The sequence below is a fragment of the Exiguobacterium sp. SH1S1 genome, from assembly GCF_004337245.1.
Taxonomy (GTDB): Bacteria; Bacillota; Bacilli; order Exiguobacteriales; family Exiguobacteriaceae; genus Exiguobacterium; species Exiguobacterium aurantiacum_A.
This window is the reverse complement of sequence record NZ_SJUZ01000010.1, coordinates 1-57,671: the sequence shown is the minus strand read 5'-3', so window position 1 is coordinate 57,671 and position 57,671 is coordinate 1. Positions and strand designations below refer to the sequence as shown.

53 protein-coding genes (1 of these 53 running past the window's edge) are annotated in these 57,671 nt (G+C 51.6%); 24 read left to right on the top strand and 29 right to left on the bottom strand.

Annotated features, from left to right (window positions below; translation table 11 throughout):
• Window positions 1–2,231, bottom strand: partial view of a bifunctional lysylphosphatidylglycerol flippase/synthetase MprF gene (gene mprF, locus EVJ23_RS13725; RefSeq protein ID WP_236633789.1) — the 5' portion only. It extends 268 nt beyond the left edge of the window; 2,231 of the gene's 2,499 nt are visible here — the first part of the coding sequence; its start codon is at window positions 2,229–2,231; the stop codon falls past the left edge of the window.
• A gap of 259 nt (window positions 2,232–2,490) precedes the next feature.
• Between mprF and EVJ23_RS13720 the strand changes: the two genes are divergently transcribed.
• Entirely contained in the window at window positions 2,491–3,354 is an 864-nt protein-coding gene (locus EVJ23_RS13720) for a DegV family protein (RefSeq protein ID WP_070327997.1), read from the top strand.
• Between the two features lie 47 nt (window positions 3,355–3,401).
• Here EVJ23_RS13720 and EVJ23_RS13715 read toward each other — a convergent pair whose 3' ends face one another.
• Complete coding sequence (locus tag EVJ23_RS13715) at window positions 3,402–3,944, bottom strand: histidine phosphatase family protein (protein WP_070327998.1); 543 nt, start codon at window positions 3,942–3,944, stop codon at window positions 3,402–3,404.
• A 36-nt stretch (window positions 3,945–3,980) separates the two neighbouring features.
• On the bottom strand, window positions 3,981–4,442 hold the full coding sequence (locus EVJ23_RS13710) for a DUF2691 family protein (RefSeq protein ID WP_131441323.1): 462 nt from the start codon (window positions 4,440–4,442) through the stop codon (window positions 3,981–3,983).
• A 192-nt stretch (window positions 4,443–4,634) separates the two neighbouring features.
• On the opposite strand from EVJ23_RS13710, the gene mqo reads away from it, so the two are divergent.
• The 3 genes from mqo to EVJ23_RS13695 all read left to right on the top strand — a co-directional run bounded on the left by mqo (window position 4,635) and on the right by EVJ23_RS13695 (window position 7,447).
• Entirely contained in the window at window positions 4,635–6,134 is a 1,500-nt protein-coding gene (gene mqo / locus EVJ23_RS13705; protein WP_131441322.1) for a malate dehydrogenase (quinone), read from the top strand.
• A gap of 114 nt (window positions 6,135–6,248) precedes the next feature.
• Window positions 6,249–6,737 (top strand): hypothetical protein, encoded by a 489-nt coding sequence (locus EVJ23_RS13700; RefSeq protein WP_131441321.1) that lies wholly within the window; start codon window positions 6,249–6,251, stop codon window positions 6,735–6,737.
• A gap of 14 nt (window positions 6,738–6,751) precedes the next feature.
• On the top strand, window positions 6,752–7,447 hold the full coding sequence (locus EVJ23_RS13695) for a uracil-DNA glycosylase family protein (RefSeq protein WP_131441320.1): 696 nt from the start codon (window positions 6,752–6,754) through the stop codon (window positions 7,445–7,447).
• Window positions 7,448–7,477: 30 nt separating this feature from the next.
• Here EVJ23_RS13695 and EVJ23_RS13690 read toward each other — a convergent pair whose 3' ends face one another.
• The 3 genes from EVJ23_RS13690 to adhP form a co-directional block, all read right to left on the bottom strand.
• The gene (locus EVJ23_RS13690; protein WP_016510581.1) at window positions 7,478–8,002 is read right to left on the bottom strand and encodes a CarD family transcriptional regulator; all 525 of its coding nucleotides are present in this window, start codon (window positions 8,000–8,002) and stop codon (window positions 7,478–7,480) included.
• 104 nt (window positions 8,003–8,106) lie between these two features.
• Window positions 8,107–8,541 carry a MarR family winged helix-turn-helix transcriptional regulator gene (locus EVJ23_RS13685; RefSeq protein WP_070328004.1) on the bottom strand — a complete coding sequence of 145 codons (435 nt, stop codon included), beginning with the start codon at window positions 8,539–8,541 and terminating at the stop codon, window positions 8,107–8,109.
• 160 nt (window positions 8,542–8,701) lie between these two features.
• On the bottom strand, window positions 8,702–9,733 hold the full coding sequence (gene adhP, locus EVJ23_RS13680) for an alcohol dehydrogenase AdhP (RefSeq protein ID WP_070328005.1): 1,032 nt from the start codon (window positions 9,731–9,733) through the stop codon (window positions 8,702–8,704).
• 192 nt (window positions 9,734–9,925) lie between these two features.
• Between adhP and EVJ23_RS13675 the strand changes: the two genes are divergently transcribed.
• Entirely contained in the window at window positions 9,926–10,669 is a 744-nt protein-coding gene (locus EVJ23_RS13675) for a hypothetical protein (protein ID WP_131441319.1), read from the top strand.
• 48 nt (window positions 10,670–10,717) lie between these two features.
• Here the strand turns inward: EVJ23_RS13675 and EVJ23_RS13670 are convergent, their stop codons facing one another.
• Complete coding sequence (locus tag EVJ23_RS13670; protein ID WP_131441318.1) at window positions 10,718–12,502, bottom strand: SLC13 family permease; 1,785 nt, start codon at window positions 12,500–12,502, stop codon at window positions 10,718–10,720.
• A 190-nt stretch (window positions 12,503–12,692) separates the two neighbouring features.
• Here EVJ23_RS13670 and EVJ23_RS13665 point away from each other — a divergent pair, with 190 nt between their 5' ends.
• Genes EVJ23_RS13665 through EVJ23_RS13655 form a run of 3 tightly spaced genes read left to right on the top strand, consistent with a single transcriptional unit; the run spans window position 12,693 to window position 14,935 of the window.
• A complete protein-coding gene (locus tag EVJ23_RS13665; protein ID WP_131441317.1) occupies window positions 12,693–13,439 on the top strand; it encodes a methionine ABC transporter ATP-binding protein in 747 nt (248 codons plus the stop codon).
• Complete coding sequence (locus tag EVJ23_RS13660; RefSeq protein WP_071398721.1) at window positions 13,432–14,094, top strand: methionine ABC transporter permease; 663 nt, start codon at window positions 13,432–13,434, stop codon at window positions 14,092–14,094. Before EVJ23_RS13665 ends, EVJ23_RS13660 begins: the two co-directional genes overlap by 8 nt.
• Before the next feature lie 25 nt (window positions 14,095–14,119).
• Window positions 14,120–14,935: a MetQ/NlpA family ABC transporter substrate-binding protein gene (locus EVJ23_RS13655; RefSeq protein WP_131441316.1), complete on the top strand. Its 816-nt coding sequence runs from the start codon at window positions 14,120–14,122 to the stop codon at window positions 14,933–14,935.
• Between the two features lie 34 nt (window positions 14,936–14,969).
• Here EVJ23_RS13655 and EVJ23_RS13650 read toward each other — a convergent pair whose 3' ends face one another.
• The 3 genes from EVJ23_RS13650 to EVJ23_RS13640 form a co-directional block, all read right to left on the bottom strand.
• Window positions 14,970–15,806, bottom strand: a complete 837-nt coding sequence (locus EVJ23_RS13650; RefSeq protein ID WP_131441315.1) for an aldo/keto reductase — start codon at window positions 15,804–15,806, stop codon at window positions 14,970–14,972.
• 90 nt (window positions 15,807–15,896) lie between these two features.
• Window positions 15,897–16,859, bottom strand: a complete 963-nt coding sequence (locus EVJ23_RS13645; protein WP_131441314.1) for an HAAS signaling domain-containing protein — start codon at window positions 16,857–16,859, stop codon at window positions 15,897–15,899.
• Window positions 16,846–17,193, bottom strand: coding sequence for a PadR family transcriptional regulator (locus tag EVJ23_RS13640; RefSeq protein ID WP_035386661.1), 348 nt, complete (start codon window positions 17,191–17,193; stop codon window positions 16,846–16,848). Before EVJ23_RS13640 ends, EVJ23_RS13645 begins: the two co-directional genes overlap by 14 nt.
• A 143-nt stretch (window positions 17,194–17,336) precedes the next feature.
• On the opposite strand from EVJ23_RS13640, the gene EVJ23_RS13635 reads away from it, so the two are divergent.
• The 6 genes from EVJ23_RS13635 to EVJ23_RS13610 all read left to right on the top strand — a co-directional run bounded on the left by EVJ23_RS13635 (window position 17,337) and on the right by EVJ23_RS13610 (window position 22,062).
• Window positions 17,337–17,738 (top strand): hypothetical protein, encoded by a 402-nt coding sequence (locus EVJ23_RS13635; protein WP_131441313.1) that lies wholly within the window; start codon window positions 17,337–17,339, stop codon window positions 17,736–17,738.
• 154 nt (window positions 17,739–17,892) lie between these two features.
• Complete coding sequence (locus EVJ23_RS13630) at window positions 17,893–18,957, top strand: FecCD family ABC transporter permease (protein ID WP_131466068.1); 1,065 nt, start codon at window positions 17,893–17,895, stop codon at window positions 18,955–18,957.
• The gene (locus EVJ23_RS13625; protein WP_131441311.1) at window positions 18,954–19,955 is read left to right on the top strand and encodes a FecCD family ABC transporter permease; all 1,002 of its coding nucleotides are present in this window, start codon (window positions 18,954–18,956) and stop codon (window positions 19,953–19,955) included. The genes EVJ23_RS13630 and EVJ23_RS13625 overlap by 4 nt, the downstream gene beginning before the upstream one ends.
• 19 nt (window positions 19,956–19,974) lie before the next feature.
• Entirely contained in the window at window positions 19,975–20,928 is a 954-nt protein-coding gene (locus EVJ23_RS13620; RefSeq protein ID WP_131441310.1) for an ABC transporter substrate-binding protein, read from the top strand.
• Window positions 20,929–20,952: 24 nt separating this feature from the next.
• Window positions 20,953–21,657, top strand: coding sequence for a hypothetical protein (locus EVJ23_RS13615; RefSeq protein ID WP_035386810.1), 705 nt, complete (start codon window positions 20,953–20,955; stop codon window positions 21,655–21,657).
• A 108-nt stretch (window positions 21,658–21,765) separates the two neighbouring features.
• A complete protein-coding gene (locus tag EVJ23_RS13610; protein ID WP_131441309.1) occupies window positions 21,766–22,062 on the top strand; it encodes a hypothetical protein in 297 nt (98 codons plus the stop codon).
• Window positions 22,063–22,098: 36 nt separating this feature from the next.
• Here EVJ23_RS13610 and ahpF read toward each other — a convergent pair whose 3' ends face one another.
• Both ahpF and ahpC read right to left on the bottom strand, forming a co-directional pair.
• Window positions 22,099–23,622, bottom strand: a complete 1,524-nt coding sequence (gene ahpF, locus EVJ23_RS13605) for an alkyl hydroperoxide reductase subunit F (protein ID WP_131466072.1) — start codon at window positions 23,620–23,622, stop codon at window positions 22,099–22,101.
• A gap of 12 nt (window positions 23,623–23,634) precedes the next feature.
• Window positions 23,635–24,198 carry an alkyl hydroperoxide reductase subunit C gene (gene ahpC / locus EVJ23_RS13600; protein ID WP_016510347.1) on the bottom strand — a complete coding sequence of 188 codons (564 nt, stop codon included), beginning with the start codon at window positions 24,196–24,198 and terminating at the stop codon, window positions 23,635–23,637.
• A 315-nt stretch (window positions 24,199–24,513) separates the two neighbouring features.
• On the opposite strand from ahpC, the gene EVJ23_RS13595 reads away from it, so the two are divergent.
• Window positions 24,514–25,209, top strand: a complete 696-nt coding sequence (locus tag EVJ23_RS13595; protein WP_236633788.1) for a BglII/BstYI family type II restriction endonuclease — start codon at window positions 24,514–24,516, stop codon at window positions 25,207–25,209.
• A 13-nt stretch (window positions 25,210–25,222) separates the two neighbouring features.
• Here the strand turns inward: EVJ23_RS13595 and EVJ23_RS13590 are convergent, their stop codons facing one another.
• Together EVJ23_RS13590 and EVJ23_RS13585 are read right to left on the bottom strand one after the other, a co-directional pair.
• On the bottom strand, window positions 25,223–25,669 hold the full coding sequence (locus EVJ23_RS13590; RefSeq protein ID WP_131441306.1) for a very short patch repair endonuclease: 447 nt from the start codon (window positions 25,667–25,669) through the stop codon (window positions 25,223–25,225).
• Window positions 25,670–25,724: 55 nt separating this feature from the next.
• Window positions 25,725–27,095 (bottom strand): Sau3AI family type II restriction endonuclease, encoded by a 1,371-nt coding sequence (locus tag EVJ23_RS13585; RefSeq protein ID WP_131466074.1) that lies wholly within the window; start codon window positions 27,093–27,095, stop codon window positions 25,725–25,727.
• Between the two features lie 143 nt (window positions 27,096–27,238).
• On the opposite strand from EVJ23_RS13585, the gene dcm reads away from it, so the two are divergent.
• From dcm to mgtA, 3 genes are all read left to right on the top strand, one after another.
• Window positions 27,239–28,573, top strand: a complete 1,335-nt coding sequence (dcm, locus tag EVJ23_RS13580) for a DNA (cytosine-5-)-methyltransferase (protein ID WP_131441304.1) — start codon at window positions 27,239–27,241, stop codon at window positions 28,571–28,573.
• A 152-nt stretch (window positions 28,574–28,725) separates the two neighbouring features.
• On the top strand, window positions 28,726–29,187 hold the full coding sequence (locus EVJ23_RS15315) for a cation-transporting P-type ATPase (protein WP_201739020.1): 462 nt from the start codon (window positions 28,726–28,728) through the stop codon (window positions 29,185–29,187).
• Window positions 29,177–31,246, top strand: coding sequence for a magnesium-translocating P-type ATPase (gene mgtA / locus EVJ23_RS13575; RefSeq protein ID WP_201739019.1), 2,070 nt, complete (start codon window positions 29,177–29,179; stop codon window positions 31,244–31,246). The genes EVJ23_RS15315 and mgtA overlap by 11 nt, the downstream gene beginning before the upstream one ends.
• A gap of 31 nt (window positions 31,247–31,277) precedes the next feature.
• Here the strand turns inward: mgtA and htpG are convergent, their stop codons facing one another.
• Entirely contained in the window at window positions 31,278–33,146 is a 1,869-nt protein-coding gene (htpG, locus tag EVJ23_RS13570; RefSeq protein WP_131466076.1) for a molecular chaperone HtpG, read from the bottom strand.
• A gap of 301 nt (window positions 33,147–33,447) precedes the next feature.
• Window positions 33,448–34,074: a TetR/AcrR family transcriptional regulator gene (locus EVJ23_RS13565; RefSeq protein WP_131466078.1), complete on the bottom strand. Its 627-nt coding sequence runs from the start codon at window positions 34,072–34,074 to the stop codon at window positions 33,448–33,450.
• A gap of 122 nt (window positions 34,075–34,196) precedes the next feature.
• On the opposite strand from EVJ23_RS13565, the gene EVJ23_RS13560 reads away from it, so the two are divergent.
• Window positions 34,197–34,946 (top strand): SDR family NAD(P)-dependent oxidoreductase, encoded by a 750-nt coding sequence (locus tag EVJ23_RS13560; protein WP_131466080.1) that lies wholly within the window; start codon window positions 34,197–34,199, stop codon window positions 34,944–34,946.
• A gap of 33 nt (window positions 34,947–34,979) precedes the next feature.
• On the opposite strand, the gene EVJ23_RS13555 is transcribed toward EVJ23_RS13560, so the two are convergent.
• The 4 genes from EVJ23_RS13555 to EVJ23_RS13540 all read right to left on the bottom strand — a co-directional run bounded on the left by EVJ23_RS13555 (window position 34,980) and on the right by EVJ23_RS13540 (window position 38,344).
• Window positions 34,980–35,306: a hypothetical protein gene (locus tag EVJ23_RS13555; protein ID WP_131466081.1), complete on the bottom strand. Its 327-nt coding sequence runs from the start codon at window positions 35,304–35,306 to the stop codon at window positions 34,980–34,982.
• 168 nt (window positions 35,307–35,474) lie between these two features.
• The gene (gene rluF, locus EVJ23_RS13550) at window positions 35,475–36,185 is read right to left on the bottom strand and encodes a 23S rRNA pseudouridine(2604) synthase RluF (RefSeq protein WP_071398733.1); all 711 of its coding nucleotides are present in this window, start codon (window positions 36,183–36,185) and stop codon (window positions 35,475–35,477) included.
• Between the two features lie 59 nt (window positions 36,186–36,244).
• A complete protein-coding gene (locus tag EVJ23_RS13545; protein ID WP_131466083.1) occupies window positions 36,245–36,892 on the bottom strand; it encodes a C39 family peptidase in 648 nt (215 codons plus the stop codon).
• Window positions 36,893–36,967: 75 nt separating this feature from the next.
• Window positions 36,968–38,344 carry a YjiH family protein gene (locus tag EVJ23_RS13540; protein WP_131466085.1) on the bottom strand — a complete coding sequence of 459 codons (1,377 nt, stop codon included), beginning with the start codon at window positions 38,342–38,344 and terminating at the stop codon, window positions 36,968–36,970.
• Between the two features lie 275 nt (window positions 38,345–38,619).
• Here EVJ23_RS13540 and EVJ23_RS13535 point away from each other — a divergent pair, with 275 nt between their 5' ends.
• A complete protein-coding gene (locus EVJ23_RS13535) occupies window positions 38,620–39,612 on the top strand; it encodes an MsnO8 family LLM class oxidoreductase (RefSeq protein ID WP_131466087.1) in 993 nt (330 codons plus the stop codon).
• Window positions 39,613–39,651: 39 nt separating this feature from the next.
• Here the strand turns inward: EVJ23_RS13535 and EVJ23_RS13530 are convergent, their stop codons facing one another.
• A complete protein-coding gene (locus EVJ23_RS13530) occupies window positions 39,652–39,963 on the bottom strand; it encodes a hypothetical protein (RefSeq protein WP_070328026.1) in 312 nt (103 codons plus the stop codon).
• A gap of 155 nt (window positions 39,964–40,118) precedes the next feature.
• Here EVJ23_RS13530 and EVJ23_RS13525 point away from each other — a divergent pair, with 155 nt between their 5' ends.
• The 4 genes from EVJ23_RS13525 to EVJ23_RS15395 all read left to right on the top strand — a co-directional run bounded on the left by EVJ23_RS13525 (window position 40,119) and on the right by EVJ23_RS15395 (window position 45,163).
• On the top strand, window positions 40,119–43,313 hold the full coding sequence (locus tag EVJ23_RS13525) for an EAL domain-containing protein (protein WP_131466089.1): 3,195 nt from the start codon (window positions 40,119–40,121) through the stop codon (window positions 43,311–43,313).
• Between the two features lie 11 nt (window positions 43,314–43,324).
• Window positions 43,325–44,071: a P-loop NTPase family protein gene (locus tag EVJ23_RS13520; protein WP_131466091.1), complete on the top strand. Its 747-nt coding sequence runs from the start codon at window positions 43,325–43,327 to the stop codon at window positions 44,069–44,071.
• A gap of 2 nt (window positions 44,072–44,073) precedes the next feature.
• Complete coding sequence (locus EVJ23_RS13515) at window positions 44,074–44,934, top strand: MBL fold metallo-hydrolase (protein ID WP_131466093.1); 861 nt, start codon at window positions 44,074–44,076, stop codon at window positions 44,932–44,934.
• Window positions 44,935–45,028: 94 nt separating this feature from the next.
• Entirely contained in the window at window positions 45,029–45,163 is a 135-nt protein-coding gene (locus tag EVJ23_RS15395) for a hypothetical protein (protein ID WP_255569865.1), read from the top strand.
• A gap of 28 nt (window positions 45,164–45,191) precedes the next feature.
• On the opposite strand, the gene guaC is transcribed toward EVJ23_RS15395, so the two are convergent.
• The 8 genes from guaC to EVJ23_RS13470 form a co-directional block, all read right to left on the bottom strand.
• Window positions 45,192–46,175 carry a GMP reductase gene (guaC, locus tag EVJ23_RS13505; RefSeq protein ID WP_070328030.1) on the bottom strand — a complete coding sequence of 328 codons (984 nt, stop codon included), beginning with the start codon at window positions 46,173–46,175 and terminating at the stop codon, window positions 45,192–45,194.
• Between the two features lie 202 nt (window positions 46,176–46,377).
• Entirely contained in the window at window positions 46,378–48,444 is a 2,067-nt protein-coding gene (locus EVJ23_RS13500; protein ID WP_236633570.1) for a PAS domain S-box protein, read from the bottom strand.
• A gap of 93 nt (window positions 48,445–48,537) precedes the next feature.
• Complete coding sequence (locus EVJ23_RS13495; protein WP_070328032.1) at window positions 48,538–49,722, bottom strand: MFS transporter; 1,185 nt, start codon at window positions 49,720–49,722, stop codon at window positions 48,538–48,540.
• Window positions 49,723–49,862: 140 nt separating this feature from the next.
• Window positions 49,863–51,119 (bottom strand): MFS transporter, encoded by a 1,257-nt coding sequence (locus tag EVJ23_RS13490; protein ID WP_070328033.1) that lies wholly within the window; start codon window positions 51,117–51,119, stop codon window positions 49,863–49,865.
• 126 nt (window positions 51,120–51,245) lie between these two features.
• On the bottom strand, window positions 51,246–53,255 hold the full coding sequence (locus EVJ23_RS13485) for a catalase (protein ID WP_131466095.1): 2,010 nt from the start codon (window positions 53,253–53,255) through the stop codon (window positions 51,246–51,248).
• Between the two features lie 112 nt (window positions 53,256–53,367).
• The gene (locus EVJ23_RS13480) at window positions 53,368–55,452 is read right to left on the bottom strand and encodes a heparinase II/III family protein (RefSeq protein WP_131466097.1); all 2,085 of its coding nucleotides are present in this window, start codon (window positions 55,450–55,452) and stop codon (window positions 53,368–53,370) included.
• A gap of 102 nt (window positions 55,453–55,554) precedes the next feature.
• Entirely contained in the window at window positions 55,555–56,205 is a 651-nt protein-coding gene (locus EVJ23_RS13475; RefSeq protein WP_131466099.1) for a hypothetical protein, read from the bottom strand.
• Window positions 56,206–56,256: 51 nt separating this feature from the next.
• A complete protein-coding gene (locus EVJ23_RS13470) occupies window positions 56,257–57,462 on the bottom strand; it encodes an NAD(P)/FAD-dependent oxidoreductase (RefSeq protein WP_131466101.1) in 1,206 nt (401 codons plus the stop codon).
• Window positions 57,463–57,671: the final 209 nt, after the last annotated feature.

Below are 57,671 nucleotides of genomic sequence, written 5' to 3'. Positions count from 1 at the left end.
GCCCACTCGATTACGTGAAGAATCAGTACTTCGATTGAGCCGGGCGGAGCGTCACAACACGAGCGCATCAAGTCAATCGATACGGTACCATGCCCGCGCAGCAGCGTGATGAAGGCGACGATTTGCCCATCGACGTCCTTCAGCAGCGCCGTCGGATAATGTGATAGGGACTGCTCGTTGAAAAATCCGAGCGAGAAGCCTTTCTCACTGCGATTGCCGATCCATTCTTCGGAAATATCTTTCAGCGAGGTGATGATCGCCTCGTTCGGTCGCGTGATCACGTCCACGGTAAAGCCTTTTTTTATGAACTGGTTGTTTAGGGAGCGCATGTTCGCGCGCTTTTTACCTGTCAGTGAGAACGTATCGACATTGATCGTCGCCTCTTCGCCAAGCTTGAAAAACGTGAAGCCAGCGTCATGCAGGCGCGGCATCCAGTTCGGTGTGGCTTGATAGAACAACGGGACATAGCCGAGATGGTCGGTCGCCTCAATGAACTGAATCAACAGCTCGGAGGCGGCACTCGTCTCACCTTGTATGTCTCCTAAAACGATTGCGTGATTACCAGATAACGCGAACAGCAGGCAGGCGTTGTCATCAGGGCCATAATAGACGCGCTTGTCATTCATGTAAGCCAAATCAAACGTGTGTGATGTCGCATGCGTCGTCTGGAACCGTTCAAAGCGCACCGGTTCGAACGCCTCACCAAGACGGGGACGTTTCAGACGGTTAAACAAGACAAACAGGACACTCAATAGCAGGCCTGATATCATGACAGCGCTCACGCTTAACAGGGCGGCTTGATCCGGTTCAAAGAAAATCGTGTCGCTTTGACTGAATGACTGGAGCAAAATCGCATGTGTCCCGACATATAGACTGACATACAACACGTTTCGGAAGAAGCGGCTGATGGTCAGGATCGAGCGATACCGCGTGTGCTGGTTTCGGGTCAGCCAAACGAACAAGGCAAATCCGACCACGACCAACGCTTCGAACAAATTGAACCCGCGTGCGAATATACCAAGCGTCGCGAAGAAGAACGACACAGCCGTGATCCACAGCACCCGTTTCGTGCGGATATACATGCCGTAGGTGCTCACTAACGTCAGGAGTCCGGCAACGAACAGACAAAGCGTCCCGACCCATTGCATCCAAGGAGCTGTCACATAAAGCGGGGCCACACTCGGGAGCAGCGTTTGAAACCAGAGGACGAGACTCGTCATCAAAGCGATCAGACTGCCGGCGAGCCGACCGGTCTTGGCGAGTGTCCGCAAAACGGTGCGCCAGACGACCGTCCCGATTTCATACGATGAGCCGATTATCGGTTTGTATTCGATTTGTTTGACGACCTGGTCCCCGAAGGCGATCGCTGCTAAAAACAAACCAACCATGAACGGGACGATGAAGTAGACGAACCGATAGACGATCAAGGATGACAAGACAATCTCTTGATCGATGCCGAGCTGCGTCATCCCGACCAAATACAATAGATCAAACGAGCCGGCTCCGCCTGGGACGAGTGAAACGACCCCGACGATTGTGGCGACGATGAATACGCCCAGCATACTAGCAACCGGGGCGTCCCCGCCGAGGAGATACAAGGCGTACAAGGCGACGAGTCCTGCTGTCACCCATTCCGCGAATGATGTGGCGATGTAGCCGAGTAACGTCGACCAGCTCAAGTTCGATCGTTTGCGGGTCATATAGATGTAAAGTGGCAAGACGGCTAGCGTTGCCAGCAATATGGGCCAAATCCACTGCTTCGTCGATATCAGCGTTGTGGCCGGAAATAGGCCGGAGAGGACCCCGATCGACAGTAGAGACAGTCCGCTGATCAGCGTCGGTGTCATCCAACCGATAGCCCGGAGCAGTCGCAATGTATCCGTGTACGGACGATACAGCGAGGTCCTGAGTGCGATGCCGATGACGCCGCCGAACCCGAGCATGCCGTTCATCGAGTTGGTGATCCAAGCCGCACGAAGCAACTTGTGGAACGGGATATGAACGTTCAATGAGCGGAGTAAAAAGTAGTCGTATCCGGTCATCGTCAGGACAGCGAGCAAGCCAAGAAGGATCAAGCTGGATTGTTCGAATCCTGTCAGTTTTTCTAACGCCGAGAAGGCGGCTGCGAGCGATAAGTTTTGTAGTTCTTGCCCGCTCTGATAAAGAATCAGGCCAATCAATAGGAATGGAACCAACCATTTCAGCTGCTTCCAAGAAAGTCGTTTTTGCATCATGTCTTCTCCTTACGGCTACAAGCTTAGTGTTAGCATTATATGCTGTTTTGCATGTGAGGAATAGTGAATCCTGTAGTGTATACGACCCGAATTCGCACATCGATTCAAAAACATGAATAAGTCGCACATTGAGCCTAGTAAAAAAACATCAAACCCTCTATATTTGGTACACTAAAGGTGTCCTGTCTTGACGTCTTAATCGGCGTAGTGAACTAGGACGATTCCCGTCACCTTAGGAGACAATTTGGAGGATACTATGATTAAATTACTAGCCGACTCAACTTGCGATTTATCAGACGACATTTTAGCAAAATATGATATCGGTGTAGCTCCGCTCATCATCACGATGAACAATAAGTCGTATGAAGACCGCGTCGATATTCAGCCCGATGAGTTTTACGGAATGTTGGAAGCGCTACCGGAATTTCCGACGACGGCGATGCCGAGCCCGGCGACGTTTTTGAAGCTGATGGAAGATGCCGTCACGGCCGGCCATCACGAAATTTTATGTATCTGCATGTCGAGTGGGACGAGTGGTTCGTATCAATCGGCCGTGCTCGGCAAAGAATATTTTGAAGAGGCGCATCCGGATTCGACGGTGAAGATTCATATCGTCGATTCCCGTTCGATGAGCCACGGCAGCGGTTGGTTACTTATGAAGAGCGCACAGATGCGTGAAGCGGGTGCGACGTTCGAGGAACTCGTCGACTTCAATGAGGCGTATAAGATGAAAGTGAAACACTTCTTGTCGGTCGACGACTTGGATCATTTGATCAAGAGTGGCCGTATCTCGAACGCGAGCGCGATCATCGGCAAGCTGTTGATGGTCAAGCCGATCATGAGCATGAAGAACGGGAAAGGTGCCATCGTCGCCAAAGAACGCGGAACTCGGAAAGTGCTCAAGCACTACACGGACGAGTTCATTAAACGCTACGACAAAGACGTCACAAACTTCATCATCATCGGTTATACATCGGACCAGAAAATCGCTGAGAACTTGAAAGTGAAAATCCAAGCCGAATCGGACTTCGAAGGTGAGATTTATCTGATGCAGATGGGTGTCTCGGTCGGGACTCACGTCGGTCTAGGTGCGATCTCGATGTTCTTTGTGGAAAAGTGAAGCAGTGAAGCCGTCTCGTGATGAGACGGCTTTTTCTGTGGATAACGTTATCCACAGGCAGGGTCCGACCAGACGCGTTTGACTGAAAAAAAGTTATCCACAATTTCCAACTGATAGACGTCCGGATTACTAAGATTCCGCCACGTCTCGAAATCAAACTGGTTATCCACATGTTGTAACAAGAGCGCGAGCAGATTGCCGTGTGTCACGAGAATCGTCGGACCGTTTATTTGAGTGACGACGTCCAAAATCCGAGCAGTTGCGTCTAGGCCCGACTCAGCTTCGGGTAACTTGAACGAAGGGTCGTCGAACGAGTGGCGGAGTAGGTCGAACCAATCAGCCCGCGGTTCGAGCGAGAGGATGCGCTCACGAAGCTTCGGTTCCTGTTCAATCGTTAAGTTCCGCTCGTTAGCGACAGGTGTGATTGAAGCGACGGCCCGAGTGTAATCGCTCGAGATGATGCGCTCGATCGGGACGTCTTCGAAAAAATCGCGCAAGGCGATCGCCTGGATTTGACCGGCTTCCGTGAGCGGAGCGTCCGGCTCTTGACCGGTGGCCGAACAGTGACGGACGAGGTAGATGGTTGGCATAGTGGATTCTCCTTGATCATTTTGGGTGAGCGTATTTTACCAAATTGTTAATGTTGTTCTCATATCGTTGGCATCGGTCAGGTAGGCGACTTCTTTGAATTCACATGAGAGCGCATGGTCATAAAATGATTCAATCATTCGTTGATTTTTACAATAGATGTCGACGAACGTGCTGTCGACAATCAATAGGGCAAATTCGCAAGGGCTGTCGAGGAATGCCTCATACGTTTCGACATCCGTCACCGGTCCAGCTGGAAAAGCTTTTAGATTCAAAAAGATGAGATAGTGTTGGTCTTGGCTGATTAAATCGCCAAACGCTTCTCCATCCATCACAGTCGGTTCATGGAATAACAGCTCACTTAACTCGTCATCCCTTACCGTGTAAGATTCTTCACCGAGAATGAACCACATGTAACGGCTCAATTCGATTGGTTTCAGTATTTCTAATAAATAAGTCCCGTAGTTGTTCGGTATTTTAAAACTGACGCCTCGCCTCATGGTAATTTTCTCCCTTCACGATTAATGAGCCGAATTCTTCTTAAAAGTTTCATCTCTATTTTCACTACTTAACCCTTATCTTTCATCACAAAAGCGTTATAATCAGTATAACGATTACAAAGAAACGATCGGCGAATGGGGATTTACTGAATCGTTTCATACACAAATCCAGGGGAGAAGGATGGGGTTTTCATGAGCAGTGTCCAAAAGAGAACAGACGTCATTTTGATTGGTGCGGGAATTATGAGCGCGACGCTCGGGTCGCTCTTTAAAGAGCTCGTACCGGAGTGGGAAGTCAAAGTGTTCGAGAAGCTCGCAAGCGCAGGGGAAGAGAGCTCGAACGAGTGGAATAACGCAGGAACGGGGCATGCCGCCCTCTGCGAGTTGAACTATACGACCGAGAATTCGGACGGCACGCTCGACATCTCAAAAGCGATTAACGTCAACGAGCAGTTCCAAATCTCGCGCCAGTTTTGGGCGCATCTGGTGAACAAAGGATTGATCCAACAACCGGAAGACTTTATCCGCTCGATCCCACATATGAGCATGGTCCAAGGGGAGAAAGATATCAGCTTCTTGAAGAAACGTTTGGAAGCGCTAACAAATAATCCGTTGTTCGATGGTATGGTCTTATCGGACGATCCGGAGCAGTTGCGCGAATGGATGCCGATCGTCATGGAAGGTCGCACGATCGATGAGCCGATTGCCGCGACGAAAATTGACTCAGGGACGGACGTCAACTTTGGCGCGCTGACGCGGGTGCTGTTTGACCATTTGACGAATCATGATGTCGAGGTCAACTACAAGCATAGCGTCGAGGACGTGACACGGTTGCCAGACGGGCTATGGGAAGTGAAAGTGAAGGACATCGAGGCGAATACGATCGAGACGCATACGGCGCCGTTCCTCTTTATCGGCGGCGGTGGCGGCAGCTTGCCGTTGTTGCAAAAGACGGGTATCCCGGAGTCGAAGCATATCGGCGGATTCCCGGTGAGCGGGTTGTTCCTCGTCTGTAAAAACCGTGACGTCATCGAGCAGCACCACGCCAAAGTATACGGCAAGGCGAAAGTCGGCGCGCCGCCGATGTCGGTGCCGCATCTTGATACACGTTACATCGATGGACGGAAAGAGCTCTTGTTCGGACCGTTCGCCGGCTTTACGCCGAAGTTCTTGAAGACAGGCTCGAACCTCGACCTCATCCAATCGGTCAAACCGTACAACGTCGTGACGATGCTTGCGGCCGGGGCGAAAGAGATGCCGCTCACGAAATATTTGATCGAGCAAGTGCTCTTGTCGCACGACAAGCGGATGGACGAGCTCCGTGAGTTCATCCCGACCGCGAAAAACGAGGATTGGGAAATCGTCGCCGCTGGTCAGCGTGTGCAAGTCATCAAAGACACGCCAGCAGGCAAAGGCACGCTCCAATTCGGGACAGAAGTCGTCAGTGCGGAAGACGGTTCGGTCGCGGCGCTCCTCGGTGCGTCACCCGGTGCGTCGACTGCCGTCCACGTCATGTTGAAAGTGCTCGAGCAGTGCTTCCCTGAGCAGTTGCCGGAATGGGAGCCGAAGATCAAGGCGATGGTGCCATCGTACGGCGTCTCGCTCTCAGACCATCCTGAGCTGTTCAAGACGATCCACGAATCGACGGCAATGGCGCTCGGCTTGAAAGAAAAGGGTGTCGTGCACAATTGAATCGGTTGAAGCGAGAATGCGAAAATATTCTCGCTTTTTCTTTTGAATTGCAACATTAAAAACCATATATTGGTTATAAATAAAAGGTGAATACCATCATGTAGGAGGTAGAGGATGGATAAAATCAAGCTTACACAGTGGGAAAGAAAAAAGTATGGTGCTTATCTCGAACACCTGCGAAAATATCCGGACAGTTACGAGTATTGTGTCCTCCCTCATTACGAAGACTATATGGAGACGGCGAAGACGGAATGCGTCCAAATGGGTGATTGCTATGCTGTCCTGATGAAACAAGGGGATCATTATGTTTTGGTCGCCATATTGTTTGATGTCGAGTCGGAAGTCACAGAAATATTGGAGTGGCTAGATCATACAGAAGTCCGGTGCCTTACGCCAACAACGGAGACAGTGATCGTTCGAGACGCATCCGAGATCTTGGATGAAGTAAAGTTCAAAGGGCAGCCGCTTTTGCTGATTGAGAAAGGGACTCAAACATTTTTGATTGATCCAGAAGACTTGAACGAAGTGACGGAAGCTTATGACCAGTACAACAAGATTAACAATACAGGATTAGCTGAAGATGTGACTTTACAGACTGATTGAGAGGAGACCGGGGCATGTGTTCAGTTGAAGTGTTAAAAAGTTGGGTCGAACGTGCGCCCCATCCCTACTATTTCCGACCGTTCGTCAGTAAATCCCCGAGTTCAAAAGGCAACGTCTTCATCGTTGGCATCAATCCAGCGACGCCGATGCATAAGGACGACTTTGCAAGTGCTGAAGAGTATATCGATACATTTTGTCATCGAGAGCAGTTTTTGGAGCGCGTGAAGATGATTCGCCGTTCGCAAGGGAAGACGGACTTATCACGCACGCGGATCGGCTTGAATAAATTTGTCGAAGATTTAGAGCTGAGGGCGAATGGAGAAGTTGAAGTGATTGAGACGAATATGAACGCCTATCCGACGAGACGAGCGAAAGATTTGCTTAGCGTAAATCCTGACTTGATTCAGTATGGGAATCGAGTGTTCCGAGAATTGTTATTCACCTATCGACCGAAAGTAATTATTGTCCATAGCAAACAGGCACTCGGCGAACTGCTCGATTTGCTTGAAGAGGAGCACATGGTTCCACGTCAGACTTTCAATCGAAACCTTCGACTCTGCGACTGGATTGCAAAAGGCCCGATTCCATTTACATACCGTGACGGTGGAATCGGGACGGTGCTATGCTCGAAGCATTTTATGTACCACGGGAACTTAGGGATGAGCTTCCAACCGTTGAAGGAACAAGTGTTACAGGCGTTCAAACAATAAAAAAAGACCGCTTCATATAGAAGGGTCCAATCAAGTGGCGGCAACAGGTTCAGCGCTCAAATAAGCGGCAATCTGTTGATCGATGACTTCTTCCGACAAATGAAGCGCGAGTGAAAGTTCTTTCACAAGAATCGTTTTAGCGTTTTCTAAAATCTTACGATCCTGTTCATATAACTTTTTGTTCAACGAAACTGCTTCGGTTTGTCTCCGAGCAAGCGTGTTGATGACTTGAGCGATATCGTGACGGTTGCCCGAATGAACGACATGCAAGAATTCGCGGTTCCGGTTATTCGGATGGGGATTCCATTCGACACCAGGAGAGCGGAACGATTCGAGGATCTCTTTTGCTTCTTTAGCTTCCAAGAGTGTCAACATCATGACTTTGTCACTATCGACCGGAATACTGATCTGTAGCTTCTGCGCGTTGTTGATTGGATGGAGCGTATAGTACGACTTCGTCTCACCTGCGACCGTCATATCGGAAATTTCGTCAATGCGACAAACTCCGTGGGTCGAATAGATGATTAAATCATCAATTTTGAACAAATCGATCACCTCTTCCTAATATCCATTATAGAGGTAATTGATGTAAATTGTCAACCCGGTTGACATTGAAGGCCGCACAGACGGAAAAAACCTCTTCTTATGATGAGAAGAGATCACAGTTTCCAGTCGGTTTGGAGCAACGTCTGCAATTGATTAAACGCATCGTCGCCAAGTGTCGTGGCAATTTTTTGTTCGAGATCGGCTTTTAGCGCCTCGTTTTGTTCATAACAGCGGATACCGAGGTCGGTCAGCTGAATGCATTTGTCTTTTCGGCTCGTCGGGTGGTCGGTCACCGTGACGAGCTCTTTTGTCTTCAAGTTCTTGATCAGTTTATGGATCGCCTGGCGTGACACATGGACGTTCCGTGTCACTTCGGAGATGGTCGGATTCTTTCGGTAGATGCGGGCGAGGATGTACCATTCCGAGTTGGAGATGTAAATATCATGTTGTTCGTTCCATGCCCGTTCGCTAATGCGTCGGATTTGATCGTGGCGCTCACCGAGCAAATCCAAAAGGTGCGTTGGCGTAAGTTGTTCGTATGGAGTCAAATTGGTCACTCCTATTCTGTTTTGTCGTTCCTAACTATACAAAAGCGGATAGGGCGCGTCAATGCGCTAGTATCTCAAGTTCAACTGAACAGATGATCATGTCATACGATGACCCGGTTTAGACGCCAGTAAAAAAACGAGACCAAATGGCCTCGTTTTTTTACTGGCATTCTTTATTTTTGAAATCGATGACCATTCGTCCTTGAATTTTACCTTGTTCCATCTCTTCGAAAATATCTTGGACTTCGTGGAGGCAACGTTTCTGGACGACCGGTACGACTTTTCCTTCGGCCCCGAACTGGAAAGCCTCTTCTAAGTCTTTACGTGTACCGACGAGTGATCCGACGACTTCGATGCCATCGAGGACGAGACGTGGGATATTCAAATCCATTGTTTCAGACGGAAGTCCGACCGCGACAACTTTTCCACACGCTCTTACAGCGTCGACCGCAGAGTTGAAGGCTACTTTTGAAACGGCCGTGACGACCGCTGCATGTGCGCCCCCGAGTTGCTCTTGGATGATTTTGTCCGCAGCGCCCTCTGTCACTGGATTGATGATCATATCGGCGCCGCTGTCTTTAGCGAGTTTGAGTTTGTCGTCATTGATGTCGACTGCGACGACGTACGCATTGAACACGTGTTTGGCGTACTGAATTGCCAGGTTACCAAGACCACCGCATCCGTAGATGACAACGATTTGACCTGGCTTCACATCAGCCACTTTAATGGCTTTATACGTCGTGACACCGGCACACGTGATACTCGAAGCTTGTGCCGGATCGAGTCCGTCTGGTACTTTGACAGTGAAATCGGCCATTACGATACTTTGCTCGGCCATCCCGCCATCAACGCTATATCCAGCGTTTTGTACGTGGCGGCAGAACGTTTCGCGTCCAGTCGTACAGTACTCACAACGCCCGCAGGCATGATACATCCAGGCGATACTGACGCGGTCTCCGACTTTCAAACTCGTTACGTCGTCAGCAATTTTTGAAACGATCCCGATGCCTTCGTGTCCGAGTACGCGGCCTTGGACATCACCGAAATCTCCCGCGGCAACGTGTAGGTCTGTGTGACATACGCCACAATACTCGACGTCGACAAGCGCCTCTCCAGAATTTAGTGGGCGCAACTCCTTTTCAACCACTTCGATATTCGCTTTGTTAGATGAATTGACTACGACTGCTTTCACTTTATCCCACGCTCCCCATCCTAATTATAGGTAATTAAAGATATGTAATTACCAAACTGACAAGAAAAGAATAGCATAAAAAAGGGAATGAAAACGCTTAACTAAAGGCGAAGTCTTGTCGCTTTCATGAACTTTTTTCACATAATGATTTTGGGGAACAGGATAAGACAGAACACGAAAGGAGGATGAATCGTGCCGACACGAACCGACCTGTTTCAAGCCTATAAACAGAAAATCATTGAGCTTCCTGACATGGACGAAGCGACGTTGAAGAGCGAGACGTTCCTTCTTGAGGAAGACCCGAAGAAGCAATTGACCATTTATTATGCCCCGTTCGAATACATCAATCCGAACGCTAAAGTCGTCATTGCTGGCATCACGCCGGGTCTCTATCAAATGCGACAGTCGTTCGAGGCGATCCGCGACTTGGCTGACGCTTCGGATGAAGCAGCGCTCCAGGCCGTCAAACAGCGCGGCAGCTTCTCAGGGCCGATCCGCAAGAACTTGGTGACTATGCTCGACGACTTGGACTTGCATCACCATCTCCAGATCGAGTCGACGCTCGACTTGTTCGGTGAGGCGAACCATCTCGTGCAGAACACCGCTGTGTTGCCTTATCCGGTTTTTTATAAAGGAAAGAACTATAACGGTTCGAGTCCGGACATGTTAAGAACGGAGCTGTTCCGTTCATACGTCGAGGGCAGTTTCGCCGACGAGATGGCCGTCCTCGAAGATGCGCTCATTTTACCGATGGGTGTCAACGTGCGTCGGGCCGTCGAGACGCTCGTCGCCCGAGGGCTCATCGCACCAGAACGTGTCGTGAGCGGGTTTCCGCATCCGTCAGGCGGAAACGGACACCGACATCGTATCTTCGCTGAGAACCGTGATGCGATGCGGTCTCATATCGCCGACCATTTCAAGCGGCACCCGATTTAAATGCACAAAAGGCAGAAAGCGTGATTGCGCTTTCTGCCTTTTTGAATGTTACATATATAATACGTAAATCATCATAACCGAGACAACAAGGAAGAGGAGGCTCATGACTCCTCCGGCCTTCATATAGTCCGCGTTGCGGTAACCACCCGGTCCCATGATGAAGGCGTTGACTTGATGGGTCGGTAAAATGAACGAGTTCGAAGCTGATACCGCGACAAGTAGCGCAAGACCGATCGGATCGATGTTGAACGTATCGGCCATCATCAGAACGAGCGGGACGAGCAAGACGGTCGCTGCCACGTTTGACATGAAGAGTGAGAAGAACATCGTGATGATCCCGATGATGAATAGAATTGCGAGCGTGCTCCACCCGCCAACGAGATTGACGATGGCATCCGCCGTATAAGCGGCAGCGCCACTCTTTTCAAAGGCTATACCGAGCGGGATGAGCCCGGCTAGTAAGAACACGGTCTTCCAGTCAATGGCTGGGTAAATCTCATCTTTCGGGATGACACCGAGTAAAATCATCAGCAGAGCTCCCGTAAAGAAGCTGAGCGACAGTGGAAAACCGAGAAAGACGAGACCGAGGGCGACGATGATTGAAAACAAGGCTGGTTTTTTCTTGTTCTGCTGCGGAGTGAGTTCGGGTGCTTTCACATCGCTTAAAATCGCGACTTCGCGACCGTTCCGCAAATTGATCAAATCTTTCCAGCTGCCGTAGACGACGAGTTGCATGCCGGCTTCGAACGGGACGTTTTCCAGTTTTGTCTGCGTACCGTCGCTTCCGACGATGGCAAGCGGCTCAAGTCGGAAATTTTTCCTGAAGCCAATATCGCGGAGCGTCTTCCCGATGAACGGCGACGTCGGCGGGATGATGATCTCAGCGAACCCGCTCTCGTCTTCATTTTCAAGCGAAGCGAAGTATTCAAGTTCAGGTTTGATGGTCAGTTCATAATCGGCCGCGAAGCGATTGATCGCCTCGTCCGTTCCGAGGATGGCGAGCGTCTGCCCGATGGCGAGGCGAGTCTTGCGCCAAGGGCCATAGACGTGGCTCTCACCTTCGCGAAGTGCGAGAATGTTGATCCCATACGTCGACCAAATATCGAGTTGTTCAATCGTTTGTCCGGCAAGGCGAGCGTTGACGTCGAGCTCATGGATGTCGGTCGTCAATTGATGCGTTTCTTCCATGAAAGAAGCACTCGTCGTCTGCGTTTCCCCGGACGCTTTCGGCAAGACGAGGCCGCCCGCGAAGTAGAAGTAGAGGATGCCGGTCGCGAGCAAAACGAGACCGATTGGTGTGACAGCGAACAAGTTTAAAGCGTCAAACCCGGACTCGGTCAACAAGTCGTTCAAGATGATGAGCGGGCCCGAAGCGACCATCGTCAGTGTGCCCCCGAGAATGGCGGCAAACCCCATCGGCATGATCAGCTTGGAAGCCGGGATGTTGGCATTTTTACTGATCCGCTTCAAGGCCGGTAAAAATAAGGCGGCCGCACCGATGTTTTGCATGAACGCCGAGATGAGTCCTACGGTTGTCGATGTCGTTGCCATGACGTTCTTTTCTTTGACCCCGACTCGTTTCGTGATAAATTCTGCGACGACGGTCATGATGCCGGAACGTTCGACACCGTAACCGATCAACATAACCCCGATGACAGAAATGACAGCGTTTGACGCGAATCCAGAAAATGCCTCATTAGCCGTGATGACCCCGGTCCATGGCAAGATGACCATGATCAAGACGGCGACGAGGTCGGTCCGGAGTTTATCGGTGACGAATAAGACGATCGCTAGCGCCAAGACAGCGAAGGTCAATAATATTTCGGTAGTCATTCATATACCCCCTATGGTATTTATTAATTTTATTATAAGTGTCTAGAAGGCGGAAAGTGAAGTAAAACGTACTTCAAGCTCAGACCGAACCATTATGACGAGCCGCCTCAACTGACAATCGTCCTTTAGTTCGCTAAAATGGAGAACGGTTATCATTCCACTTTTCCAGTATGAAAGAAAGGGACGGTCTATGATCACGTTAACGAATGTAAGCAAACAGTTTGGTCGTGACGAGGCGGTCCGTGACGTCTCGCTTCAGATTGAACGAGGCGAGGTATACGGTATCATCGGTGCGAGCGGTGCCGGCAAGTCGACGCTGCTGCGCCTGATGAACTTGCTCGAGACGCCGGACGCAGGGACGGTCACGGTCGATGGGAACGAACTGACGAGTCTATCGAGCCGGCAACTCCGCGAACAGCGACACGTCATCGGGATGATCTTTCAACAGTTCAACCTCGTCGGCAACAAGACGGTATATGACAACGTGGTCGCCCCGCTCAAACTGGCCGGGCGACCAAAAGCGCAGCACGAGGAACGGGTGCTCGAATGCCTCCGCTTCGTCGGGCTCGAGTCGTTCAAGGACAAGTACCCGGCCCAGCTGAGTGGCGGGCAAAAGCAACGCGTCGCCATCGCCCGGGCGCTCGCGAACGAACCGCACGTCTTGTTGTGTGACGAGCCGACTTCGTCGCTCGACCCGAACACGACGGCCGAGATCCTCGGCGTGCTGAAGTCGATCAACGAGGCGCTCGGTGTCACGATCGTCATCGTCACCCACGAGATGGACGTCATCAAGCAAGTGTGTGACCGCGTGACCGTCATGGCGGACGGCTCGGTGTATGAGACGCTCGATCTCGTCCCGCGTGGTGTCCCGGAAATCGACAATAATCCGGCCTGGTTCGTCAATGAGTTGCGAAAGGCGGGTGAGCCGTATGCCTGACGTGCTCGTTCAATATCAGACCGAGATTTGGCGCTCGATCGGTGAGACGTTCATCATGGTCGGCGTTTCGATCCTCGCCGCCGTCCTCGTCGGCTTACCGCTCGGGACGTGGCTCTACTTGTCCCGGAAAGGGCAGTTGCTCGAGAATCGGGCCGTCTTCTCGGTGCTCAACTTGGTCGTCAACATCGTCCGCTCGTTCCCGTTCCTGCTCCTCGTCGTGTTTTTGATTCCATTTACGCGGCTCATCATCGGAACGGCGCTCGGGACGGCGGCAGCGACCGTGCCACTCGCGATCATCGCCATCGCCCACTACTCTCGTCTCGTCGAGCAGTCGCTCCTAGACGTCCCACGCGGCGTCGTCGAGGCGGCCGTATCGATGGGGGCGTCGATCAAAGACGTCATCTTCAAATTCTTATACGTCGAGGCCCGGTCCGGACTCGTCCTCGGGCTGACGACGTCGATCATCAGCTTCATCTCGTACTCGACCATCATGGGGGTGGTCGGGGGCGGCGGCATCGGCGACTTCGCCATCCGCTACGGCTATCAACAGTTCAAGACGGAGCTGATGCTGTACATGATCTTCATCATGCTCGTCTTCGTCCAGCTGATTCAGTTCACCGGTACGACGGTGGCCCGGGTCATCGATAAACGCTAATCACCTACAGAAAGAAGGAAAATCAATGAAAAAATTAATGGCACTCTTCGCCTCACTCACACTCGTCCTCGCGGCGTGTGGAACTGACAACGAAACACCGACGGAAGCACCGACGAACGAGCCGCAGACGCTCAAAGTCGCCTCGCTCATCCCACCGATGACCGACATGCTCGAGATTGCGAAAGACCAGCTCGCGGAAGACAATATCGAACTCGAAATCGTCGTCCTCGGCGACAACGTGCAACCGAACACGGCGCTCGCGGCGAAAGAAGTCGATGCGAACTTCTTCCAGCACGTCCCGTACATGGAAGAGTTCAACCGTAGCAATGACGCCAACCTCGTCCCGATCGAACCGATCTATTTCGCCAACTACGGCGTCTACTCGAAAGAGTACGACAACATCGACGACATCCCAGAAGGTGCGACGATCGCGATCGCGAACGACGTCTCGAACATCGACCGCTCACTCTCGCTCCTCGCACAACACGACGTGATCAAACTTGGGGAGAAGACCGGTTCGTATTACACGCAAGCGGACATCACGGACAACCCGAAAAACCTCAAGTTTGAAGAAGTCGACCTTCTCATGCTCGCGCGTGCCTATGACGACGTCGACGCGGTCCTCATGACGCCGGCGTACGCGGCACCGCTCAACCTGACACCGAAGAGCGACGCGCTCTTGACGGAAGGGGTCGAGAACGACTTCGCCATCACGCTCGTCGCCCGTGAAGACAACAAGGACGACGAAGCAATCCAGAAACTCGGTGAAGCGCTCACGAGCGACGAAGTCCGTGCGTTCTTAGAAGAGAATTACGACGAAACGGCGATCCCGGCGTTTTAACGAAAAAAAATGAGCCCATGCGGCTCATTTTTTTTTAGAATTCTTCGTATTCTCTCGGGTCTTGGTTGTCGATGCGGCCATCCGGTTTCGTCAACGCATTGATGGTCTCCATCTCGTCCTCGGTCAACTCGAAGTTGAAGACGTTGAGATTTTCTTGTTGGTGCAGCTCACTCGACGAACGCGGGAGCGGGATGACGCCAAGCTGGATGTGCCAACGCAGGATGACTTGCGACACCGTCTTACCTTTTTGGTTGGCGAGCTCGGTGATCGTCTCGTCATGGATGACGGTCCGGGCCCGGCTGAGCGGACTCCACGCCTCGGTGATGATGCCACGCTCTTTGTCGGCTTGACGTTGCTCGACTTGGGAGAAGTAGGGATGGAGCTCGATTTGGTTGATGACTGGTGTCTCACCCGTCTCTTCGATTAAGCGGTCGAGATGCTCGGGCATAAAGTTCGAGACGCCGATTGAGCGGATCCATCCGTTCTTTTTCGCTTGGATGAGCGCGCGCCATGCCTCGACGTATTTATCTTGCTTCGGGTTCGGCCAGTGGAGTAAAAATAAGTCCCAATAGTCGAGGTTGGCCCGGTAGAGCGACTCTTGAATCATATTGAGGGCCTCATCATAATCGAAATATTGACCACGCAGTTTCGACGTCAAAAATAACTGCTCACGCGGGATACCGGACTGGCGGACTGCTTCCCCGAGCGCGCCTTCGTTGTCGTAGCGAATCGCTGAGTCGATGAGACGATAACCGTTACGGATCGCGCTCGTGATGGCGTCGACACCGGTCTCGCCTCGTAAGAAGACGGTGCCGAGTCCGATAGCTGGAATCTCGTAACCGTCGTGTAGTTTGATGGTCGGAATGTTCATAAAATGCCTCCTCCGTGGAAATACGTTCTCTTCTCGGCTATTCCACTTTCCTGGGGAATGAAACGTTTGAATGCGAGATGAGTATTTCAATTAAGGACGAAACGCTTTATAACATCCTTCAATCAAATCGATGAGACAGACGACGACGACAGTCAGCACTATGCTCCATACACCCCATTGTGTGAGTGTCGTGAGAGCGACGCTGGTTCGTTCGGCTAGGAGAGCGAGAGCTTCCGATGAAATGAGCTCTGGTTGCAGCAGAATCAGTGCCGTCACTCCAATCCATAGAACGTTCAAGGCCACATTCCATAGGGCGAGCGGTTTCGTCCAATAGCGCACAATCCACTTATAAACTCCAATTCCGATGTCAAAGACGGCTAGCGCAATTACGAACGGGAAAAATCGATCCAATATTTCTGGGTTAATGAGGGGGAATGTCTCTCCGTCAATTGATAAGCGGATCCATTGATCAGTGTTCACATAGAGCATCAGCAAGACAACGACCATAACAAAATCAAATACGATTGAACTGAGGGGGATGAACTTTGTACGTGGTTTTACGTTCTTTAATTTTTCTGGTGACCATTTCGATAAAGGGACATCTCCTTCTGGGGAAGCCCGCTCGATGATAAAGAAGACAAGCGTAATCCAGAAGAAAGTCTGAATCACGACTTCGAAGATTGCAGAGCTGATTTGAACCAGTCCTTGGATGATGAATTGTACCCATGATGATTCAACATTCGCATCAGCAAGATAAGCGATAGTTGCGAGAATAATCGAGAGTGTGATAGCAATTGGCAAGACGGTCTTCAAAATACTCACATAGCCTGGGAATAGGGCTGGACCAATTAAATGGAGCGGGCGATTGGCATACCGTGCGGCCAGTATGCTCGGGTCACCTAACTGACGGAGGGCCTCCAAGAGAGCTTTCTCGGACGGGTCGTCTCCCGTCATATCATCAATCGTGGACTCGAGTTCAAGCGCAACATCTTCTCGCATCGACTCAGGGATTCGAGACGTCACTTCTGCAATATACACATCACGAAGGTTCATGGTCGTTTCCTCCTTCTATCAAACGGTTTAATGTGAGCGACATCTTATTCCATTCTGCATACAACTCCTGCAACATATCCGTTCCCTCTGCGCTGAGGACGTAATATTTGCGAGGCCGGCTCTCAGTCGTATCCCACGAGCTTGTCACGAGCCCTTGCTTTTCAAGCCGCCTTAAGAGCGGATAGAGCGTGCTTTGATCGATGCTGACATCGGCATCGAGAAGCGCCTGAACGAGTGAATACCCGTACTGTGGTGTCTTCAGTTGACTCAAGACTGCAATCGTCAAGGTGCCTCGTCGTAACTCGGTCATCAATGAGGCTTTTACATCAGACATCTCTTTGCCTCCTTCGATTCTTTTTATACTGTATATTATACACTATAGTGTGATGTACAACAATTATGAATAAAAGTATTAGGAAACCGGAATTCAGTTGCCTATTTTCCTGTTTTTGGGATAATTGGAGTGAGGTGATTGGGATGAAATGGTGGTGGGCGCTCGGTTTGGCAGTGACGGTGACTTTACTTTACGTGAATGACGCGTGGTACGGAGGTGCGGCGACATTTGGTGTGCCGATCGGTTGGATGATTTCGATATTGATTTTAGTGAAGCTCACGTATCCGAGACGTAAAGTATGGTCCGCATTTGTGAGTGTGTTTTTAGTCGGCGCTACAATCGTACTTTCGATTCCGACTTACTCGGTCGCTGCCGCGGAACAAGAACTGTTCACAACGTACGGGAGCGTCACTTATACGGAAAGTGTGCGAACGAACGGGGACGAATGGAATCCGTTCGTCCCAACTGTCGCGTATGTATTTGAAACGGAGACGGGGGAGTCGATCCTGTTCATTCCGGACTCAGGGAAGTCGTTTGAACTATAAAAAAACTCGTCCTCACGCGGAGGACGAGTTTTTTTCAGCTTGTTGACTAACACAAGCAGATTCGCTCATCCTTCCGGCGACTTCGTTCGTCAGCAGCCTGACTATTTTTATAAAAATAGCCTTGACTGATGGGGGCAGGTAGAGAATAATACATATGTTGATAATGATTATCATTATCTATGAAAAGAAGCGGAAAGGAATTGACGTGCGACTCATTCAAGCAAAATCAAATTTAATTAAATTTACGTATTGGATACTTTTTGGCTTATGTTCAATCGTGATTGTGTCAAGTTACTCAATTACAGTCGGGGCAGCCACGATCCCTATCTCTGCTATTCAAGACGCCATTTTTCATTATGATTCATCTAATGCCCAACACGTTGTGATTTGGGATTTGCGTTTGCCAAGAGTGTTTGCGGCTATACTCGTTGGAGCATCCTTTGCCGTAGCTGGAGCCATCATGCAAGGAGTGACACGAAATAGCTTAGCGGATTCGGGTATTCTTGGGATTAACGCAGGCGCTGCATTCGCATTGGCGATTTCATTCGTATTTTTCCCGAACATCTCGTTTACGCTGTTAATGTTTATTACGTTCATCGGAGCTGTAATAAGTATGGGCTTAACGTTCGGTGTGACGAGCTTATACGGTCAAGTTACCGCACTGCGTCTCGTGTTGGCTGGTTCGGCAGTCTCGGCTTTATTTTTTGCTTTAAGTGAAGCAGTCACCATCTATTTTAAAGTGTCGCAAGATGTGGCGTTTTGGTATGCCGGAGGACTCATCGGCGTTTCGTTCGAACAATTAAAAGTCGTGGCACCATGGATTGTCGCCATGTTGATGTTTGCGGTTCTATTCAGTCGCAAAGTTACGACGTTAAGTCTTGGTGAAGATGTGGCGATTGGTCTAGGAGAAGACGTTAGGAAATCAAAATTTATGCTAGCTTTAGTCGTCCTACTGTTAGCTGGTGCCTCGGTCTCGATGGTCGGTCCGATCGGCTTTATCGGTTTAGTAGTTCCTCATATGGTTCGTGGGATTGTCGGGGTTGACTATCGATATATCATTCCATGTTCTGCTGTATACGGTGCTTTGTTATTGCTTATCTCTGACCTGTTGGCCCGAACCATCAATCCCCCTTATGAAATCCCAGTGGGTGCAATTTTAGCTTTGATTGGGGTCCCGTTCTTCCTACACATCGCGCGAAAAGCGAGGCGTGAACTATGAGAAAGCCATATATTGTTTGGACCGGTATGCTCATTGTGAGTTGGTGGATAGTTGCACTGTATAGCATCAATTCAGGGTTCATATCCCTTACTCCACAAGAAGTGTTAGACACCCTCTTCGGTCAAGGGACAAGTCAACAGACAATGATCTTGTTCGATTTGAGGTTGCCGCGAATTTTCTTGGCTTCATTCATCGGCTTCGGACTTGCTATTTCAGGGGCTACTTTACAAGCGACGATGCGAAACAGCTTAGCTGAACCAGGTATATTAGGCATCAATGGCGGGGCAGGGCTATTCGTCGTATTATTCGTCACTTTGTTGCCGACCACTTCAAACGAGTGGATTCAAGCGGTCAGCTTACCGGTGGTCGCGCTAATCGGTGGGGTGCTAACCGCCTTCATCATTTATGTGTTAGCTTACAATCGGAACGAAGGAACACCGCCGATTCGGTTAATTCTAGTTGGAATCGGTGTGGCGTCTGGGATGAGTGCGTTAATGATCGTATTGACACTTGCGTTGAATCCTTTTCAGTACCAATTCACAAAACTTTGGTTGGCCGGCAGTATTTGGGGTGCTTCTTGGGAAAAAGTTGCTTCACTGCTCCCTTGGCTCTTGATCGGTGGAGGGCTCTTAATGTACCGCAGCCGCTATTTAGATGTGTTGACGTTTAAAGAAGACATGGCTGTCGGCTTAGGGGTGAAAGTGGAACAGACCCGGCTGTGGTTGAGCTGGATTGCGGTAGCGGTTGCTAGCGCTTGTGTGGCCGTCGGTGGCGGCATTAGCTTTGTCGGTTTGATCGCACCTCACTTGACGAAGCAACTGATCGGGACAAAGCATCGGTATGTTATTCCGATTTCAGGTCTAGTGGGAGCACTGCTCGTTTTGACAGCTGACACAATCGGACGCCTTATTTTACAGCCTAGTGAGATACCGGCGGGAATTATTATCGCAATCATCGGAGCCCCTTACTTTTTACATTTGCTCGCTAAAAAAATATAAACAGAAAGCAGGATGAGATATGAAACATTTATGGCTTGCCACAATGGCGGCACTCCTTTTAGTGATCGGTGTTGGATGTGCCCAGTCAGAGACTGAGACGAAAACAGCGACGACTGAAAAACGAACGATTGAACATGCCGGAGGGACGACAGAACTTTCATCAGATGTTGAGAAGGTAGTCGTTCTTGTCCCTGGATGGGAAGATTATTTGTTGTCACTCGGCATTACGCCGGTCGGTGTCACGAATGGTTTTGAGCAAATTGGCGATGGGGTCTTGCCTTATCTACAAGAAGATTTGAAAGATGCCCAGCGTGTCGGTGACCCATATCAAGGGAATTTTGAAGCGATTATGGCGACAGAACCAGACGTTATCATCGGGGATGTCTGGTTGAAAGAATCTTATGACCAATTGAACGCGATTGCGCCGACCATATTGATTGGTTCGGAAGAGGGAGACGTGGACCCGAAAGAGTGGGAGACGAACTTTTTGAAAGTAGCAGAAGTGTTCGGTAAAGAAACAGAAGCGGAAAATATCATCCAACAGACAAATGATCGTGCGGAAGAGTTATCTGCGCAATTTGAAACTGAACTAGGGGATGAAAAAGTTGCATTCCTTCGCGTGCGCCCGAAAGATCGAGGTCTTAACATTTATGCGAAAACAGATCATCCGTTGAACACGTTGATGTATGAGAATCTGAAATTAAATGCCGCGAACATGGTACCAGCGGATGGCGGATCGAGTGAATTATCTTTCGAAAAAGTGCCTGAAATTGACGCTGACCATTTATTTTTCCAAGTCGACAATAACGGGAAAGCTCACATGGAAGAGATTAAAAACAGTAACCTTTGGCAATCCGTCCCGGCCGTGCAAAAAAATCAAGTTCATCCTGACGACTATTGGGTATACATGGCCTGGGGACCTAAAGGACGAAATTTGATCATGGATCAACTTGAAGGACATCTACTGAAATAAGCCGCACAGAAAGGAGGAGTCATGATGACTGATGAAATGCATCGCTATTTAAAAGACGAATATGGAATTGTAATCGATTCGACGTCATCACCAGACTTTGCTTACAATGAGTTGCTGACGGATGCAAGTGTGGTCTCTTCCCTTCTACGGCATCAACAAGAGCAAATGGAAAACTGTCATCCGGTCGTGGCAGGGACACTGTTTGCCAAACGCTATTCGGTTTTGTTCATGGGGTTACTCGACGCATTCAACCGATTCGATTGTCTAGTAATTCCACGTCTTAATAGCGGCGGGATTCGGTGCATCGAGGATGGTTGTATGGAATTTGTTATTCATAAATATGACGTGTTTTCGTCTCAAAACGGACACGACACGAACGAAGCCTGGGTTCGCTGGCTTACTAGTCACCTTACTCCTTTGCTAACAAAAGTTTCAGACGAAACAAAAGCAAAATTGTCTCACATGTATAGCCTGATTTCACATAATCTATTTCAAATCGATTTACAGATGGAGCAATCAGAGCCTGAACATGCAGACGAATATCGTCAGAACCTGCATACGCTGATTGATGACGGAGTGAAAAGCGCGAATCCGTTGAATATGACGTTCAAGCTAATCGATAATGGAACTGAGAGCTATTATGTGCGCAAACATTGTTGCTTGGCGTACTTGAAACAAAATCGTGATCGTTCCTCATGTTGCGGAACGTGTCCGTTGTTGCATAATTAATTTGTTGAAACCGCTCGTGCGTTGCCGAGCGGTTTTGAATGCATTCATTTTTTTGGGATAACATGAGTGAGATGATTGAGATAAAGCTTTGGTGTGCCGATCGGTTGGATGATTTCGATATTGATTTTAGTGAAGCTCACGTATCCGAGACGTAAAGTATGGTCCGCATTTGTGAGTGTGTTTTTAGTCGGCGCTACAATCGTACTTTCGATTCCGACTTACTCGGTCGCTGCCGCGGAACAAGAACTGTTCACAACGTACGGGAGTGTCACTTATACGGAAAGTGTGCGAACGAACGGGGACGAATGGAATCCGTTCACCCCAACTGTCGCTTATGTATTTGAAACGGAAACGGGGGAGTCGATCCTGTTCATCCCGGATACTGGGAAGTCGTTTGAACTATAAAAAAAACTCGTCCCCACGTGGAGGACGAGTTTTTCGTTAGTTGCGGATCATGTAATCGAAAGCACCGAGTGCGGCTGTCGCACCAGAGCCCATCGAGATGATGATCTGTTTGTAGGCACTGTTCGTGCAGTCGCCTGCAGCGAACACGCCTGAGATGTTCGTCGAACCATGATGGTCGACGATAACCTCTCCGAAGTTGTTGCGTTCGACCGTATCGAGCCAGTCCGTGTTCGGGACGAGGCCGATCTGGACGAAGACGCCTTCAAGTTCGACGTGATGCGTTTCGTTCGTCTCACGAGACATGTACGAGATCCCGTTCACTTTGTCCGTACCTGTGATTTCAGTCGTCTGGGCGTTCGTGACGACGGTCACGTTCGGTAGACTGTGAAGACGGTTTTGAAGTACTTGGTCGGCCTTCAGTTCAGGTGCGAACTCGAGTACCGTGACGTGCTTGACGATGCCGGCGAGGTCGATGGCCGCTTCAATTCCAGAGTTACCGCCGCCGATGACCGCGACACGCTTGCCTTCGAAGAGTGGACCGTCACAGTGTGGGCAGTAGGCGACACCTTTGTTTTTAAACTCGGCTTCGCCTGGGACGTTGACGTTGCGCCAGCGTGCCCCTGTCGACAAGATGACACTCTTACTCTTCAGGATCGCGCCGTTTTCAAGTTCGACTTCGACGAGGTCTTTCTTCTCAAGGCGCTTCGCACGTTGCAGATTCATGACGTCGACGCCATATGCTTTCACATGTTCCTCTAAGCTCGCGACGAGTTTTGGACCTTCCGTGTACGACGTGCCGATGAAGTTCTCGATGCCCATCGTGTCCATCACTTGACCACCGAAGCGTTCAGCGACGATGCCGGTACGGATACCTTTACGAGCCGCGTAAACGGCCGCGCTTGCACCAGCCGGACCACCACCGATGACGAGGACGTCATACGCCTCTTTGTCTTCGAACGCCGAAGCGTCAGGACCTGTGCCGAGTTTCGCCAAGATCTCTTCGAGTGACATCCGTCCGTTACCGAACGCTTCTCCGTTCAAGAAGACGGTCGGGACGGCCATGATTTCTTTCGCTTCGACTTCTGCCTTGAACGCGCCGCCGTCGATCATCGTGTGTGAGATGTTCGGGTTGAGCACGCTCATGACGTTAAGTGCTTGGACGACGTCCGGACAGTTATGGCAGCTGAGGCTGATGTACGACTCGAAGTGGTACGTCCCTTGGATGTTTTGGATTTGCTTGATCGCATCTGCGTCTACTTTCGGCGCTCGGCCGCTCACTTGGAGCAACGCGAGGACGAGTGACGTGAACTCATGACCGAGCGGGATCCCGGCGAAGACGATGCCCGTCTCTTCAGACGGACGGTTCACGCTGAAGCTCGGTGTGCGTTCGAGCGTGACGTTTTCGACGGAGATACGTGACGACATGCTTGCGAGCTCGTTGACGAGTTCGAGCATCTCTTTAGAGACCGCGTCATCACCAGCGCTCACACGGAGGACGACGTCGCCCTCCATGAGCTGCAAGTATTGATCTAGTTGTTGTTTAATATCTGCTTCTAACATGGAATCCGCTCCTTACAACTTGCCAACGAGATCGAGGCTTGGACGAAGTGTCGCTGAGCCTTCTTCCCATTTCGCTGGGCAAACTTCGCCTGGGTTGTTGCGGACGTATTGTGCTGCTTTGACTTTGTTTACGAGCGTGCTCGCGTCACGGCCGATGCCGCCTGCGTTGATTTCAACAGTTTGGATGACGCCGTCTGGGTCGATGATGAACGTACCGCGGTCAGCAAGGCCATCTTCTTCGTTCAAGACGTCAAAGTTGCGTGAGATCGTGTGTGACGGGTCGCCGATCATGATGTATTCGATCTTGCCGATTTTCTCTGACGTTTCGTGCCAAGCTTTATGTGTGAAGTGTGTGTCTGTAGACACTGAGTAGACTTCGACGCCGAGGTCTTTCAATGTCGCGTATTCGTTTTGAAGGTCTTCAAGTTCAGTCGGGCAGACGAATGTGAAGTCAGCCGGGTAGAAGCAAACGACGCTCCATTGACCTTTAAGGTTGTTGTCTGATACTTCGAGGAATTCTCCTGTTTGGAACGCTTGTGCTGTGAATGGTAAGATTTCTTTGCCGATTAATGACATGGGGTATGTCCTCCTTGGGTTTTTACTCTAGCGGAATTGTATCTCTACTAGAATAATTATAATGTAATACTAATTTCATATAACTAGGCGAAATTGTCAAGACGTATGCATGCTGCCTAAAAGGTTGATCTATCAACGTTAAATGGAAAAAAGGCTTGATAAAGGCAAAGAAAGCGATTACAAATCAAATGTGCTTTTGTTTTCAATCATGTATCCTGATAAAGTTATTATCAGGGTCGAGAGTTCGATTTGAATGAAGAGAAGCATCTCATTCTCGCCATGAGGCATATCATTATCAATTACTAACAGAGAAGAGTGAATCAATTGAAATATAGAATCCATTCACATCGATTTGGAGAAACCATTCTAAAAAATGATGCGGCATTCACTGAAATCTGGTCAGAAATTCATGACATCATCCAGTCGATCAGTGATGATGCAATCATCAAGAAATTCGAGGAGAAGTACGCGAGCAAGAACAAAAGTCTATCCAAGGCCTTGAATGAGCTGTTCAAATCAGAGTTTTTAAAAAGGGGATGGGCGAGTGAGAGTCCGATATTTCAAGACCGTGACTATTCCGAGAATGTGTGGCGCCTCGATTTTGCCAAAGACAATATTTCGCTAGAGGTCGGATTCAACCATTCGGGTACGATTGCCTGGAATCTGTTGAAACCGGTCATTGCAAGCGAGCTGAACCATGTAGAAAAAGCAATCCAAACAAGGATTGGCGTGATCATCTGCGCGACGCAGCGACTTCAGCGTGCAGGGAATTTCGACAACGCCATCGGGACGTTTGAGAAATACGTCCACCATTTGAAGCCATTGAACACGCAACTAACTGTACCGATCGTCATCATCGGACTCGAGGCGCCTGAGACGTTTAGGATTGTTGAGTACTTGAACGAAAATGGCGAAAAAAGAGGCCGTGTAGAGGAATTCTACACGAACCTGATTGTCGATGATGCGACAGAGACCTATGATGAACCATTGTTTGACGAGGATTTAGACTGATGCGTTTGAAGCATCAACCACTTCGTCTATGTCGATTGTTTTTGGCCATATCGACGAAATGAGTGATGGTATATATCACGTGATCAAAATCTTCATTGACCTGGTGCTCCCAAAACCGGAGGATAATCCAACCTTCTTCTACATAATGTCGTGTGACGTCAGCATCTCGCTCGATGTTACGTCCAATCTTTTGGCGCCAGAATTCGGTGTTCGTCTTCGGCAGTTTGAAGTGAAGGGGACAGCCATGCCAATAACAAGAGTCCAGAAAGACGACGACGTGTAGGCCGGGGAATGAGATGTCAGGTGTCCCATAAAGCTTCCGATTGTTCTTTCGGTATCGATATCCAGCAGCCCAAAGTGCCTTCCGGACTTTCACTTCCATCTTCGTGTCCTTGCCACGGTTCCCGCTCATCGTCTTGAAGACGGCTGGACTCGAAGCCTTCGGTACGTTTCTGGCCATTCCCCCCACCTCCTTCTATTAAGAAGATTCCACTTGAGGGAGGGGAATACTCATGTTAAGCGTCCAGAATCTGCTGGATATAGTTTCTATCCAACCAAAATGATTGTTTTGTGATCCATTGACCATCTGGGAGTCTAACTTTATCTTTTCCATTGAGAGCTTTTGAGCGGACGTGTGCCACACGATTGAATTTTGGACCGGGAAGATTGTTTTTGACGCCTCGTTTCATTGGCGTCAACTGAACTCCTGCTTGAACGATATTTTTTGTCTCGAGCCACATCGACTTCAATTCTCTATCAACGGTCTCGAGCGGCATGTTCCATAAGCGTATCCCTTCAAATCGAGGGATACGTTTTTGTTTAGACACGTACTCTTCATCGTATCGGAAGACGAGGAGAAGATACTTCTGTTCAGCGAACGTGTCGTACAGGGCGGACTCTTCCCACTCATCTCGATGCAAGTCATCGAAATCGACCTTCCCGAACGACATATGTTCTCGTATAGATCTGTTGGGCTCACGACCGACCGTCTTGAACTTTATTCCGGCTTTCGCAAACTCTTCAATACTAGATAGGTCGGTTCCTCTCACGCCTAATAGTCGAGCCATCACTCTTGGGATCATCGCCTTGTTTCCTGGGTTATACCGGATGCCGGTTTCTTCACATAGTTCGAGCACTGTCTTCCCGTAATGAGGGGATAGTCGGGCCTCGAGGAGCTGCTCGAGGGACATCTCTTTCAGCTCACCATGTGAGGCGATCGATTCCATCAGCTCCGGGGTCAGGTACTGCCGGACTAGTCCAGACATATAGGATGCCTTGAGCGAGAAGGCTCGCGGTTTTGCGGGTTGTTCTGAGAACGGTTGGCTACGGACGACCGAGCCGTTCGCCCCTTTCGTGCAGGCTGACAAGTACATCGTATCTGCCTCGGAAATTAAATGGGCCTCTCCACGTTTGATTTTTGCGACAATCGTCTCCCAGTCCTGTCGCATCACATCTAAATCTTCTTCGGAGAACTCGTTCAAGAACGCCTTATAGATACGGTAGTCGTCAATCGGAATATCTGGCTCGTATTGATAAAGCATGATGAGCATGCTCGTTGCTTTCGATAGGAAGCTCGACGTCTCGAACGAATATCCGTGCTCGTTATGATAATCAATCATGTTCAAAACAAGCCGTTCTTTTGATGAATATGTACCATTCTTATTTTTCTTGAAAGGTGTGACCTTCAACTCGATACCGAGCTCTTCGAAGTCAGGCCGTGCATCCGAGTTGATTGGGTATCCGAAGTGGCTCTCCTCGATGATATGTCCGAGGGCGCCTTTCGACCGAACGTTCTTGATGCGTCCGGTCGTGTCGATTTCGCCGAAAGTCTTCCCCTCGGCCTCTCTCGCTTTATCCATAAGCTCTTGTATCGTTTCGTAGCGCAAAAAAAAGACCTCCTGAAATTTACATTTATAACCATTATAGCGTATCGGTTGATCGATTTCACCGTTCGTGATACACTAATTCCATTGAGTAAATATAAAAAATAGAGTAAATTTAAGATAGAAAATACGAAAGGGTGTTCCCATTGATTAAAGTAGTTGAGTTATTTGCCGGTGTAGGAGGTTTCCGCATCGCACTTGAAGGGATTAAAGACGTGAATGCCGAGCCTACATCTGACAAATTCGATGTGGTTTGGGGCAATCAATGGGAACCGGCGACGAAGAGTCAACCGGCCTTCGATTGCTACGCCGAACGTTTCAAAGGACGAGGCATGCATATGAACGAGGATATCGCCTTGTCTTGGATGGAGGCCGGCCCACACCATCTGTTGGTCGGTGGCTTCCCGTGCCAGGACTATAGCGTGTCGCGCAGCTTGAAGAACGAGCAAGGACTCCAAGGGAAGAAAGGCGTCCTGTTCTGGGAAATCATGAACATCATCGAGCAGGAGAAACCGCCTTATGTTCTATTGGAGAACGTGGATCGACTCATGAAATCTCCGGCCAAACAACGTGGTCGTGACTTCAGTGTCATGCTTCGGGCTTTCGCTGACCAAGGTTATACGGTCGAGTGGCGCGTCATCAATGCGGCCGATTATGGATTCGCGCAACGTCGTCGCCGCATCTTCATCTTCGCTACACGGGAAGATTTGAATCACTCGGAACGAGCAAGGAAAGCGAACCCGGAAGAATGGTTACTCGAGTCAGGATTCTTTGCACCTGCTTTCCATGTGCACGAACTGACGAGCGAGAAGCATCCGGGAGCAGATTTCCAACTGCCGGAAGATATCGTCGAGATTTCCGATACGTTCTCGGCAACATATCGCAACGCGGGAATTATGACCGGTGGTAGAGTGACGACGCTTGAGACGCTACCGAAACGAGAGACGCCTAAAACGCTCGGAGAAGTCGTAAAAGAGGTCTATGAACAGTTCGGGCCTGCACCGGAACAGTATTATTTGGACACCGAGACGATTAAAAAATCGGGTCGGAATGAGCAGGAAGAGCTTGCTTACTTGAAAGGACCGAAGAAGATCGAGCGGACCTCGGCGAGCGGGCACGTCTACATCTATGCTGAAGGTGGCATGTCTTATCCGGACTCGCTCGACCTTCCTGGACGAACGATGTTGACGAGCGAAGGGACTTGCAACCGTTCGAGCCATGTCATCGAGGACCCACAGACGAAGAAGCTTCGTTACTTGCGCCCTGAGGAGTGTGAGGGGCTAAACGGATTCCCTTATGGATGGACGGAGACGATGACCGATCGCAAACGTTACTTCACGATGGGGAACGCACTCGTCGTCGGATTGATTGAACGGATGGGCCACCGGATTGCGGAGGTTCATGAACAAGAGGACGATCAAAACATCTTGCAGGAAGCAATTCAGATGCAGTTGTTAGGAACCTATAATAATTTACGCTAATAGAAATGCGTCGACCATGCGAATGGAGGCGCATTTCTTTATTTTTTGCTTAAAGTTGAACGAAAACAAATCAAGCATCTCATCTAAAAACGGGAATACAACTCATGTAGCCACGTCCATATTCATTTTCATTATGAAAGAAGGCAACGGTCATGAGAGATGTCCAGACAGATGAATATTGGTCCCGTCCTTCTATTGACTTAATCCAAGCACTCGACTCATCAACTCACGGTCTCAGTTCTACTGAGGCCAAGCGTCGTCAAGTCGAATTTGGATTAAATGCGCTCGCCAAAGAACGCCGTTTTACCCGGCTTGCGCTATTGCTTGGACAATTTAAAAGTCCGATCATTCTCATTCTGCTCGGAGCGACGCTCATCTCGGCACTAACGGGTGACTATATCGATGCGGGCATCATTCTAACAATCATCTTGGCGAGTGCCGTCCTCAGTTATTTTCAAGAATTTCATGCGAGCAAAGCGGTTGAAGAATTGCGTGACAAAGTGAAAGTCCACGTCTTAGTTTGGCGTGATGGCAACTTGATTGACGTGCCTGCCATTGAATTAGTACCCAGGCGACGTCGTCGAACTGTCGGCAGGGAGCTTGGTGCCGGCTGATGGGATTCTTCTGACGAGCGAGCATTGTTTCGTCAATCAGTCGATGCTGACCGGGGAGTCGGGTGCGGTCAAAAAACAAGTCGGCGTGACGGCGCCTGACCAGTCGTTAGAACAACGCTTCAACTGCGTCTATATGGGAACAAGTGTCCAAAGCGGGAACGCGGCGATGCTCGTCGTTCACACGGGACGGACGACCGAATACGGTGAAATCGCGAAGCGGTTGACGCTCCGCCCTCCGGAGACGGAGTTCGAACGAGGAATCCGTCATTTCGGTTATCTGTTGACGCGCATCATGCTCGTGCTGACACTTGTCGTCTTCGCTATCAACGTTTGGTTCGAGCGGGATGTCATCGACTCGCTCTTGTTTGCTGTGGCGCTTGCGGTCGGTATCACACCGCAACTTCTCAGTGCCATCATCAGTATCACACTATCCCAAGGGTCACGAGCAATGGCGCAAGAAGGGGTCATCGTTCGCAAATTGACCGCCATCGAGAACTTTGGGGGCATGGACGTACTATGTACGGACAAGACGGGGACGCTGACGGAAGGACAAATTCGAATCGACGATGCAGTCGATTCGAGTGGGGTCTCCTCGGACGAGGTGTTCCGAGCCACCTATTTGAACGCCACGCTCCAGACGGGAATGAAGAACGACTTAGACGATATGATTCGCCGCCACCGCCAGATCGACGTGGCGGCAGTGACGCGTCTCGGGGAAGTCCCGTTCGACTTCATGCGAGAGCGCTTGAGCGTTATCGTGCAAGACGGGCAGGACGTTCGCATGCTGGCGAAAGGTGCCTTCCATAGTGTGCTCGATACGTGTGACCATGTATGGAAGCACGCGACGAGCCACCCGCTCGACTCGTTCGCGCGAATGGAGCTAGAAGTTCAATTTGAAAACTGGAGCGCCCAGGGCATCCGGGTGCTCGGGGTTGCGGAAAAACGAGTGACGATTCGTGACGAGTACAGTGTCGACGATGAGACCGGTATGACGTTCATCGGTTTCTTGCTCATATTCGACCATCCGAAAGCTGATGTCGCCGAAACGATCCGTCAACTTGTCTCACACGGTGTCGACCTCCGGATCATCACAGGCGATAACGCTTCGATCGCACTTCACACCGCTGAAGCCGTCGGTCTGCAAGTCACCGGTGTCCTGACCGGGAAAGACTTGGTTCGAATGTCGGACGAGGCATTGTGGCAAAAAATCGAGACGACGACACTCTTTGCCGAGGTCGACCCGAACCAAAAAGAACGGATTATTTTGGCGCTCAAGAAAAACGGGCACGTCGTCGGGTACATGGGTGACGGAATCAATGACGTACCGGCGCTCCATGCGGCCGACGTCAGTCTGACGGTCGAGAATGCGGTCGATATCGCCAAAGAGTCGGCTGATTTGGTACTCGTTCGAAAGAGCCTGCGCGTCTTGCTGCGCGGTATCGTCCTCGGCCGGACGACGTTTGCGAACACGCTCAAATACATTATGGTGACGACGAGCGCCAACTTCGGGAACATGTTCAGCATGGCCGGGGCCTCGTTGTTCTTACCGTTTTTGCCGCTGTTACCGAAACAGATTCTCATGATCAACTTCTTGAGCGACTTCCCGGCCCTGGCCATTTCACAAGATAGAGTCGACACCGAGGATGTGCGTGTGCCCAGACGATGGGATTTGAAAGAAGTGCGGCGCTTCATGATCGTCTTCGGACTCGTCAGTTCCTTATTCGACTACACGGTGTTTTTAGTGTTGATCGTCTTATTCAATGCGAACGAGTCCGTGTTTCAAAGCGGTTGGTTCGTCTTCTCGATTTTGACCGAGCTGCTCATCTTGATGATCATGCGGACACGCCGGATTCTGTATCACAGTCGTCCGGCTCCGATCCTCTTATTCGCGTCGATCCTTGTCGGTGCGGTCGCGATTGTCGTGCCTTATTTGCCGAACGCGTCGTTGCTCGGCCTCTATCCGTTACCGTTCCCGATTCTATTCACGTTACTCGGGCTGCTGGTCGGCTATGTCTTGCTCAACGAAGCGGTGAAACGCTGGTTTTATCGGAAAACATAAAAAGGCAGAGGTCGCCCTCTGCCTTGATTCATCATTCTGCCATTAACGCACATACTGCATTCGAATACGCTACCGGGTCTTCAAGTGGCAATCCTTCGATGAGGAGTGCTTGCTGGTAAAGAAGATCGGTATATTGTTTCGCTTTCGCCTCGTCTTCCGTATAGACGCGTTGCAACGTTTGGAAGATGGCGTGGTCGGCGTTCACTTCGAGCACTTTTTCTGCTTTCATGCCGCCGCCGTTCGGCATCGTGTTCATGATCTTCTCCATCTCGATCGAGACGTCACCTGCGACCGTCAAGCAGACCGGGTGCGACTTGAGACGAGTTGACGCGCGCACTTCTTTGACGCGATCGCCGAGCTCGGTCTTCATGAAGGCGAACAAGTCTTTATTGTCTTCATTGAGCGAATTCGCCGCCTCATCGTCGAGACCGAGGTCACCGCTCGCGACCGACTTGAACTCTTTGTCTTCATATGACTGGAGCACTTTGATAGCGAACTCGTCGATCTCTTCCGTGAGGTAGAGGATCTCGAAGCCTTCTTCTTTCAAACGTTCCGTTTGCGGAAGAAGGTCGATACGATGGATCGATTCGCCCGTCGCGTAATAGATGTACTTTTGGTCCTCTTTCATGCGCTCGACGTATTCTTTCAGCGAGACGAGCTTTTTCTCGTTCGACGAGTGGAAGAGGAGCAAGTCCTTCAACTCATCCTTCGCGGCGCCGAACTGGTCGTAGACGCCGAACTTGATTTGGCGGCCGAACGCGTCGAAGAACTTCTCATAGTCCTCGCGCTCATTCTGAAGCATCTTCTCGAGCATGCCTTTAATTTTCGACTTGACGTTCTTAGCGATGACGCGCAGTTGGCGGTCCTGCTGCAACATCTCCCGGGAAATGTTGAGCGATAGGTCTTCTGAGTCGACCATCCCTTTGACGAAACCGAAGTAGTCCGGCAATAAGTCAGGCGATTTCTCCATGATCAAGACGCCGTTCGAGTAGAGCTCGAGCCCTTTCTCGAACTCTTTCGTGTAGTAGTCGTACGGGACCGTCGATGGGATATAGAGGATCGACTGATAGCGGATCGAACCGTCGACGTTCAAGTGGAGATGTTTGAGCGGCTCGTCGAAACCGTAGCGCTTCTCGTGGTAGAACGCCGTGTAGTCCTCGTCCGTCAGTTCGTTCTTCCGCTTGCGCCAAATCGGGACCATACTGTTGATCGTCTCTTCTTCGACGTAGTCCTCGAATTCTTCCGAGTCGTCTTTTGGACGGTGTTTCGTCACGTCGAGCTTGATCGGGTAGCGGATGAAGTCCGAATGCTTCTTGATGAGCGAGCGGATCTCATATTCCTCTAAGAACGAAGAATACGTATCGTCTTCGGTGTCGGCTTTCAAGTGTAAGACGATTTCTGTTCCGATCTCTTGTTTAGACGTCGGCTCGATCGTATAGCCATCGATGCCGTCTGACTCCCAAAGATATCCTTGGTCACTATCGACTGAACGGGTCCGGACCGTCACACGGTCGGCGACCATGAACGCGGAGTAGAAACCGACGCCGAATTGACCGATCAGGCTGTGGTCTTCTTCCATCTTCGTCGCCTGCTTCATTGCGAGCGAACCGCTCTTGGCGATGATCCCGAGGTTCGATTCGAGTTCGTCTTCCGTCATCCCGATCCCGGTGTCACGGATTGTGACGGTGCGTGCGTCTTTGTCGAGTTCGACTTTGACGAAATAGTCGTCCTTGTTGAAGTCGATCGCCTCGTCCGAGAGGGCGCGGTAATACATCTTGTCGATGGCGTCACTCGCGTTCGAGATGAGCTCACGCAGGAAGATGTCCTTATGTGTATAGATTGAGTGGACCATCAACTCTAAAATTCGTTTCGATTCGGCTTGAAACTGTTTCTTTGTCATGACCGTTCTCCTTTGTCGTTCGATTTTGGCACTCTTTACATAAGAGTGCTAACACTCTTCATTATCCTAATTTTTGGAGAGATGTCAAGGTAGATGAAAACAAAAGATTGACGACGAAGCATCATTCGAGTATTGTTGAGTACATGCGATGAGCTGGTCTATGTAAGACGGCGGACATTCCTTCGGGAGCACGTTGTGGAGCGTGGTTCGACGCGGTAGACTTTTCGAGAGCACCTCTTTAGAGAGGTGCTCATTTTTTTTGCCTAAACATCAAGCCCCTTCAATTGCGAAGGGGCTTTTGTCATGCCCGCACGTAAGCGAGCAGCATCTCTTTCAAGACGCGCTGTTGGATCGTCGGGTCGATATCTTTCTCTAAATAGCTGATGTGCGACTTCAAGATGATGTTGTTGCCGAACGTGCCGAACGCGTTGATGACGGTGATGACCGTCTCTTTCACGTCGATATCGTGACGGAACGACCCGTCCGTCCGCCCGTCTTGGATGAGCGGCTCGAGCGTCGCCATGATTTGGCGCTGCAGTTCGATATAGCCGTCGATTCCAGGGAGCGGGGAGGCGACGAACGAGGCGTAGCTCTCGAACGCCTCGCGGAATCGGGAGTGGCTCGTCTGACGCAGCTGTTGCCCAAGCAAATAATCGAGTATTGCTTCTAGTCTTGAATAAGCGTCTCCAGGATGCGCCGTCAATTCCTTGAAGACATGCAGCGTCGGTGTCAAGTTATGGATGGCGGCCGCGACGATCAGTTGATCTTTTTTCGGGAAATAGCGGAACAGCGTTGCCACCCCGATGTTTGCAGCGTCGGCGATGTCCTGCATTTGGACGCGCTCAAACCCGTCTTTCAAAAAAAGTGTCTCAGCTTGATCGATGATGTGATTCAAGCGCTCTTCTTTATTTTGTTGTCGTTTGTTCATCTAATCACCTCTTTGTTGTCTCGTCATTATAACGTGTTCAGGCAGTTTCGTTGAGAATCAAATGTGCCTCGTCTATTATTATGATAGTTAGACTATCATATTTTAAGAATGGAGAGAATTTAATGCGGTTAAAGGGGAAAGTTGCGGTCATCACAGGTGCAGGCAGTGGTATGGGAGAAGCGACGGCGAAATTGTTCGCAAAAGAAGGGGCGACGGTCGTCGCGACCGATATCAATCTTGAAGCAGTAGCGAACGTCGTCGAGTCGATTCGAGCGCAGGACGGGGAGGCGCTTGCGATTCGCCATGACGTAACATCACGTACGGATTGGGAGAAGGTTTACGCAGAAGTCCAAGCAACGTGCGGCAAGCTCGACATTCTCGTCAACAACGCTGGCATCGCGCTCGCTAAACCATTTTTACAGCAGACAGAAGACGACTGGGCGCGGACGTATCGCATCAACATCGATGGCGTCATGCTCGGAACACAATATGCGATCCCGCTCATGGAGAAAAATTACGGCGGCTCGATCGTCAACATCTCATCAATTTCGGCGTTGACCGGTATGGCCGGAGCAGGAGCGTATACGGCATCGAAAGGTGCGGTCCGCTCGCTCACGAAAGCAGCAGCCGTCGATTACGGCAAACATAACATTCGCGTCAACTCGGTCCACCCGGGCTATATCGTCACGCCGATGAGCGCGCCGCATATGGAGCATCCGGACTATAAACAGCATTTCTTGAATCAAGTCGCCTTGCCGAACTTAGGGACGGCGCATGAGGTGGCGGCAGCCGTCTTGTTCCTCGCGTCAGACGAGGCGAACCATATCACCGGCATCGAGCTCCCGGTCGATGGGGGCGTCACGGCTAAATAAAAGTAGGGTCTCATCTGAGGCCCTACTTTTTCGCTACTCCAAAATCCCGACAAGTTCCATGACGAGCAGGACGAACAATCCTGAACCGAGGACGGCCGCGAAGAAGACGAGGACGGCGTACTCTTTTTGTTTCAAGATGGCCCACCAGCCGGTCACGAACGCCCCGAGTCCGAGTACGAAGAACGTGGTCATGTAGCTGAGCCGAAGCATGTGTGCGGCGTTGTCGCTCCAAAGCGTTGACGTGAACGTCGTGTCGAAGTTGTCGAGCAACAAGAACGGCACGTACATGGCGAGGAACAAGCAAATGAGAATGATCGACCACTTGCCGACCGAGGTGCGGGGGAACAAGGCGCCATTCATGACGATTCACCTCTTTTCCGTTACAAAATCATCTGTATAGAACTATTCCCGTTTTGGTGAACGTTTGACTATTTTTCGCCTAAACGACATGAGATCGTCGGAACTAGAGAAACGATTGTCTTTCTCTATGAACGCTTACAAGCCCAGACAAAAGCGTCTGGGCTTGTTTCAGTACCATTCTTTCGGTTCGTAATTCAATTCGCGGAACAACTGCTCGCGCTCTTTTTTCGATAAGTCGCGCCATTGTCCGGGCGGGAGCTTGCCGAGCGTGATGTTCATGACGCGCACGCGTTGAAGGCGGTATACCTCGTAACCGAGCGTCTCACACATACGGCGGATCTGGCGGTTCAGTCCTTGCGTGAGCGTGATGTTGAAGTCGAACTTCGACAGCGGATGAACTTTACACGGTAACGTCTTCTGGCCGAGGATTTTGACGCCCGCTTCCATCTGTTCGACGAACTCTGGTGTGATCGGCTTGTCGACCGAGACGATGTATTCCTTCTCGTGCTCGCCCTCGGCGCGAAGAATTTCGTTGACGATATCGCCGTCGTTCGTCATCAAGATGAGCCCTTCTGAGTCTTTATCGAGCCGTCCGATGTTGAAGATGCGGAGCGGGTGGTTGACGAGGTCGACGAGGTTGCCTTTGACTTTCTTCTCCGTCGTGCTCGTGACGCCGACCGGCTTGTGAACAGCGATGTAGACGTTGTTGCGGGCGACGCGGGCGGCCGAACCGTTGACGAGTACTTCGTCACCTGGGTTTACTTGGTCCCCGATTTTCGCTTTCTTCCCGTTGATCGTGACCCGTCCTTCTTCGACGAGACGATCGGCTTGGCGGCGGGACGCCTTGCCGGATTCACTAATAAATTTGTTAATACGCATGGTTACACGTCCTTATGAAATGATACTTCACTATACCGCATTTAGAGGGGGGATCACAATTACTGTCCGCTAGGAGGAAGGACGCGGGTGATGCTGCCCCAAAAGTTGAACTCGTTGAAGTCGATATAACGGATATTCTGTGAGCGATTGTCGAGCACCTCGAGCAAGACGACATCCGGGAAGCCGGGCTTTTTAAAGATCATATAGCCGATTCCCGTGACGGAATGATTTTTATAAAATCCGTTCGCCATGTTCAAAATGAACGGTCGACCGGCGGCCAGTTCCCGTTCGAACGTCGACCACTTCCATAAATAGCGGGAACTCCCGTGCCCAGCATAGCCATAACGGGACCAGAGTTTTGTGATGATCGCACTGATTCGTGTCGGCGGTGTCCCTTTCTCGTCTTTGAACTGATGGGCGAGGGCGATCTCGCGCGCGTCTTGTTGGAGTTGAAACACGTCGTCAGGGATGTTGGGATAGCCGTGGTCATGGTAATAACGGAAAATGGCCGTCATCGATGTGAGGGTACAATTATTCTTCCCACCGTTGAACGCTTTTTGAAGCAACGCCGGGACCCCGTCGACCCGTTGCTTAGATTTCACCGTCCAATGTCCATGATAGCGGTCGTTCACATACGCTTCCGGGTCGATGATGCCGGCATAGCTTTTTTTCGCAATCTCGAGCTGTCCGGCGTAATGATGTTCCATGGCGCACCCCTCCCTTTTCTCTATTATACAAACAACGCCTCTTCTCAGGGAAATATGAGAAGAGGCGTTCTGTCGTCAAAATACCAAGTGGGCGATCCCGACGACGATCGGGAGCGTGATGAACGTCCGGAGCAAGAAGATGAGGACGAGGTCGAAGAATGAAATCGGAAGTTTCGACCCGAGGAGCAGTCCCCCGACTTCCGACATGAAGATGAGCTGCGTGACCGATACAGTGGCGATGATGAACCGTGTCATCTCGCTCTCGATACCGCTGCCGAGCACGGCTGGCAAGAACATGTCGGCGAAACCGACGACCATCGTCTGAGCGGCGGCTTCCGCCTCCGGCACTTGCAACAGCATCAGAATCGGTTCGAACGGTTTGCCGAGAATCGTAAATAGCGGCGTGTACTCAGCAGTGATGAGCGCGATCGTCCCGACGGCCATGACAATCGGCAAAATACCGAGCCACATGTCGAGCACGTTTTGGAAACCGTCTTTCAACGTGGCGACGAAGCTCTTGCTTGAGCGTGACTTGAGCAACGCTTGACGGAGTGCCCATTTCGGCATCGAGACGTTGGCCGGTACCGGCTCTTCCGGTTTCAACTCGGTCTCTTCATATGGGGTGTCGGCTTTTTTCGACAACGGATAAATTCGTGGCATGATGAGTGCTGCGACGATACCTGACACGACGATGGCGCCGTAATATTGTAAGAAGTAAGCATCGAGCTCCATATACGACAAGATGACGATTGTGAACGTGATCGAGACGACCGAGAACGTCGTGGCGATGACGGCGGCCTCCCGTTTCGTGTAGTAGCCGTTCTCATATTGTTTCGTCGTCAACAGAATCCCGATCGTCGCGTCACCGACCCAAGATGCGAGCGAGTCGAGCGAGGCCCGGCCCGGCAGTTTGAAGAGCGGGCGCATCACTTTGATGAGCATCGTCCCGACGAACTCGAGCAGGCCGAAGTTCAATAGGAGCGGCAGCAACATGCCGGCAAATAAGAACGTCGCGAACAAAATCGGGATCAAATCATACAGCAACAGGCCACCCGTGAACTCGGAGGTGATCATCTCCGGCCCGATCACGAGCAGCGTCATCACCCCGGCAATCAGACCGACGACCCGCATCCCGAACCAGAACGGCGTGACGTTGAACAGTGAATTGAAGTGTGGCCGCTCAAGGACGAACGCCGGTTTGGCCATGTACGTCCAAAGCGAACCGAGCACGGAAATGCCCATCATGATGACGGCGAGTGTCGGAACGACATCACCGATCAAACCGATCAACTGGTTTGACAAGAGAGCGACCGGGATGGTGAATCCGTCATCGGTCGGGATCGGCACGATGAAAAACATGAGACCGATTAAAGAAGGAATCAAAAATTTCAAAAAGTCGTTGGTCGTGAACGATGTCCCGTCTTGGCCAGGCTTGTTTGGTGTCTGATTCATGTTAGTTACCCCATTTCCCCGAAATAGTAGTTGGCGCATATCACCCGCATGTCCCCATCATGCGTTTCGTGATTTGCTATGAAGGAATCGCATCTTCTCGTTCATTATAAAGAAGGGGTTACGTGCCTAGCAACAATCCGTTGTAATTTTCTGAAAAAAGACAGCGTCACGATGAGCGGACTATTCGTATTGTCAAGTCGACTTTAGTATGATGACGGCGAGTCTTACAAAATCGAGATGTTCAACATATATACTATAAGGAGTGGATGATAACGATGAGATTAAGCGTCCTCGATCAAGCGCCGGTGACGTCCGGCCATACGTCAGAACATGCATTACAGAGCGCCGTCGAACTCGCCCAAGTGGCAGAAGAGTTAGGGTATTACCGGATGTGGATGGCTGAACACCACGGTGGCATGTCGTTCGCGAGTTCGGCCCCGGAAGTCATCGCGGCCTATATCGCTGCGAAGACGGAACGAATTCGTCTGGGGTCGGGCGGCATCATGATGATGCACTATTCGCCGCTCAAGATGGCCGAAGTGTTCAAGACGCTGAGCGCACTCGCACCAGGTCGAATCGACTTTGGGGTCGGCCGGGCCCCGGGTGGCGACGCCAACGCCATCTACGCGATGTCGCAAGGACAGAAGCCGATGATGGACGGACTATATGAGAAATTGCAGACGACACTCCAACTGATCAACGATGAGACGCCGGAAGAACGGTGGTACAAAACGACGCCGGCCGCACCGACCGGGGTGACGCTTCCTGAGGCTTGGCTGCTCGGGTCAAGCGGCAACAGCGCCGTCCAAGCCGGCCGCATGGGCGTCGGCTACTCGTTCGCCCAATTTTTTAACGGGGAACTGAGCAAAGACACGCTCGACACGTACCGGCATCACTTCACACCGTCAGCGTTCATGGAGAAGCCTGAAATCAATGTCACGTATCTCGTGACGACGGCCGAAACGGAGGAAGAGGCGGAATATTTGGCGCGTCCGTCCGACTTGTCACGCCTATTCCTGATGAGAGGGCAGCTGCGTCAACTGCTCAGCCCGGAAGCGGCCAACGATTACCCGCTCACCGAAGTCGACAAGATCCACATCGCCAACAACCGGGCCATCCATCTCGTCGGGACGCCAAAACAGATTGCGGTGCAATTGCAGGACGAGTCCGTGCAGTATGGCTTTGACGAGGCGATGATTTGCAGTATCCAACATACACAAGCACAGCGATTGAACGTCTACCGTCTGCTCGCGAAAGAACTCCTCTAACGAAACGCTCCTTCTCATATCGGGAAGGAGCGTTTTAGATTAGCGGAACAGTTGCATAAGCACGAACAAGGCGACGAGTCCGCCGAGAGAGACAGTAAAGAAGACGGCGACCGAGCGTTCGTGGTTGCGGAGGATGGTGTATAGACCGACGACGAACGCACCGAGGGCAGCGGCGATGGCTGACATCGAGAAGACGACACCCCATGTGTTATCGAACAAGGTGTCGAAGTTGAACGGTTGACCCGACTGGACGATGAGAGCAGAGACGACTAAGAGCAGAAAGACGGCGAGCAACAGGACAACGGACCATTTCCCTGGTCGCGTCTGTGGATAGACGTTCCGACTGAGCATGACGGTTCACCTCACTTTTCATCTAAACTCATTTACCTATACCCGATTTTTTTAGCTATTTCCAAAAATACTTTCCCTTTTTTTGAACGGTTTTATGAACAAGTCAGCGTAAAAGTTCTAAACTAAAAGAAATGGAGATTGTATGGAGGTAAAGTATGCAACAGATGAAGGCCGATCCACATTATTTGTTTGATGTATTCGTTCGCTTGTATCGAATGGTCTTTTTGATGGAAGTGACGCCGAAAGGGTATCGTTACGTCCGTGTCAGTGAGCAAGGGAAGCGCGCGTCGTCGCTTCCGGACGATGTGAGCGGTCGCTATTTGCACGAGATGTATGCGCCGGACGTCGCGAACGAGTTGATTTTGCACTATGATGTGGTCGTTTCGTCTCGTGAGCCGGTCTATTTCATGTCAAAGATGAACATAGAAGCCAACACCGCACGCTTCGCCTCATCCATGCTCATGCCGCTCGAGGACGCCACTGGAGAAGTGCGCTACGTTCTCGGTTTGACGACCGATTTGTCGGAAGATGCGGAGATGAAGCTACTCAGCAGCATCGAGAACATCGATTATTTGACGGGCATGCCGAACTTGATGAAAGTGAAGCTCGAGCTTGAAAAACTGTTCGCCACACGAGAGCGTGAGGAAGCGACGAGCGTCATGCGCTTCCATATCAACCGTTTTAAGATCATCCTGTCGCTCCAAGGGGTGGAGCGATCGCAACGTTTAATCAAAGAGATGACCCGTCACTTATCTGACTTGCTGCCGAAGGGCTCGATTATCGGCCGCGTCGACGGGGAAGATTTCATCGCTGTACTGCCGCATACCTCGATCGAGACAGCATACATGCATGGGGAACGTTTACTGGCGACAATCGCGGATTACACGTACCATGTTGCCGAGACCGAGTTCACCCTGTCCGGCTGTCTCGGTATCAGTTCTGGCAGTGAAGACGCCGACCAAGTGATCATGAACGCGTCGACGGCATTGCTAGAAGCAAGGCAAGCCGGTAAACAGATGATTAAAGTGTATGAGAAAGACGATTATATGCAGCATTACATCGACGAGATGACGATTGAGATGGAACTTCATAAAGGATTGAAGGCAGGCGAACTCGGCGTCGTCTATCAGCCGAAAGTAGACTGTCGGAATGGCGCCGTCCATTTCGAGGCGCTCGTCCGCTGGAAGAACACCGTGCTCGGAAACATTTCGCCTGAAACATTCATCAAAATTGCGGAGCAGTCACTGTTGATCGAGGACATCACTGAGTTCGTGTTCGAACGCGTCTGCCGCGATTTGAGCGATCGACCCGGGCTGTTCAACGGCCGCCGTGTCGCGGTCAACTTGTCCCCGGTCTTGTTCCGTCAAGACTACGTCCAAAGCAACCTGATCCCGCTTCTTAAAACGTATGACCTCTCAGCTGATCAGTTCGAGTTCGAGATCACGGAACATACGCTCATGCAGGAACCGCTCATCGGGATCCAGACAGTCGACTACTTGAAGGCGGCGGGATTCCGCATCTTGATTGATGACTTCGGCGTCAGCTATTCGTCACTCAACTATTTGAAGATGTTCGACATCGACGGCATCAAGATCGACCGGTCGTTCATTAGTCAGCTCGATAAAGACAACGGATTAAAAGAATATGAGATCGTCAAACTGATTGTCGCACTCGCTAAAAAACTGAACTTAGCAGTCACGGCGGAAGGTGTCGAGACGGAAGCACAGTACCGTGCAATCCAGCGCCTCGGATGCGACGACGTGCAAGGCTATTTCTTCAGCCGGCCGCTCTCGCTCTCTAACCTCGAGCCGGCACTTGAGACAATCGTCTGTCAATACGAGGCGCTGCGGTTAGACGGCTCGGACCGGTCCAAGTTAGCGGCACGGTTCGATGAGACAGAGGCCGAACGATTGAAAACAATCCTTCGGCTCGAAATTTTAGATACCCCGCGGGAAGAACGGTACGATCGCATCAGCCGACTCGTCGCGAAGACGCTCGAGATGCCGATCGCGCTCATCTCGATCCTGACAACGGACCGGCAGTGGATCAAATCGTGCCAAGGTACTAATTTCGAAAGTCCACCCCACATCGATCGGAAGTGGACGCTATGTGACCGCGTCGTGACCGGTCAGGGATCCCTCGTGATCGAAGACGTCAAAACCGCGGAGGCGTTGAGTGAGAATCCGTTGCTCGAAGGGATCGGCTTTTATGCGGGTGTGCCGCTTATGACGAGAAGCGGACACGTCATCGGAACGCTCTGCGTCACCGACGGAGTGCCCCGCTCGTTCGAGCATGAGGCGGTGCAGACGCTTGAAGATTTTGCGCGTTGGGTGATGGCCGAAATTGAATTGACCGAACAGGCACGTGCCCAAGAGCGGCGTCAACAGACACTCGAGTCGCTGTACGAGGTGACGGCCATCCAAGCCCCGTTTGCTGACAAGCTGAAGCGAATCCAAGAAGTGCTCAGGGAGTGGATCGGTTATTCGCATGCCGTCATCTTCTCGACAGAATCACGCCAGCGCGTCCTGTCCGCCGATGGGGATGCCTGGATCGATTGGACGGACGAGCGACTGCAGCACGTTCATGCGCTGGCGACGGTCGGGCATCAAAAATTGAAACGTTCGGAGCTCGTCCTCGAAGGGGTCGAATTCGCATCGATGATCAGCTTGCCGTTATCAAACGAAGGCAAGACGTTCGGATGGGTCGTCTTCCTGGCGGAGCAGGGCAGTTTAAACGATGTCGCCGATGCGGTGGCAATCCACGAGATGACGGACACGATCTTACTCGTGACCCGTTGGATGGAGAACGAGATTCGCCGAGAACGTAAACATCAGGAAGTGATCGAGCTCATCACAAAAGACGGGCTGACTAAATTGCCGAACCGTCACTCGCTCATGACGGACTTGAGACAGACGATGAATCGGAAACGGCCGGTGGCGCTCCTGTTCATCGATTTGGATGATTTCAAGCGAATCAACGATACGCACGGTCATCTCGTCGGCGATGAAGTGCTCGTCGAAGTGGCGAAACGTATCGGATCGTTCAGTCACATGCATGCAGGGAAAGCGTACCGGTTTGCCGGGGATGAGTTTTTGATTGTCATCGAGACAGGTCCGGAATCGCTTGAAGAAGCCGTTTTTGACCAACTATCGACCGTTATTTCCCGGGAAATAACGGTCGGGGACGGATTGGCGCTACATCTCTCGGCCAGTATTGGTGTCGCATATTCTGACGCTAGTTTGTCTTCCCTCGACACGCTCATCCATCACTCGGATGCGGCGATGTATATCGCTAAAAACGGTGGCGGGGACGGCTATTACGTATACGATTCGTATCAAGAGAACAAGTAGGGGGAAGTCACATGGGAAAACTTTGGTTAGTTGAAGGGTTGCCTGGAAGTGGGAAAACAACTTTCGCTGAAAGGCTTGCTGTAGCTATTCCGAGGGCTAAGTTTTATTCCGAGTCAGACGAAAGTCATCCGGTCGATGTCCATGCAGTCAATTGGGTGAAATCGTTTGACTATGCGAATGGTGAGGTCATCGATCAAGATGATGGTGGAGTGTTCGTACGCTTCGGTTCTGAGGAAGAAGTGCTGGGCACGGACGTGTACGAGTTGCCGTTCGAACAACACGTCACGCTCATGCTCGGGCGTTGGAAACGATTTGTCGAGCTGGCACAGCAACACGATACATCATATATATTTGAATGTGTGTTGCTTCAAAATCCTTTCACCATCGGGATGGTAGCGCAAGACGTATCGAATGAACAAATAGAAAGCTATATCATGAAAGTGGCGGATTTGATCAAACCGCTTGAACCGACAGTGATTTATTTAGAAACGGAAGACGTTCCTACCGTCTTTAGTAATGTTTTTGCGGAGCGATCGGAACAATGGAAGCAAGGATTTGTTGACTATTATACGTCACAGACATACGGGACCAATCGCGAATTATCCAATATTGAAGGGACGATTGAGATTTTGCTTGAACGGCAACATCGGGAATTGAACTTGCTCAACCAATTGCCGTCGCGGACGATTCGAATTGTAAATGATGATCGAAGATCTTTTGATATCCTTAAAACACTGACCGAGAAAGGAGGACGATGACGATGCAAACGCTAGAGCGTTATTCGGACTGCTTTTGGTACATGACGCCAGTCGCTGAGACCGACCGGCCAATCATCGGCGCAGTCGTCGGAGATCGGCATACGCTCATGATTGATGCAGGGAACTCGGAGGCTCACGCCAACTTGTTTTTGGACGCCTTGGCCGAGCGGGGAATCGAGCGTCCTTCGCTCGTCGCTTTGACACATTGGCACTGGGATCATATTTTCGGTCTGTCCGCGTTACGAGATGCGGTATCGATTTCGAGTGTGGCGACGAAAGCGCGTATCGAACGAATGATGCCGTACAAATGGGATGACGACTCGCTCGACGAACGCGTCGAGAGCGGAATCGAAATCGCGTTTTGCGCCGATGCGATTCGGCTCGAGTTTGGAGACGTTCGTTCGATGCAGGTCGTTTTACCGACCGTGACGTTCGATGATACAGTAACGCTCGACCTTGGTGGGGTCCACGTCTTGTTGAAACACGTCGGTGGGGATCATGCTGCCGACGCGGTTGTGGCTTACGTGCCAGAAGAGAAAGTGCTATTTCTAGGGGACGCGCTCTATGCGAACCTCTATGCCTCATCTTGGAGGATGACCGCAGTCGAGACGTTACGGTTATTGAGCGTCCTCGACACGTTCGAGGCTGAGGCGTACGTCTGGTCGCACGGGCACGTAGCGACGCGAGCGGAATATGAGAAAGACCGTGATATGCTTCGACGTTTAGCCCAGATTTCTCTCGATTCCCCTGGAAATAGAGATGCGATCACGTCTCAGTATGAACAGATTACTGGTCGAGAGGTTGACGAAGAGGAGCAAGAGCTGATCACCTTCTTCGTGAATGGATCGAACGGTGAGACGTGATGGAGATTAAACGGATTCACGATGAGGATAAGGTGTTTCAACAATTGTTGACGAGCCGATTGCAGGTCGCGGAAGGGGACTTGGAGCAAGACAAGTGAAACTGACGACGTTCTCATTCCAGGCGAAAACGTTTTATGGACGCTTCGGTTATGATGTGGCCGGTGTCCTCTATGATTACCCGCCTGGTTCTGATTACTACATGATGACGAAACGGTTGATTCATCCATAAAAAAAGCGGCTCACGCGAGCCGCTTTTTTTAGTATACTTTATCCCCGTTAAAGATTGAGTTTTTCACCATGACGTAATCGACGGTACGTAACGCGTCGAGATTGTTCCCACCCGAGTATGAGATGGCCGACTGGAGGTCTTGCTCCATCTCGGTCAACGTGTCTTGAAGCGCCCCTTTGTGCTCGACGAACACTTTCTTGCCTTCGACGTTTTTCCGTTCCCCTTTTTGGAATTCAGAAGCCGACCCGAAGTATTCTTTGAGCAGTTTCCCGTCCTGCTCGAACGTCTCCCCCGGAGACTCGTCGTGACCGGCGAACAGTGAGCCGATCATGACCATCGACGCCCCGAAGCGGACCGATTTGGCGATGTCGCCGTGCGTGCGGATGCCCCCATCCGCGATGATCGGTTTCGTCGCCGCCTTGGCACACCAGCGGAGCGCGGCGAGTTGCCAACCGCCTGTCCCGAAGCCGGTCTTGATTTTCGTGATGCACACTTTGCCCGGTCCGATGCCGACTTTCGTCGCGTCCGCCCCGGCATGCTCGAGCTCACGGACCGCTTCCGGTGTCCCGACGTTCCCGGCGATGACGAACGAGCTCGGAAGATGCTGTTTGATGTGTTGGATCATCCGGATGACCGCGTTCGAATGGCCGTGTGCGATATCGATTGTGATGAATTCTGGTGTATGTCCCGCTTCGGCGAGCTGTTCGACGAACCGATACTCGTCTTCTTTCACACCGACACTGATTGACGCGTACAGGCCACGTCCGTGCATGTCTTCGATGAACCGTAGCCGCGTTTCCGGATTGAACCGATGCATGATGTAGAAATAGCCGTTCTCAGCGAGCGAGAGCGCCACGTTCTCATCGATGATCGTCTGCATATTTGCCGGAACGACCGGAAGGCGGAACGTGAGGCCGCCGAGTGTGACGCTCGCGTCACATTCCGAACGACTATCGACGACACATTTTGCCGGAATCAATTGAATATCTTCATAATCAAACACTTTATCCATCGTTTGCACCCCTATTTACGAACATTTTAATTGAGTTGTCTAGAAATACTTCGCCCATTCGGTAATGTAACGCATTTTTTGATGAAAGTCAAAGGGATGTATCGAAAAAATGTATATTTTCAATACAATAACGTTATTTATATTCTTAATGTTCGTGTTTAGGCTAACTACGTTAATGTTTCACGTGAAAAAAGACCGCTAGTCAGCGGTCTTGAAACATCACATATCGGTTGCGGCCGTTCGACTTGGCTTCATAAAGTGCGAGATCGGCTTGCTTGAGCAATCGTTTCTTTGTCATGCCTGATTGGTAACGAGCGACACCGACACTCGACGTCGTGACGAACGTGTGGCCTTCGATCTGCCACGGGTGCTGGAGCGAAGCAATCAGCTTGTCCGCGACCCGGTCAGGTGCTGACAAATCGGTATAGCGGATCAATACAGAGAACTCGTCGCCGCCGAAGCGGGCGATCACGTCTTGTTTCCGTAGCGCCTGGGTGAGACGGAGTGAGAACTGTCGCAGCAGCTCGTCACCGACGTCATGTCCGAGCGTGTCGTTGATCTGTTTGAAATGATCGATATCGAGCGAGAGGATGGCCAGCTCCTCGCCGTCCTCTTCGACCCTCGAGAGTGCCTCTTCTAAGTAAGCCAAGAAGTAACGGCGGTTCGGGAGCTCGGTCAGCGTATCGTGGTAAGCTAAGTGTTTCAGTTGTTTCTCGAGTACTTTACGTTGCATGATCTCACGGGTGACCGTTAAATAGTGCAGCAACGTCGCTTCTTCATAGATAGCCTGAATCTTCGTCTCGAGCCAAATCCATCTGCCATCGTGGTGGAGGTGACGAAACTCGAGAGTGAGCGGCTCACTGCCGGCCGTCATCGCTTTGAGCTGTTGTCTCGTCGGCGTGACGTCTTCCGGGTGGATGAAGTCGAGCGTATTCTTGCCTTCGTAAACCGAAGGCGCATAGCCGAGGACGCTCTGGTGGGACGGCGAGGCGTAGCGGACACGGCCGTCGCGCTCGAGGATGCAGACGAGGTCGCTCATGTTTTCCGTGATCAGTCGGTACTGCGTCTCACTTTGGCGTAACGCCCGTTCCATCTCTCGTTTCTCGGTCACATCACGCAGGACGGTCATCACGGCGGTCGCCCCTTCATAATCAATCAATAGACTGCCGATATCTACGTGTAAGTGCTGACCGGCCGGCGTGACAAGGACGATTTCCGTGTCTTGGACAGGATCACCGAGCTGCAAGGCAGAAAGGCGTGTCCTCGTCACCTCATGGTATTCGGCAGCGATATATGTAAAGATGGATTCGCTCTCGATATACGTCTCCCCGATCGTCTCTAACGCCACGGCGTTCGCATATAAAATTAGGCCGTCTTTATGGACGATGATCCCTTCTGGAATCGTCTCGATGAGCTGGCGATAGCGTCGCTCGCTCTCTTGTAAAGCTCGTTCGGCGGTCTTCTCCGGCGTATGATCGATGATGATGGCGAACAGGCCGGTGATGTTGCCGCCGATCTCGATCGGGATGTTCAAGACGGCGAGGTCGAGCGCTTCACCCGTCTTATCATGCGCCGTGACCCCGTACTTGTGGGGCTTTCCGGATAAGGCGAACTGGAGTCCCTCGCGGACGAGCGGTTGTTCCGAGTCCGGCAGCCAGTCGAGGAACGAACGGTTGATGAAGTTGGCCTCGCAATAGCCGGTGATGTTTGTGACGGCAGGATTGATCGACTTGACCCGAAGTTCGGGGTCGAGCACGAAAATGCCGTGGGGCGAGTAGCGGCGCAACGACTCATGCTGGTCACGTAAAATCGATAGCTCGAGCTCACGCCGTTTCCGCTCCGTCACTTCCCGAACGACCGAGATGACGTGGGTGCAGGCACCGGATTCGTCAAATACCGGCGTCACTTCCGACTCGAAATAATGAAGCGGCAACAAGATCACATCTTGGTACTCGAGTGTTTCTGAGTAGAACGAATCAGCGAGGCGGCAGTCTTCATAGACGATGCTCTTTCGTGCGCGAATCGCCTCGTCATAATGGTGGGTGATGAGTGCGGCCGTCTCGGCCGGAACCATGTCGCCGACACACTTTCCGACGTCAGCGTCTGTCCAACCGATGGCCTGCTTCCCCGGCTCGTTCACAAATACATAGCGATAGGTCGAACCGTCCACTTCCATGAAGAACACAAAATCCGAGATTTTGTCGAACGTCTGGAGCAGGATGGAAGAATGGTGTTGGATCGTCTGGTCGGCGCGCATAATGTCCCTCATTTCAGTCGAATTTTTGACACGTCATTCTTATATTACAACATTCATAAAAAGATGTGTGAACATTCCAAAAAAGACAGGACTGTGAAAGTCCTGTCAGGCAGCTTGTTTGAGACGGTCCCGTTCTTGACGGCCGTTCATCACGTAATACAAGAAAATCGTGAAGGCGACGACCCCGGCGAGCAACAGATAGATGGTAGAGAAACCGGTCAGCGGGATGAGTAGCCCGATGAAGTAGGGACCGAAGCCGAGCCCGGCGTCGAGGGCGATGAAGAACGTCGACGTCGCCATCCCCATCCGTCCAGGTGAGGCCGCCTTGACGGCGATGGCCTGTGTACCGGACTGAATATTGCCGAAGCCGAGCCCGATCAACGCGCCGGCGAGTAAAAGGCCCAAAGCGCTCGTCGCTTGGCTAAGGACGAGCAGCCCGACCGCGAAGATGAAGATGGCCGGATACATGACGACGTTGGCGCCACGCGCGTCCATGAGCCGTCCCGTGATCGGGCGCGACAACAGGACGGAAATCGAATAGACGAGGAAGAAGACGCTCGCCGCTTCGACGAGGTCGAGTTCGGTCGCGTAAAAGTTGATGTAAGACAAGACGCTCGAAAAACTGAGCGCGGCGATCACGATGATGAGCGCGATCGGTAACGCCTTCGGCTCGACGAACGCCTTAAGTGACAATCCGCGAACGATTTCCGGATTGTCGGCCTCGGGAACGGTGACGAACAAGGCGCTCACTAAACTGACGACGCCGACGACGAGACAAGCGATAAAGATGGTCGAGAAACTCGTATATTGGCTCATCAGCAAGCCGACGAACGGGCCGATGGCGGTGGCGAGCGTCGAGCTCATGCTGTAGTACCCGATACCTTCACCTTTCCTCGCTCCGGGAATGATCTGGGCGACGATCGTGCCGGTCGCTGTGCTCGATAAACCCATGCCGAGACCGTGCACGAAGCGGGTGAACAGTAGGAAGCCGACGCCGAGGTCGACGAAATAGAGCAGGATTGTGGCCGTGAAGAAGGTCAGCCCGATCAACAGCGTCTTGCGCCGTCCGATTGAATCGATCAATCGTCCGATGAACAGCCGGCCGACGAGCGTACCGATGATGAAGATCCCGGTCACGAGACCGGCCTCACTTGTCGTCGCGCCGTACGTCGCAACGGCGTGGACACCGATCGTTACCATGAGCAAGAAAAAGATGAGCGTCAAGAAGAAGTTGACGAGCGAGATGATGAGGAAGTCTTTCGTCCATAATTTTTGTGCGGTCAATTGCATCGGCGATGACGCCTCCTTATTTGTTTGAACCTAAATAGTTAGTAAACATAACTAAAGGAGTATAGCAAATTGATGAGAGCTTGTCAGAGACGACGCATTGTGCATGAAAAACCGATTCGCGTGAGCGGATCGGTTTTTCATTAGATCAAGTGGCGGCGGTACCAGAGGACGATCGGTACGAGAACGAGTGAAACGATCCCACCGAGCAGTGATAGCGTCAAATAGCTCGACTGGGAGGCGATGATACCGGACAGCATGCCGCCCGAGGCGCCGGACAAGGCGATCCAGACGTCGACCGATCCTTGCGTCTTCGCTCTCGTCTCGGGTGTCGTCGCATCGACCAAGATGGCCGTCCCACTGATGAGACCAAAGTTCCAACCGACACCGAGCAAGACGAGGCCGACGATCAACAAGAACAGCGAGTCGGCCGGTGCGAACGCCGCGACGACGCCTGCGAAGAATAACGTCACCCCGGAAGCGATGGCCATGATTTCACGGCCGACTTTGTCGACGAGCACGCCGGTCACGAGCGAGGGTAAATACATCGCGCCGATATGGAAGCCGATGACGAGACCGACCGCGCTCAGTTCATGGCCGTGCTGCCGCATGTGGACAGGTGTCATCGTCATGATGGCGACCATGACGATTTGGCTGAGCACCATGACGAAAGCACCGACGTACACGCCAAGACGAGAGTGGACTTCTTCGGGTTGACGTTGCGTCGCGTCTGTCGATTGTTTCCGTTTCGATTCGATGGCTCGGGCGACGAGGAGCGGGTCAGGGTTCAAAAACACGATCAAGATGAGACCGGCCACGAAGTAGGCGGCTCCCGCGAGTAAAAACGGACCAGAAAGCGTCGGGATGCCGATGGCGTCAGCAACCCGCCCCATCGGTTCGACCAAGTTCGGTCCGGCGACGGCACCGAACGTCGTCGATACCATGGCGATACTGACCGCGGTCGCCCGTTCGGTCGCATTCGCCAAATCCGTTCCGGCGTAACGGGCCTGGAGGTTACTCGCCGTCCCGGCCCCGTAAATAAGGAGCGACACGAACAAGAGCGGTACGCTCTCGAACGCGGCGGCAAAGATGACACCGAACGCACCGAGGGATCCCGTCAAGAACCCGGTCGCGAGTCCGAACCGGCGTCCGACCCGTTGCGATATCATCCCGATCAGAAACGCGGCGCCGGCAGAGCCGAGCGTGAACAGCGCCGTCGGGACACCCGCATACGCATCGGTCCCGAGCAGGTCGCGGGCGAGGAGCGCCCCGACGGTTATGCCTGCGGCGAGGCCGGCACCCCCGAAAATTTGAGACAGCACGACGACGAACAACGTCCGTTTATACAGACGGCGTTGTTGCTCGGTGTCAGTCACATATGAATCAATCTTATTTCGCATGACACGATTCCTCCTCCATCAACTTATACCCCACCTAGTATAACGTTTGCAGGCGTGGAAAAGAAGGGTGGACAAAAAAGGACTCGACTCGAAAATACCGAGTTGAGTCCTTCTGTTCGTGAATCGTCAAGCGCGGTCCCAGAACCGGGCTTTGGCAATCCCGTCGATGAACGTGTCGAATCCGTCGAGACTGTGCTGTTTGAACGTGTAGACGCCAGGTTGGTCCGTCTTGACGCGGCACTGATTGAGCACTGAATCATCGTGTAAGTGCAAAGCGAGCGGCTTGAAGTGTTTATACGTGTTCTCGATAAACTCGAGGACGTCGTCTTCGACCGAACTCGCGGCGCTGACGAGGAAAGCGGCGTCGAACAGGCTCGAGTCGACCGTATCGTACGTCTCTTTCACTTTCAGGTCACCGAGCGTGTACGATTTCTTCCCGACGAGGCTATAGTTCACTTTTTTGTCGGCGAGCGCTTGGACCCACGCCTTCACTTGCACGGCATCGACATCACCGGCGAGAAGGACGGCGACGCTCTTCGTATCCGGTTTCGAGATCGTGTCCGCCATGCTGAGGGCAGGCGATGTTTTGTCCGAGACGACTTCGTTGTTCTCGGCAGGCAGTGCGACGCCTAAGTTGTCGGCGACGACCGAGGCGAGGTGACGGTCGATCCGGTTCAACAAGTCGACGGCATTTTCTTTCACCATGTCTGATTCACACTTGCCGAGCTCGAAACTGTAGGCGTCTTGAATGTGCTGCTTTTCGACCGGGGTCATGCTGTTGTAGAACATTTTGGCTTGTGAGTAGAAGTCGAGGAAGCTGTCGCTGCGGCCACGGACTTTGTGACCATCGACTTTCTCTTGGTAATGCTCAAATCCACCTTGGTCGACCGGCACAGGTGCCGGCTGATTGTTGTTGAGCGCGTTTTTATGGTAGCTCGTCTGGCCTTTATGGACCGACATTTGATGCATGCCGTCGCGTTGATTGTTATGGAACGGACAGACCGGTTTGTTGATCGGGATCTGATGGAAGTTCGGTCCGCCGAGACGTGATAGCTGTGTATCTGTGTATGAGAACAAGCGCCCTTGCAGGAGCGGGTCGTTCGAGAAGTCGATGCCGGGAACGATGTGCCCTGGATGGAATGCGACCTGTTCGGTCTCGGCGAAGAAGTTATCGACGTTCCGGTTGAGCGTCATCTTCCCGACAAGTTTGACCGGGATCTCTTCTTCCGGCCACAGTTTGGTCGGATCGAGGATATCGAAGTCGAACTTGAACTCGTCTTCGACTGGGATCATCTGCAGTCCGAGTTCCCATTCCGGGTAGTCGCCTTTATCGATCGCCTCATACAAGTCGACGCGGTGGAAGTCGGCGTTTTTCCCGACGGCCTTTTGCGCCTCGTCCCACACTTGCGAGTGGACACCGAGCTTCGGTTTCCAATGGAACTTGACGAAATGGGCTTTCCCTTCCTTGTTGACGAGTCGGAACGTGTGAACGCCGAACCCTTCCATCATGCGCAGGCTGCGCGGGATGCCGCGGTCGCTCATCGCCCACATCACGTGGTGAGCCGCCTCATGGTTTTGGCCGACGAAATCCCAGAACGTGTCGTGGGCACTCCCGCCTTGCGGGACTTCCGTGTGCGGTTCAGGTTTCACCGCGTGGACGAGGTCCGGGAATTTGATGGCGTCTTGGATGAAGAAGACCGGCATATTGTTTCCGACGAGGTCATAGTTGCCTTCGTCCGTATAAAACTTCGTCGCAAATCCACGGACGTCACGGACCGTGTCGCCGGACCCACGCGAACCTTGAACCGTCGAGAAGCGGACGAAGACAGGCGTCACTTTCGCAGGATCGTTCAGGAAATCCGCTTTCGTATAGTCGGCAAGTGACTCGTATACTTGAAATTCTCCGTGGGCACCGACGCCGCGCGCGTGAACGATTCGTTCAGGAATCCGTTCATGGTCAAAGTGCGTCATTTTTTCACGGAAGTGGAAATCTTCGATGAGCGTCGGTCCCCGAAGCCCCGCTTTGAGCGAGAACTCATCCTCCGCCATCTTCAGTCCTTGGTTCGTCGTCAGTCCTGCTGTTTGTTCATTGTCGATCGTATGTTGTTTCAACTGTTCTTCTTTTTTATTCCCCATCATGTTGCCTCCCCATAAGTATATGCTCTCCCGACGTAAGCCGTGATTGACCTACTTTACGGTTTTTCCCTAACGCTACGAGAAGAAACCCCCATTTTAAAATGGGGGTCGGTTAGCGCAGCATCGACAACGTCTTCGTCGTTCCATCTGATAAGGTGTATCGGACGATATAGTGGCGGGAGGTCGTCTCCATCTTGTAGGAACTGATTTTCGTCGGTTTTTCCCCGATGTGAAGGAGTGTCAAGTACGTCACACCTTTCCCGCGCTTCGTTGTCGCGACTTGATTCCGTTGTTGCCAATCGTAATCGCGGTACGAGACGTGGCTCGACCCGACGGCGAGTTTTGGAATCGAGCCGACCTCAAGTTGCAGGAGATGGAGCGAGCGGCCAGCCGCGTCTTTGAAGTAAGCGTATCGACTGCCACTCGCCACCCGGTGCAATCCGACACCGAGATGGAACCGCTGGACGAACGATTCGGTCACCGGACTCGTGACCCGGTCATAGACGAGCACCGTCCCGTCACGGTCATAGGCGAGACGCCGAGTGTGCGACATGCCGTTCCCGATCAATTGGCTCGTCCCGGAAGCCGTCCACTGAATCGAGGAGGTCCCGACCGACGTGATCTGGCTTCGTCGCAAGTTGCTCGGGATCAATCGGAAGCTTTGCCCGGCAACGTGAACCGTATTGTGAGCAGCGGCTTGGAGCACGACGTTCCGTTCAGGACGCTTCGTGTACGCATAACGTCCGCTCTCGACTAGGAAATCGCGGCCGTAACCGTACAAGTCGATGGACAGGTCGTCAGCATGTTTATGGATGTTGCTATGGTAACCAGCCGTCATCGTCACTTGGACGGCGTCTTGGAACGGTCCGGAGCGTCCTCCCCAATGTTGCCTGAAGAATGCGTATTGGTTGGACAGTCGGCCTGCCTTGACCGTAGGCTGCACTCCGGCCTTGCCTCCCGTCATCGCATAGAGGAGGTGGGGATACCGTTCAATGTAAGGGATGGCGTTCGTCCGGTGGGTGATGGACGGTGTGTCGCCGAACATCGGCAACGTGCCGTTCGGTTTGAGCATATACGTGAGCGCCACCGGCATGTCTTTCACGTCACGCATTCGACTCGACAGCTCAAAACGATTTGCCGACGCCCAATCATTGAAGCGGGCGAGTGTGTCATATAGATAGATTTGATAGTAGGGTGAGTGTTCGAGATGGACGCCGTCCGCACTTAAACTATGGTTCAGTTGTCTCGTCAGGCGGGTTGTGGCGAGCCCTCGCCAAGCCGCAGAGCGGTCAAAGGATCGATGCGTCTCGGCAACGGCCGAGAGCGCCATGTCTTGAAAGATACCGTGGTTGTTATTCGGTTTATAAAAGCTCGTCTTCGCCAAGAGCGTCGCGTGTTCATAAAGTGTTTTCGCAAACAGTTGTGAGAACGCTGGGTCAGTATTGACGCGTGATGTCCGGAATACGTTCCAAAAATTGAGCAAATGGAACGTACGGATCGCGGTACCGTGGTCATGGTAAGGCCATGGGTGGCGCGTATAGGCAGAAATCGGATATTGCTTCGTCCAGCTCGAGATGATTCGCTTCCCGTAACGGAGATACTCATCTTGTCCGGTGGCGGCGTAAGCTTGCGTCAGTTGGTTAAGTGTCGTGAAATAGTGGATTTGAAACTTGAATGAGTTTGAATCGACGTTTGGGACGTACTTGTCGAATCGATATGTATCAATATTTGGGACGCGCAACTGATAGGGTGGTGATGGGATATACCAATTCCCCTTTATGGCGGCGTCGGCTCGGGCGATGGCAGTCGAGTCTTTCAGCTCGTCGTAATAGTAGGGGATGTGTCCGCGCGTCAGCGTCCTCATGTATTCGTGAATAAGCCGTGTGTTTGCCGAGTCCGCAATCGCGGTTAACGATAGGTTCGTCGAAATCAGTCGTCCATCTTGCTTCCTTACGTACCAGGTCGTTCTTCCGTCAACGAGGCGATAGTAGGCACCCGATGTCGTGACGGCTCGAAATATTTTCGTGCTTTTTAGCGTCGTCTTCGGGATGAGTGTCTTGCCTGAAAATTGATAAAGTATGGTGCCAGCGGAGACGCTTACTTGATATGGGGCTGGTGTCGCAGCTTCGACGTTTTCGGGTGAAATACTAATGTTGATCAGGAGCAATAAAACCAAGACGATAACGGAGCGTCTCATAAGGTGTCGTCCTTTCTGGAGCACGATTCAGCAAAAAATCCCTGCCCCATACAGTTAGCCGTTGGGGGAGGGAAGTCCTGCTTGTTCAGTGAACGAAAGGTGTCACAACGCTGCCCAAACGCTCTGTTTCAAGACGATATGCTGCACTTTTTCAGGCTCGAGATCGTATTTCGTCGAGATGGTCCGGGTCACTTTTGCTTTCAAATCAGGGTCGTTGGATTGTTTCGCCTCGTAAATCTTGTTCCACTCTTCCCAGACACGTACCTCGCCTTCAGATAGTTGGCCGGTCCATTCCTTCTCGCGAAGCTGCCAACCGAACACCATGTCGTCGTAGTCACCGGCCTCGACCGTCTCGGCGAGCGACCAGTCGCCTCCTGGCGCGTAGACGGCCTGACCGAGGGGAGAGTCCGTGCCAATATACGCCTCGTGATCATAGAAACGGATCAATGCGGCTTGGAACGTGTCTCGTTCGGTCACCTCACTCATGACGTCATGGCTGATGGACTGGAGCGTCTCGACGTCAGGACGTCCGTGGACGACGACATCGTATTCATAGCGGACCGCGTCATCTTCATGTATCGGTTTGCTCGCTTCAATCGTATAAGCTGCTTCGTGCTGAGACATCTGCTCGGTTTTGTCTTTCTGTTTCGGCGGGTCATTCGGCCACACGTAAACGGTGAACGCGATGGCCGGGACGAGCAGCAGCGCTCGTCTCAGACGATATACCCACTTCGGTTTTCGTTTCGATTTCATGGTTATCACTTCCGATCTTATGTATGAAAAAATCCCCTGATCGCCAGGGGATTAACGCGTCCGATCTAATCGTACGAGCCGGGCATCCGAATTGTCGATGCCGCGCACTAAATCACTCAAGATTTTAGAACCTAACATGCTGTAAACCGTACCGTTGCCGCCATACCCGAGCAGGTAGAACAGGTTTTTCCGGTCCGGGTGTTCCCCGATGAAGGGCAGGTGGTCGATCGATTCACCGAACAGAGCTGCCCAAGCGTATTCGACTGTCAAATCGTACATTGGGAACAGCGCCGCTACTTCTTGGCGAATCCGCTCGGCCCGATTACGGATGAGCGCCTCACTATGAGGCGTTTCCGGCTTTTCTTCGTCGAGGCCACCGGCGATGATCCGGCCATCGACCGTCGTCCGCAAGTAGAGGTAAGGACGTTTCGTCTCCCAAATGAGTGCCTGCCCGTCCCAATCTTTGAAATCCTTGATTGGGTTCGTCGCGATGGCGTAGGAACGGTTGAGCTCGATGCGATGGGTGTCGAGCAGTGGTGCCGGCCCGTAACCGGTCGCGAAGATGACATGCTTAGCCTTGAACGTTGTTTCAGGCGTCAACACGAGCCAGCCGTCCCCGTCAGGCACGACTTCCGTCACGTCCGTCTCCTCGAAAATCGGAACGTCGTTCATCGATAGGTGGCGAACGACTTGACGGCTGAGCGTGAGCGGGTTGACTTCAGCATCGCCTTTTGTGATCAGTGCGGCCGGTTTATCAAATGGGAACCGGTCTTGGAGTGCCGTTTGATCAAGCCATTCAGCGTCAAACCCGTGCTTGGTGAGCATCTCATATTCACGTTTCAGTTTGGAGACATCTGCCTCCTCGCTCGCGAAGCAAAGACTGTCGCGTCGGATGTAGACGTCTTTTGCGTCGACGGTCTCGGCGACCTCGTCGAGCGCATCGACCGCCTCCCTACATAATTTATAGAAGCGGACGGCATCGACTTCCCCGATCTGATCAGCGAGCTCATGCAACATGATGTCGTTTGAATACTGGATGAGCCCAGTGTTCGCCGACGTGCTTCCGGCTCCGACTTTCCCTTTGTCGAGGACGGCGAAGTCGATGCCGTCCTTATAAAGCGTGTAAGCCGTCAATGTGCCGGACATGCCGGCTCCGATGACGAGCACGTCGTACTGTTCTTTTTGGATCGGTTTTTGTAAGACGATCTGTTCCGACTCAGTGATCGGCCAATATAAGTTCCCGTTGTGCATTTCCATGACGTCATCCTCCGATAATCAGCATCTTCTTCTTAATCCCCGAATTTTGAGATTGAAAACGCAAAAAACCGCAGACGAGATGTGATATGCTCCCCAATAGGTAGACAGATGAAATAACAAATCTGTTTATCTATTGGGGAGTGTTTTTTTATGGCGAGAAGTCGGCATTCGATTGAACAAAAACTGAGTGCACTACGTATGCTGGAAGA

Coding starts and splice junctions, on each gene's coding strand:
- EVJ23_RS13720 (WP_070327997.1), top strand. CDS start 2,491: ATGATTAAATTACTAGCCGACTCAACTTGCGATTTATCAGACGACATT.
- EVJ23_RS13715 (WP_070327998.1), bottom strand. CDS start 3,944: ATGCCAACCATCTACCTCGTCCGTCACTGTTCGGCCACCGGTCAAGAG.
- EVJ23_RS13710 (WP_131441323.1), bottom strand. CDS start 4,442: ATGAGGCGAGGCGTCAGTTTTAAAATACCGAACAACTACGGGACTTAT.
- mqo (WP_131441322.1), top strand. CDS start 4,635: ATGAGCAGTGTCCAAAAGAGAACAGACGTCATTTTGATTGGTGCGGGA.
- EVJ23_RS13700 (WP_131441321.1), top strand. CDS start 6,249: ATGGATAAAATCAAGCTTACACAGTGGGAAAGAAAAAAGTATGGTGCT.
- EVJ23_RS13695 (WP_131441320.1), top strand. CDS start 6,752: ATGTGTTCAGTTGAAGTGTTAAAAAGTTGGGTCGAACGTGCGCCCCAT.
- EVJ23_RS13670 (WP_131441318.1), bottom strand. CDS start 12,502: ATGACTACCGAAATATTATTGACCTTCGCTGTCTTGGCGCTAGCGATC.
- EVJ23_RS13665 (WP_131441317.1), top strand. CDS start 12,693: ATGATCACGTTAACGAATGTAAGCAAACAGTTTGGTCGTGACGAGGCG.
- EVJ23_RS13660 (WP_071398721.1), top strand. CDS start 13,432: ATGCCTGACGTGCTCGTTCAATATCAGACCGAGATTTGGCGCTCGATC.
- EVJ23_RS13655 (WP_131441316.1), top strand. CDS start 14,120: ATGAAAAAATTAATGGCACTCTTCGCCTCACTCACACTCGTCCTCGCG.
- EVJ23_RS13650 (WP_131441315.1), bottom strand. CDS start 15,806: ATGAACATTCCGACCATCAAACTACACGACGGTTACGAGATTCCAGCT.
- EVJ23_RS13645 (WP_131441314.1), bottom strand. CDS start 16,859: ATGAACCTTCGTGATGTGTATATTGCAGAAGTGACGTCTCGAATCCCT.
- EVJ23_RS13640 (WP_035386661.1), bottom strand. CDS start 17,193: ATGTCTGATGTAAAAGCCTCATTGATGACCGAGTTACGACGAGGCACC.
- EVJ23_RS13635 (WP_131441313.1), top strand. CDS start 17,337: ATGAAATGGTGGTGGGCGCTCGGTTTGGCAGTGACGGTGACTTTACTT.
- EVJ23_RS13630 (WP_131466068.1), top strand. CDS start 17,893: ATGTTGATAATGATTATCATTATCTATGAAAAGAAGCGGAAAGGAATT.
- EVJ23_RS13625 (WP_131441311.1), top strand. CDS start 18,954: ATGAGAAAGCCATATATTGTTTGGACCGGTATGCTCATTGTGAGTTGG.
- EVJ23_RS13620 (WP_131441310.1), top strand. CDS start 19,975: ATGAAACATTTATGGCTTGCCACAATGGCGGCACTCCTTTTAGTGATC.
- EVJ23_RS13615 (WP_035386810.1), top strand. CDS start 20,953: ATGACTGATGAAATGCATCGCTATTTAAAAGACGAATATGGAATTGTA.
- EVJ23_RS13610 (WP_131441309.1), top strand. CDS start 21,766: ATGATTTCGATATTGATTTTAGTGAAGCTCACGTATCCGAGACGTAAA.
- ahpF (WP_131466072.1), bottom strand. CDS start 23,622: ATGTTAGAAGCAGATATTAAACAACAACTAGATCAATACTTGCAGCTC.
- ahpC (WP_016510347.1), bottom strand. CDS start 24,198: ATGTCATTAATCGGCAAAGAAATCTTACCATTCACAGCACAAGCGTTC.
- EVJ23_RS13590 (WP_131441306.1), bottom strand. CDS start 25,669: ATGGCCAGAAACGTACCGAAGGCTTCGAGTCCAGCCGTCTTCAAGACG.
- EVJ23_RS15315 (WP_201739020.1), top strand. CDS start 28,726: ATGAGAGATGTCCAGACAGATGAATATTGGTCCCGTCCTTCTATTGAC.
- htpG (WP_131466076.1), bottom strand. CDS start 33,146: ATGACAAAGAAACAGTTTCAAGCCGAATCGAAACGAATTTTAGAGTTG.
- EVJ23_RS13565 (WP_131466078.1), bottom strand. CDS start 34,074: ATGAACAAACGACAACAAAATAAAGAAGAGCGCTTGAATCACATCATC.
- EVJ23_RS13560 (WP_131466080.1), top strand. CDS start 34,197: ATGCGGTTAAAGGGGAAAGTTGCGGTCATCACAGGTGCAGGCAGTGGT.
- EVJ23_RS13555 (WP_131466081.1), bottom strand. CDS start 35,306: ATGAATGGCGCCTTGTTCCCCCGCACCTCGGTCGGCAAGTGGTCGATC.
- rluF (WP_071398733.1), bottom strand. CDS start 36,185: ATGCGTATTAACAAATTTATTAGTGAATCCGGCAAGGCGTCCCGCCGC.
- EVJ23_RS13545 (WP_131466083.1), bottom strand. CDS start 36,892: ATGGAACATCATTACGCCGGACAGCTCGAGATTGCGAAAAAAAGCTAT.
- EVJ23_RS13540 (WP_131466085.1), bottom strand. CDS start 38,344: ATGAATCAGACACCAAACAAGCCTGGCCAAGACGGGACATCGTTCACG.
- EVJ23_RS13535 (WP_131466087.1), top strand. CDS start 38,620: ATGAGATTAAGCGTCCTCGATCAAGCGCCGGTGACGTCCGGCCATACG.
- EVJ23_RS13530 (WP_070328026.1), bottom strand. CDS start 39,963: ATGCTCAGTCGGAACGTCTATCCACAGACGCGACCAGGGAAATGGTCC.
- EVJ23_RS13525 (WP_131466089.1), top strand. CDS start 40,119: ATGCAACAGATGAAGGCCGATCCACATTATTTGTTTGATGTATTCGTT.
- EVJ23_RS13520 (WP_131466091.1), top strand. CDS start 43,325: ATGGGAAAACTTTGGTTAGTTGAAGGGTTGCCTGGAAGTGGGAAAACA.
- EVJ23_RS13515 (WP_131466093.1), top strand. CDS start 44,074: ATGCAAACGCTAGAGCGTTATTCGGACTGCTTTTGGTACATGACGCCA.
- guaC (WP_070328030.1), bottom strand. CDS start 46,175: ATGGATAAAGTGTTTGATTATGAAGATATTCAATTGATTCCGGCAAAA.
- EVJ23_RS13500 (WP_236633570.1), bottom strand. CDS start 48,444: ATGAGGGACATTATGCGCGCCGACCAGACGATCCAACACCATTCTTCC.
- EVJ23_RS13495 (WP_070328032.1), bottom strand. CDS start 49,722: ATGCAATTGACCGCACAAAAATTATGGACGAAAGACTTCCTCATCATC.
- EVJ23_RS13490 (WP_070328033.1), bottom strand. CDS start 51,119: ATGCGAAATAAGATTGATTCATATGTGACTGACACCGAGCAACAACGC.
- EVJ23_RS13485 (WP_131466095.1), bottom strand. CDS start 53,255: ATGGGGAATAAAAAAGAAGAACAGTTGAAACAACATACGATCGACAAT.
- EVJ23_RS13480 (WP_131466097.1), bottom strand. CDS start 55,452: ATGAGACGCTCCGTTATCGTCTTGGTTTTATTGCTCCTGATCAACATT.
- EVJ23_RS13475 (WP_131466099.1), bottom strand. CDS start 56,205: ATGAAATCGAAACGAAAACCGAAGTGGGTATATCGTCTGAGACGAGCG.
- EVJ23_RS13470 (WP_131466101.1), bottom strand. CDS start 57,462: ATGGAAATGCACAACGGGAACTTATATTGGCCGATCACTGAGTCGGAA.